At 49.1% G+C, this 57671-nt stretch carries 54 protein-coding genes, 1 rRNA gene and 1 pseudogene (1 of these 56 running past the window's edge); 30 read left to right on the forward strand and 26 right to left on the reverse strand.

Features of this window, described 5'->3' with window-relative positions:
- A 5S ribosomal RNA gene (gene rrf, locus BMY16_RS08010) occupies positions 1-87 on the forward strand; the annotation flags it as partial.
- A 64-nt stretch (positions 88-151) separates the two neighbouring features.
- Here rrf and BMY16_RS08015 read toward each other — a convergent pair.
- Entirely contained in the window at positions 152-2278 is a 2127-nt protein-coding gene (locus BMY16_RS08015; protein WP_170836046.1) for a BT4734/BF3469 family protein, read from the reverse strand.
- A 788-nt stretch (positions 2279-3066) separates the two neighbouring features.
- Here BMY16_RS08015 and BMY16_RS08020 point away from each other — a divergent pair.
- The 8 genes from BMY16_RS08020 (at position 3067) to BMY16_RS08055 (ending at position 8634) form a co-directional block, all read left to right on the forward strand.
- Positions 3067-3321 carry a hypothetical protein gene (locus BMY16_RS08020; RefSeq protein WP_091841521.1) on the forward strand — a complete coding sequence of 85 codons (255 nt, stop codon included), beginning with the start codon at positions 3067-3069 and terminating at the stop codon, positions 3319-3321.
- Between the two features lie 2 nt (positions 3322-3323).
- The gene (gene dcm, locus BMY16_RS08025) at positions 3324-4622 is read left to right on the forward strand and encodes a DNA (cytosine-5-)-methyltransferase (RefSeq protein ID WP_091841522.1); all 1299 of its coding nucleotides are present in this window, start codon (positions 3324-3326) and stop codon (positions 4620-4622) included.
- A gap of 2 nt (positions 4623-4624) precedes the next feature.
- Positions 4625-5800: a type II restriction endonuclease gene (locus BMY16_RS08030; protein ID WP_091841524.1), complete on the forward strand. Its 1176-nt coding sequence runs from the start codon at positions 4625-4627 to the stop codon at positions 5798-5800.
- A gap of 121 nt (positions 5801-5921) precedes the next feature.
- Positions 5922-6710 carry a hypothetical protein gene (locus BMY16_RS08035; RefSeq protein ID WP_091841525.1) on the forward strand — a complete coding sequence of 263 codons (789 nt, stop codon included), beginning with the start codon at positions 5922-5924 and terminating at the stop codon, positions 6708-6710.
- Positions 6711-6718: 8 nt separating this feature from the next.
- Complete coding sequence (locus tag BMY16_RS08040) at positions 6719-7207, forward strand: hypothetical protein (protein ID WP_091841527.1); 489 nt, start codon at positions 6719-6721, stop codon at positions 7205-7207.
- Positions 7207-7641: a nucleoside 2-deoxyribosyltransferase gene (locus BMY16_RS08045; protein ID WP_244512982.1), complete on the forward strand. Its 435-nt coding sequence runs from the start codon at positions 7207-7209 to the stop codon at positions 7639-7641. Before BMY16_RS08040 ends, BMY16_RS08045 begins: the two co-directional genes overlap by 1 nt.
- A 7-nt stretch (positions 7642-7648) precedes the next feature.
- The gene (locus BMY16_RS08050) at positions 7649-8218 is read left to right on the forward strand and encodes a very short patch repair endonuclease (protein WP_091841529.1); all 570 of its coding nucleotides are present in this window, start codon (positions 7649-7651) and stop codon (positions 8216-8218) included.
- A complete protein-coding gene (locus BMY16_RS08055) occupies positions 8215-8634 on the forward strand; it encodes a (deoxy)nucleoside triphosphate pyrophosphohydrolase (protein ID WP_091841531.1) in 420 nt (139 codons plus the stop codon). Before BMY16_RS08050 ends, BMY16_RS08055 begins: the two co-directional genes overlap by 4 nt.
- Positions 8635-8864: 230 nt before the next feature.
- On the opposite strand, the gene BMY16_RS08060 is transcribed toward BMY16_RS08055, so the two are convergent.
- From BMY16_RS08060 to BMY16_RS08070, 3 genes are all read right to left on the reverse strand, one after another.
- Positions 8865-9356, reverse strand: a complete 492-nt coding sequence (locus BMY16_RS08060) for a DUF4251 domain-containing protein (protein ID WP_091841533.1) — start codon at positions 9354-9356, stop codon at positions 8865-8867.
- A 5-nt stretch (positions 9357-9361) separates the two neighbouring features.
- Positions 9362-9736 (reverse strand): hypothetical protein, encoded by a 375-nt coding sequence (locus BMY16_RS08065; protein WP_091841534.1) that lies wholly within the window; start codon positions 9734-9736, stop codon positions 9362-9364.
- A gap of 209 nt (positions 9737-9945) precedes the next feature.
- Entirely contained in the window at positions 9946-10368 is a 423-nt protein-coding gene (locus tag BMY16_RS08070; protein ID WP_091841535.1) for a hypothetical protein, read from the reverse strand.
- Between the two features lie 137 nt (positions 10369-10505).
- Here BMY16_RS08070 and BMY16_RS08075 point away from each other — a divergent pair, with 137 nt between their 5' ends.
- Together BMY16_RS08075 and glgP are read left to right on the forward strand one after the other, a co-directional pair.
- Positions 10506-12164, forward strand: a complete 1659-nt coding sequence (locus tag BMY16_RS08075) for a glycogen/starch synthase (protein ID WP_091841536.1) — start codon at positions 10506-10508, stop codon at positions 12162-12164.
- A 45-nt stretch (positions 12165-12209) separates the two neighbouring features.
- Positions 12210-14786 carry an alpha-glucan family phosphorylase gene (gene glgP / locus BMY16_RS08080; RefSeq protein WP_091841538.1) on the forward strand — a complete coding sequence of 859 codons (2577 nt, stop codon included), beginning with the start codon at positions 12210-12212 and terminating at the stop codon, positions 14784-14786.
- A 40-nt stretch (positions 14787-14826) separates the two neighbouring features.
- On the opposite strand, the gene BMY16_RS08085 is transcribed toward glgP, so the two are convergent.
- Genes BMY16_RS08085 through BMY16_RS08095 form a run of 3 tightly spaced genes read right to left on the reverse strand, consistent with a single transcriptional unit; the run spans position 14827 to position 16971 of the window.
- Positions 14827-15393: a DUF4369 domain-containing protein gene (locus tag BMY16_RS08085; protein ID WP_139207171.1), complete on the reverse strand. Its 567-nt coding sequence runs from the start codon at positions 15391-15393 to the stop codon at positions 14827-14829.
- Between the two features lie 2 nt (positions 15394-15395).
- On the reverse strand, positions 15396-16334 hold the full coding sequence (locus BMY16_RS08090) for a ribose-phosphate pyrophosphokinase (RefSeq protein ID WP_091841542.1): 939 nt from the start codon (positions 16332-16334) through the stop codon (positions 15396-15398).
- A 28-nt stretch (positions 16335-16362) separates the two neighbouring features.
- Positions 16363-16971 carry a thiamine phosphate synthase gene (locus BMY16_RS08095; RefSeq protein WP_091841543.1) on the reverse strand — a complete coding sequence of 203 codons (609 nt, stop codon included), beginning with the start codon at positions 16969-16971 and terminating at the stop codon, positions 16363-16365.
- Between the two features lie 181 nt (positions 16972-17152).
- On the opposite strand from BMY16_RS08095, the gene fabD reads away from it, so the two are divergent.
- Both fabD and BMY16_RS08105 read left to right on the forward strand, forming a co-directional pair.
- Positions 17153-18043 carry an ACP S-malonyltransferase gene (gene fabD, locus BMY16_RS08100; protein WP_091841545.1) on the forward strand — a complete coding sequence of 297 codons (891 nt, stop codon included), beginning with the start codon at positions 17153-17155 and terminating at the stop codon, positions 18041-18043.
- A pseudogene (locus BMY16_RS08105) lies at positions 18030-20159 on the forward strand (alpha-amylase family glycosyl hydrolase). The gene fabD and the pseudogene BMY16_RS08105 overlap by 14 nt, the downstream one beginning before the upstream one ends.
- A gap of 48 nt (positions 20160-20207) precedes the next feature.
- On the opposite strand, the gene BMY16_RS08110 reads toward BMY16_RS08105, so the two are convergent.
- The 5 genes from BMY16_RS08110 to BMY16_RS08130 all read right to left on the reverse strand — a co-directional run bounded on the left by BMY16_RS08110 (position 20208) and on the right by BMY16_RS08130 (position 25929).
- Entirely contained in the window at positions 20208-21278 is a 1071-nt protein-coding gene (locus tag BMY16_RS08110) for an endonuclease/exonuclease/phosphatase family protein (protein WP_091841547.1), read from the reverse strand.
- Between the two features lie 27 nt (positions 21279-21305).
- On the reverse strand, positions 21306-22559 hold the full coding sequence (locus BMY16_RS08115) for an ATP-binding response regulator (RefSeq protein ID WP_091841549.1): 1254 nt from the start codon (positions 22557-22559) through the stop codon (positions 21306-21308).
- A 72-nt stretch (positions 22560-22631) separates the two neighbouring features.
- Positions 22632-23816, reverse strand: a complete 1185-nt coding sequence (locus tag BMY16_RS08120) for a glycosyltransferase family 2 protein (protein WP_091841551.1) — start codon at positions 23814-23816, stop codon at positions 22632-22634.
- A gap of 29 nt (positions 23817-23845) precedes the next feature.
- Entirely contained in the window at positions 23846-25420 is a 1575-nt protein-coding gene (locus tag BMY16_RS08125; protein ID WP_091841553.1) for an Rne/Rng family ribonuclease, read from the reverse strand.
- A gap of 233 nt (positions 25421-25653) precedes the next feature.
- A complete protein-coding gene (locus BMY16_RS08130) occupies positions 25654-25929 on the reverse strand; it encodes an HU family DNA-binding protein (RefSeq protein ID WP_091841554.1) in 276 nt (91 codons plus the stop codon).
- A 336-nt stretch (positions 25930-26265) separates the two neighbouring features.
- Between BMY16_RS08130 and BMY16_RS08135 the strand changes: the two genes are divergently transcribed.
- Together BMY16_RS08135 and BMY16_RS08140 are read left to right on the forward strand one after the other, a co-directional pair.
- Positions 26266-26967, forward strand: coding sequence for an iron-sulfur cluster assembly scaffold protein (locus BMY16_RS08135; protein ID WP_091841556.1), 702 nt, complete (start codon positions 26266-26268; stop codon positions 26965-26967).
- 15 nt (positions 26968-26982) lie between these two features.
- Positions 26983-27999 (forward strand): GGGtGRT protein, encoded by a 1017-nt coding sequence (locus tag BMY16_RS08140; protein WP_091841558.1) that lies wholly within the window; start codon positions 26983-26985, stop codon positions 27997-27999.
- A gap of 54 nt (positions 28000-28053) precedes the next feature.
- Here the strand turns inward: BMY16_RS08140 and BMY16_RS08145 are convergent, their stop codons facing one another.
- The gene (locus BMY16_RS08145) at positions 28054-28359 is read right to left on the reverse strand and encodes a Dabb family protein (RefSeq protein ID WP_091841560.1); all 306 of its coding nucleotides are present in this window, start codon (positions 28357-28359) and stop codon (positions 28054-28056) included.
- Between the two features lie 140 nt (positions 28360-28499).
- Between BMY16_RS08145 and deoD the strand changes: the two genes are divergently transcribed.
- Genes deoD through BMY16_RS08175 form a run of 6 tightly spaced genes read left to right on the forward strand, consistent with a single transcriptional unit; the run spans position 28500 to position 35860 of the window.
- The gene (deoD, locus tag BMY16_RS08150) at positions 28500-29207 is read left to right on the forward strand and encodes a purine-nucleoside phosphorylase (protein ID WP_091841562.1); all 708 of its coding nucleotides are present in this window, start codon (positions 28500-28502) and stop codon (positions 29205-29207) included.
- Positions 29208-29222: 15 nt separating this feature from the next.
- Positions 29223-30920 (forward strand): energy-dependent translational throttle protein EttA, encoded by a 1698-nt coding sequence (gene ettA, locus BMY16_RS08155; RefSeq protein ID WP_091841564.1) that lies wholly within the window; start codon positions 29223-29225, stop codon positions 30918-30920.
- A 5-nt stretch (positions 30921-30925) separates the two neighbouring features.
- On the forward strand, positions 30926-32359 hold the full coding sequence (locus BMY16_RS08160; protein WP_091841565.1) for a L,D-transpeptidase family protein: 1434 nt from the start codon (positions 30926-30928) through the stop codon (positions 32357-32359).
- Between the two features lie 37 nt (positions 32360-32396).
- Positions 32397-33842 (forward strand): acetylxylan esterase AxeA1, encoded by a 1446-nt coding sequence (axeA1, locus tag BMY16_RS08165; RefSeq protein ID WP_091841567.1) that lies wholly within the window; start codon positions 32397-32399, stop codon positions 33840-33842.
- 31 nt (positions 33843-33873) lie between these two features.
- Positions 33874-34989 carry a tyrosine-protein phosphatase gene (locus BMY16_RS08170; protein WP_091841569.1) on the forward strand — a complete coding sequence of 372 codons (1116 nt, stop codon included), beginning with the start codon at positions 33874-33876 and terminating at the stop codon, positions 34987-34989.
- 52 nt (positions 34990-35041) lie between these two features.
- A complete protein-coding gene (locus BMY16_RS08175) occupies positions 35042-35860 on the forward strand; it encodes an alpha/beta hydrolase (protein ID WP_411267776.1) in 819 nt (272 codons plus the stop codon).
- Positions 35861-35867: 7 nt separating this feature from the next.
- Here the strand turns inward: BMY16_RS08175 and BMY16_RS08180 are convergent, their stop codons facing one another.
- From BMY16_RS08180 to BMY16_RS08210, 6 genes are all read right to left on the reverse strand, one after another.
- Complete coding sequence (locus BMY16_RS08180) at positions 35868-36782, reverse strand: SMP-30/gluconolactonase/LRE family protein (protein ID WP_091841969.1); 915 nt, start codon at positions 36780-36782, stop codon at positions 35868-35870.
- Positions 36783-36883: 101 nt separating this feature from the next.
- Entirely contained in the window at positions 36884-37990 is a 1107-nt protein-coding gene (locus tag BMY16_RS08185) for an alpha/beta hydrolase (protein WP_411267777.1), read from the reverse strand.
- 89 nt (positions 37991-38079) lie between these two features.
- Positions 38080-38583, reverse strand: coding sequence for a cyclophilin-like fold protein (locus tag BMY16_RS08190; protein WP_091841574.1), 504 nt, complete (start codon positions 38581-38583; stop codon positions 38080-38082).
- Positions 38584-38679: 96 nt separating this feature from the next.
- A complete protein-coding gene (locus BMY16_RS08195; protein ID WP_170836049.1) occupies positions 38680-39597 on the reverse strand; it encodes an EFR1 family ferrodoxin in 918 nt (305 codons plus the stop codon).
- A gap of 26 nt (positions 39598-39623) precedes the next feature.
- Positions 39624-40589: a carboxymuconolactone decarboxylase family protein gene (locus BMY16_RS08200; protein ID WP_170836050.1), complete on the reverse strand. Its 966-nt coding sequence runs from the start codon at positions 40587-40589 to the stop codon at positions 39624-39626.
- Positions 40590-40624: 35 nt separating this feature from the next.
- Positions 40625-42016, reverse strand: a complete 1392-nt coding sequence (locus BMY16_RS08210; RefSeq protein WP_244512985.1) for an amidohydrolase family protein — start codon at positions 42014-42016, stop codon at positions 40625-40627.
- 225 nt (positions 42017-42241) lie between these two features.
- On the opposite strand from BMY16_RS08210, the gene BMY16_RS08215 reads away from it, so the two are divergent.
- Positions 42242-43144, forward strand: coding sequence for a helix-turn-helix transcriptional regulator (locus tag BMY16_RS08215; protein WP_091841580.1), 903 nt, complete (start codon positions 42242-42244; stop codon positions 43142-43144).
- On the opposite strand, the gene BMY16_RS08220 is transcribed toward BMY16_RS08215, so the two are convergent.
- Positions 43135-44037 carry a helix-turn-helix domain-containing protein gene (locus BMY16_RS08220; RefSeq protein ID WP_091841582.1) on the reverse strand — a complete coding sequence of 301 codons (903 nt, stop codon included), beginning with the start codon at positions 44035-44037 and terminating at the stop codon, positions 43135-43137. The genes BMY16_RS08215 and BMY16_RS08220 overlap by 10 nt on opposite strands.
- Positions 44038-44185: 148 nt before the next feature.
- On the opposite strand from BMY16_RS08220, the gene BMY16_RS08225 reads away from it, so the two are divergent.
- From BMY16_RS08225 to BMY16_RS08245, 5 genes are read left to right on the forward strand one after another with little or no spacing between them, the layout of a single operon-like run.
- Positions 44186-45463: a TolC family protein gene (locus tag BMY16_RS08225; protein ID WP_091841584.1), complete on the forward strand. Its 1278-nt coding sequence runs from the start codon at positions 44186-44188 to the stop codon at positions 45461-45463.
- 20 nt (positions 45464-45483) lie between these two features.
- Entirely contained in the window at positions 45484-46416 is a 933-nt protein-coding gene (locus BMY16_RS08230) for an HlyD family secretion protein (protein ID WP_244512987.1), read from the forward strand.
- A complete protein-coding gene (locus BMY16_RS08235) occupies positions 46413-47873 on the forward strand; it encodes an ATP-binding cassette domain-containing protein (RefSeq protein ID WP_091841586.1) in 1461 nt (486 codons plus the stop codon). The genes BMY16_RS08230 and BMY16_RS08235 overlap by 4 nt, the downstream gene beginning before the upstream one ends.
- A gap of 4 nt (positions 47874-47877) precedes the next feature.
- Positions 47878-48960, forward strand: coding sequence for an ABC transporter permease (locus BMY16_RS08240; RefSeq protein WP_091841587.1), 1083 nt, complete (start codon positions 47878-47880; stop codon positions 48958-48960).
- A 5-nt stretch (positions 48961-48965) separates the two neighbouring features.
- Complete coding sequence (locus BMY16_RS08245; RefSeq protein ID WP_091841589.1) at positions 48966-50003, forward strand: ABC transporter permease; 1038 nt, start codon at positions 48966-48968, stop codon at positions 50001-50003.
- Positions 50004-50091: 88 nt separating this feature from the next.
- Here the strand turns inward: BMY16_RS08245 and BMY16_RS15320 are convergent, their stop codons facing one another.
- Complete coding sequence (locus tag BMY16_RS15320; protein ID WP_139207172.1) at positions 50092-50268, reverse strand: rubredoxin; 177 nt, start codon at positions 50266-50268, stop codon at positions 50092-50094.
- A gap of 8 nt (positions 50269-50276) precedes the next feature.
- Positions 50277-51005: a flavodoxin family protein gene (locus tag BMY16_RS08250; protein ID WP_091841590.1), complete on the reverse strand. Its 729-nt coding sequence runs from the start codon at positions 51003-51005 to the stop codon at positions 50277-50279.
- Positions 51006-51291: 286 nt separating this feature from the next.
- On the opposite strand from BMY16_RS08250, the gene BMY16_RS08255 reads away from it, so the two are divergent.
- The 3 genes from BMY16_RS08255 (at position 51292) to pdxT (ending at position 53742) form a co-directional block, all read left to right on the forward strand.
- Positions 51292-52185 (forward strand): bifunctional hydroxymethylpyrimidine kinase/phosphomethylpyrimidine kinase, encoded by an 894-nt coding sequence (locus BMY16_RS08255; RefSeq protein WP_091841592.1) that lies wholly within the window; start codon positions 51292-51294, stop codon positions 52183-52185.
- Between the two features lie 109 nt (positions 52186-52294).
- Entirely contained in the window at positions 52295-53173 is an 879-nt protein-coding gene (gene pdxS / locus BMY16_RS08260) for a pyridoxal 5'-phosphate synthase lyase subunit PdxS (RefSeq protein ID WP_091841593.1), read from the forward strand.
- Positions 53170-53742: a pyridoxal 5'-phosphate synthase glutaminase subunit PdxT gene (pdxT, locus tag BMY16_RS08265; protein ID WP_091841595.1), complete on the forward strand. Its 573-nt coding sequence runs from the start codon at positions 53170-53172 to the stop codon at positions 53740-53742. The genes pdxS and pdxT overlap by 4 nt, the downstream gene beginning before the upstream one ends.
- A gap of 49 nt (positions 53743-53791) precedes the next feature.
- Here pdxT and BMY16_RS08270 read toward each other — a convergent pair whose 3' ends face one another.
- The 4 genes from BMY16_RS08270 to BMY16_RS08285 form a co-directional block, all read right to left on the reverse strand.
- On the reverse strand, positions 53792-54208 hold the full coding sequence (locus BMY16_RS08270; protein ID WP_091841597.1) for an HU family DNA-binding protein: 417 nt from the start codon (positions 54206-54208) through the stop codon (positions 53792-53794).
- Positions 54209-54414: 206 nt separating this feature from the next.
- Positions 54415-56466 (reverse strand): VapE domain-containing protein, encoded by a 2052-nt coding sequence (locus BMY16_RS08275; RefSeq protein ID WP_091841599.1) that lies wholly within the window; start codon positions 56464-56466, stop codon positions 54415-54417.
- A gap of 389 nt (positions 56467-56855) precedes the next feature.
- Entirely contained in the window at positions 56856-57476 is a 621-nt protein-coding gene (locus BMY16_RS08280; RefSeq protein ID WP_091841600.1) for a flavodoxin family protein, read from the reverse strand.
- On the reverse strand, positions 57473-57671 hold the 3' portion of the coding sequence (locus BMY16_RS08285; protein WP_091841602.1) for a hypothetical protein. 23 nt of this gene lie beyond the right edge of the window; the window shows 199 of its 222 coding nt (coding positions 24-222); its start codon lies off the right edge, out of view — the gene reads right to left on this strand; its stop codon occupies positions 57473-57475. The genes BMY16_RS08280 and BMY16_RS08285 overlap by 4 nt, the downstream gene beginning before the upstream one ends.

Raw genomic sequence — 57671 nt, forward strand, 5'->3', positions numbered from 1 at the left:
ACCTCTTCCCATTCCGAACAGAGAAGTTAAGCCCGCCTGCGCCGATGGTACTGCAATGCAATGCGGGAGAGTAGGAGGCCGCCACTTTTATCAGAAGCCCCGAGTCAGAAATGACCCGGGGCTTCGTCGTTTTTGTGCTTTTTTTATCAGCTTATTTGCTGGTCAGATGATACTGCGAAATACCGTTCACGGTGCGTCGTTTGAATCCGAATCGGTAGTTGCTCATCGCACGACCCAGCAGCGTGGGTGAGGTCTTCTTGTCGAAATAGCTGTACTTTTGTGAAAGTATGTCAAGTATCTCATTGGTACTCAGCCATTTCCCTTCTCCTTCCTTGGGCTTGAAGAATGTCTCACTGATCATCTCTACCAGGTCTACAGGTCTCTGATATGGGGCGTTCTCTTCTATCAGGGTGCTGATTTCCTCATTTTCCAGCCAGAAATGTTCTCCTTTATTAAATAGGTGAAGGGCCTGGGCATAGAGCTGATAATGGTTGATATTATCTTCGAAGTCGATGTTCTGGCCTTCGGGGATGCCCACACAGACGAAGCGTCGCGATCCGGTGGGGTCGACGAGTGGCTGCGGCTGGTTGGTGGTGCCGATGAACGAGGTGTAGCGACGATACTGCTTGATGGTCTTGCCATATGGTGGACGGAACTTCACATCGCTCGATGACAACAGATACTTCAGCACAATCTGCTGAGAATTGGTGGTTTTATCGAATTCGTCGATGTTGATCAGCGCAAACGAAGTGAGCGCGATGTTCAGGTCGAACTCGTTTTTGAAGTTCAGCTTATCATTGTAGTAGTCGCGCAGTTCTCGAGGCAATAGTATCTTGCAGAAGCGTGTCTTACCACACCCCTGACGACCAATCAACAGCGGCGTTAACGCATTGCCTGTCAGCTGTTTATCACTCTCGCGCCACTGGGCCACCATACCCACGAGCCAGCAGCGCAGATACTTCTCCCAGTGGGGCTGATTTGTCGGTACGCGCTTCGCCAGGTCGGCGATATAGTCGTGTCCGTCCCACTTTGGCAACTTGTTGAGCCAGGTGTTCACGGGGTCATACTGCTCGATGCGGTTGGAGTCGATGAAGCGGTTCACGTTCTGGTCCCAGCCCTTGATGCCCAGTTCGATGGCCTGCAGGGTCATGTCGTTGCGCACCTCCTCTGTCAGTGGCCTAAATGTCTGATCGTCAGCATATTTCATGCGATACTCGGCCACGCCCGTCATCAGATTTTTGCGCATGTCGAAGTTGCTGTTGAGGAATATCTCTGTGCGCATGGTCTGCAGGGTCTCCTCAGGGATGCTCTTCAACTTGTGCAGCTTGTGCTTCTTGCGATAATCCCCCTGGAGGGCCACGTCGTAGACAGTAGAAAATACGTTTTTCACCAGCTCTGGGTCTGTGTTCAGCACGGGATGCTCGAGCGTCATGCCCTGGGCGTGGGAGAGGGGGATCCCCTGGTCGAGCGACATGCTGGCGATGCGCATGAGCAGCTGCATCTGTCGGTCCTCGTCGGGCAGGTTGTAGTAGTCGCCGAGCACCTGCTTCACGATGAAGAGCCAGTTGAAGTGGTAGGTTCTGGTGATGGTGCGGCCCGGCATGAGATGGTCGCTCTCCCATGAGATGGCTACCGGTTCGGCCTCTGTCTGCGGCTTGGTATCGGCCTTGAAGGGACGGGCATCGGCGTTGAAGTAGAGTTCGGGGTCGGCACTGAGATAGACGGTACGCTCCAGTATGGGCTCCAGAAATTCGATGTCCAGTCCGAACTGGTTCTGATAGGCCCTTCGCGCCGTGAGGTAGACATTGCGGTGGAACTGCCTGATGTCCTCCTCTGTCTTTGGCAGCCGCTCGCCACTGTCGCTGAACAGCTCACCTCGGCAGACGATTTTCACGCTCATGCCCGAAGCGCCGAGAAACGTCATCAGCGTCTCGTCCATCCTAGCTGCCAGGTTGCGTACGCTGACGGCCTCTTCGTAGGACTTCAGTCCGTTCACCTCGACCACCACCAGTCCGTTATACTCGAGCAGTCGCTGTTTTCCGCCGTAGTTGTCGCAGTCTGCCGCGAAACAGATGCGGGGTAGGGCGATGGTGTGTATGCTGTCGGCCATAATCTCGCCGTTCTCCAGCCGCTTCGGCTTCATAAACTGGTAGTGCAGTCGCAGGTTGTACACGCGTTTGGCCTCCGGACTTTGGCGGATGATGTCTGCAAGCTCTTCCAGCGTGAGGCGGTTGATCACTTCTTTCTTGCGGTTTGTTTTCAATAAGGTAACTTTCATATCGACAATTTTATGATTTTTGATTAACATTTGCGTCACGATGAATTTTGACTGCAAAGATACTAAATTTTTATCAAATTTGCAAATATTTCTGCTTGAAAATTTTAAAAATCATTCTGAATCCTACTTAAACTTAATTAAACCATTGATAATAAGTTGATTACCAATTTTATCAACCCTACCTTGAATCCTACTTTAACCCTACATAAACCCTACTTGAATCCTACTAATAACCACCCTCAGATTACAAATAACCCCTACTTATTGCCGCATAAATGCCGCTTCTCTGGCAGTTATATACGTCCAAACTACCACTTACATACCGACTAACTATCAGTAAGTCGGTATGTAACTCTCCAATTCTCTAGAGAATTGAAGAGTTTACTCCCTGTAAACTGTGACTTTACCCGGAGCAAACTCTCACTTTAGCCGTTCTAAACTCACGATGAAGTGCCTTCTTTCTGTTAGAATTCATGTAGGGTTTATGTAGGGTTTAGGTAGGATTCAAGTAGGGTTTAAATAGGGTTTAATTTCTTTATAAATATTTGTTAATCAACTTAATATATTAATTTTAGTAGGGTTCGATGATTTTGTTACTTATCGATTTTTTTTTATATAATCTGATTATCTAAGGTCTTATATCTCTGGTTTTAACATTTACCGAGTTAAATGTTTTTCTAATTAAATTAGAAAACTAATTTGTCTTTTGGTCGTGTTAATGGTATTATTTTATTTAAATTCTGCTCATAAAATCCGTAACTTTGTAGCCTAAAAACATAGATAAATCAATGGCTAACAGAAACATTATTCTCCTACATCTATTGGAGTCAGATACATACGAGTTTTATGGCTCGCCAGCCTCTCTTTATGATAGGCATGAAGCCAAAGAACTGCTGATTGCGCAAACCAGCTTGAACAACCATTTCAGCAAGATGGCTGCACAAGGCAAGGATCTGGTGTATCGAAATGACTATTGCGAAATCCGCAAAGGTTGTATTTACGTTAAACCCACAACTAGAGGTAGGAAAAAAGAGACTATTTAATTATGACAAAAGAAATACTTAAGAAACCAATTCCAGATAAAGTTAAAACGTTAATTGACTATGCTCAGGGAGAAGGGTATTGTAATAATATCCTTCAAGGTGAAGCAACAGCAGAAGAATTATTAGCGATTCTGACACATTGTACACCATTAATGCCGCAGAAAGGTGTAGAGGAATGGCAGCGCGAGATGTTTCGCAAGGCATGCGATTACGTCTATAATGCTTATGAGAAGATAGTTCCTTTGGACTTTTCTAAAGTGAGTGGAATTGCGGCAGAGTCGCCTCTGGAGCTTGATTTGTTCAGGGATGTTCTTGATGTTCCTTTCCCTGCACCAGAACATCCAACATTTACATTCATCGATTTGTTTGCAGGAATGGGTGGGTTCCGTTTGGCAATGCAGGCTCAAGGCGGTAAGTGTGTCTTCTCATCTGAGTGGAATACATTCTCTCAAAAAACGTATTTTGCAAATTTTGGCGATATGCCATTTGGTGACATCACGAAGGAAGTTACTAAGTCGTATATCCCTGATCGCTTTGATGTTTTATGTGCAGGTTTCCCTTGCCAGCCTTTTTCTATTGCAGGTGTATCAAAAAAGAAAAGCCTTGGCAGAGAGACGGGTTTCAAAGATAAAACTCAGGGAACTCTTTTCTTTGATGTGGCTGATATTATAAGTCGGCATCGCCCCAAAGCCTTCTATCTAGAAAACGTTAAGAACTTAACTTCGCATGATAAAGGCAATACGTTCCGCGTCATAAAGGAAACATTGGAGGAATTGAACTATTCCCTTCATTATTTGGTAATGGATGGTCAGACATACGTACCACAGCATCGTGAACGCATAATGATCGTAGGTTTCGATAAGGAACGATATCATGGTGAGGAAAACTTTGAATTCCCAGAACAGCATCAGGCAACACGAAGTGTCAAGGAAATCCTTGACCCAAACATTGATCCCAAATATACGCTAAGTGATAAGTTGTGGGAATACCTTCAGAATTATGCAGAGAAACATCGGGCTAAGGGCAATGGATTTGGTTATGGTCTTGTAGATCTCAATGGCATTACGAGGACACTAAGTGCTCGCTATTATAAGGATGGTTCAGAGATATTGATTCCCCAAGAAGGAAAGAATCCTCGCCGACTTTCTCCGCGTGAGTGTGCTCGCCTTATGGGTTATCCTGATGAGTATATGATAGATAAGGTTTCTGATGTTCAGGCTTATAGACAATGTGGTAATTCAGTGATAGTACCATTGATTACGGCTGTATCAGAAAATATTATAAAATGTATGGAGGCTTAATTATGATTGAGGAAAACTTACAAGATGCGATACTGCTAGTTCATGATTCTGCGTACGCATACTGCCATTATATTACTCCCAACGATGTAGGATTAACAGGCGGGCACCAATATGGCTTCACATTTGCTAAGCCATGCTATAAGATGTTCTTCGAGGAGCCTGGTGTAAAGGGGTCTAATAAGGATGTATTTGTCGAGATTGATTGGCAGAAAGATCTGATAAAGACACAAAGTCGTGCCATTTACTATGGTGTTGGAACAAGAAATGAATATAGGCTAACAAGATTTGGAAATGGTTTCGAGTTCCTTCGAGAAGAATATATCGGAAGCCTTCAGATTATGACGAGGAACCATGAAGGCAAATATTATGCATACGTATTATCAGACCAAGATAATATCGAGAAATTCATGGATTTGTTCAGTCTGGATGTGACAAAAGGTAATCAGGTAATTGACGGATCTTCTACAATATCTCCAGATGAAAAACTTAAGAACGACTTTATATCTTTTATTGATAGTCATCTGGATTTTCCTGATACTACTGAAATGGCCGCTTTTGTTCGAGCTTGTGTAATAAAGGCAAATAATTATACTGAACGGAAAATAGCAGAAGAAGCAGATAAAATTATATTAAAGTGGACTGATGCTGAATATCAGCTGTTCCGTGGATTAGAAGAGAAAATATACAGTCCAGTTTACTCTAAGCCATTTGAAAATTGTCAGAGTCTCGTTGACTTTTCAAACTCAATTCTCAACAGAAGAAAGTCAAGAGCTGGAAAATCTTTGGAACATCATTTGGCTGAAATATTCAAAGCCTCTCATTTGAGATTTGAAGAACAGGTAGTAACGGAAAACAATAAGAAACCAGATTTCATTTTCCCTGATGGTAAAAGCTATCATAACATTCTTTTCCCAGCAGACAAGCTGACAATGCTTGGAGCTAAGACTACTTGTAAAGACAGATGGCGCCAAGTCCTTAATGAAGCGGATAAGATTCCGCATAAGCATCTGTTTACATTGCAGAGAGGTGTTAGTAGAAATCAGTTGCAAGAGATGAAAGACGAACATCTGACTCTGGTTGTTCCGAAAGACAACATCTCGCTATTTATTCCTGATTTCCATGACAATATCATGTGCCTTTCTGATTTTATAGGAATGGTTCGGGAACGTCAGAACTAGTCAATATAACTAGACACGAGAGAAAAAGATCAAGCAATCGAAAATGAAGGGAGTCGTATACAAATGCACATTCTCTGACGGGAAAGTATATATAGGCAAGTCTGTTCATGTATACCAAAGGATGAAGGAACATATAAACAAAATCAATGGTCCTTCAAATCCCGGCTTTTATGATGCTTATAAAAGACTTGGCGAACCTGAGGTTGAGATTCTGTTTGAAAAGGATTTTACGAATCTTTTAGAAAGGGAAGTGACTTTGTCTAGTATGGAAAGATACTTCATTAATATTTATGATGCAACAAACCCCGAATGTGGTTATAACAAAAGAAATACATCTCCCTTTACTCCGGGTGCTAAGAAAATAATAGACGAAAAGATAAACGAAATAACTCAGAATCTATTAGATGAGAGATTAAAGGATTATGAAGTTATCAAAGAAAAACTATTAAATAAGAAAGAACTATTGAATCCGGCAGAGCTTTTCTTCATTAAAGAAAAGTTTAGAGAAAAGAATGCATTCCAAAATGCAATTGATCATTTTGATTTCTATAATTATGAAAACAACTCGGATTATGATCTAGAATTCTTAATTGACGATGCTCTCCGTTTCATTAAACATATTATTGAAACTGATACAGAAAAGGAAGTTGAAGATTATATTAACAATAATGCTGACTTGGTTTTTGGCAATATAAATGATAATACGATCCTTAAAATCAATCAACTTGGGGAGATTGTAAAAGAGTATCAATCCTTAAACGAAGTTTGTGAAGAATTGAATATCGTCCGTCCTGATAATATCAGATATGTTTTACGCGGAAGGCAGAAAATGGCATACAATCATTATTGGATGTATAAAAAGGATTATGAGGAAAAGAAAAAGCATCTAGAGAAAGATTTATTTAATTAAGAACGAATATGAAGAAACTTTTATTACTACTTATGATTCTATTACCAACGTTGGCCAATGCACAGGTAAGCTATGGTGATACATTTTGGGGTAGTTATAACATGAAGATTAATGTTTCAACTGAAAATGATTCCATCTTCCTGAATGTAATTTATACAGATGAGAAGCGTAAACTTACTGATACCCCCAAGCTTTTACTTAGACTGATGGATGATGTTGTTATTTCGCTCGAAGGTGTTAATATGTCAAGTCAAAGCAAATCTGATGGTGGTGTGATATTGTATGGGGTTTATGTAGAATCTAATCACTTTATTAGCGAAGCGAAGTTCCCAATTGCCAAGGAGCAGATATTACTTTTAGAGAAAGGGGTTAAGAAACTAAGACTTAACACTTCCCCTAAATTCCATGATAAAGAATGGTCTCGTGACAAAATAGGAAAGAAATTATTTAATGCTTATTTGAGAAGCAGTTCTAATTCCTTTGAAGATGGATTCTAATGATGACTCTAAGAAAAATATACGTAGCAAGTAGTTGGCGCAATGAGTTTTATCCAGAGGTTGTTGCCAAGTTAATGGAAGCGGGGCATGATGTCTATGACTTTCGTAATCCGCCATCGGGGGATCCTGGGTTTAAGTGGAGCAGCGTAAGTGAGGATTATATGGAGTGGACCCCGGAACAATATCGTGAGATGCTGAAGCATCCGAAGGCAGAACGGCAATTTCATAATGACATTGAGGCGATGGATGCTTGCGATACTTGTGTTATTGTATTGCCTTGTGGCAGAAGTGCTCATACTGAGGCAGGATGGTTTGCGGGGCGTGGGAAACTCACCATTGCCTACATGCCTGAGAAGCAGGAGCCTGAACTGATGTATAAACTCTTCGATGGTGTGGCTTGTTCGATAGAAGAATTAATTGATGCTCTGAAATAAACTTTCTATGGATAAACTCTCTCCAGAACAACGGCACAAAACGATGGCTTCGATTCGTGGGAAGGATACGAAGCCAGAGATGATTGTGCGGAAAGGGCTGTGGAGTAGGGGATTCCGTTATAGGCTGAACTCGCCGAAGCTGCCTGGGCATCCGGATCTGGTATTGAGGAAGTACAGAACGTGTATCTTTGTGAATGGGTGTTTTTGGCATGGACATGATGTTGAATTGACGGAGAGATTTCTCGACTGCGCTCGAAATGACAGAGGGGGTGAAATAAAAAACTCCGAGTGTTGCAAGATTCCAAAGTCGAATCGGGAGTTTTGGGTGGCGAAGATTCGGAGGAACCAAGAGAGGGATATCGAGGAGCAGAAGCGTTTGGCAGAAATGGGATGGCATTGTATCACCATCTGGGAGTGTGAGCTGAAACCATCGAAGCGTGAGCAGACCTTAAAGTCGTTGGCCTTTACGCTGAACAAGATTTGGCTGGATGATCATTCCGTCGTTGGAAGGCCTTATCCAAAACGTGAGGAAGAGGATGGGATGCTCATGGCAGCAGATAATAGCGAACGAGAATGAAACAAATAGAAGTAGTTGCAGCCATCATACACGATGATGAAGGCCGTATCTTTGCCACTCAGCGAGGATATGGCGATATGAAGGATGGGTGGGAGTTTCCTGGTGGGAAAATGGAGCCAGGGGAATTGCCGGAGGACGCGCTTAAAAGAGAAATCCAGGAAGAACTCGAAACGTGTATTGTTGTGGAGCGGTTGGTAAAGACAGTGGAGTGGGATTATCCCCAGTTCCATTTGACGATGCACTGCTACTGGTGCCATGTGGAGAGTGGATCGCTCACGCTGAAGGAACATGAGGCCGCACGCTGGCTCAGTCATGATCAATTCGACAGCGTGGACTGGCTGCCTGCGGATAAGGTTGTAGTGGAGGAGCTAAAAAAAGAGCTCGCCGCTGCGAGCCCTCAGTCATTACTAACCTAAAACGTTACAAACTTACAAATGCAATTAACTAAAAACAAAATCGATATGAATCAAAACTGATGCAAAGATACGGTGATTCGGGGCTGTATACAATTATTTGGCTGTTTTCTTTCCTCGTTTGTTGCGACAGGCATGCTGATTTGCGACAAAAAAGGGGATTGGGCTCCTTTTTTGTCGGGAAGGGTGGCGCATGGGGAGATCTCTCGACTATGCTCGAGATGACATTCCGTCTATTTCACTTCTAGTTCGCCGGAGTAGGAGATATGGTCGCGCTGGCGGGAGGTGACGTCGATGGACGAGTTGCCATTGCTGAAAACCTTTATCAGATAGATGTAGGTGTCTTCTTCGTTGGTCACGTTGATCTCGATCTGTCGTTCTCCACTATTCTTCAGGCTCTCCCTGTAGCTGCCGATGCGCTCAGAGAAGTTCAGGCCTTTGCCACCACCATAGGGTACATTGTAGGCTCCACCGAAATAGGGCAGGTAGGAGATGAGAGAGTCGTTTCTTACTTCTACCGAATAACCGTAAGAGACGCTTCTGGAACTGCCTTTCATCGGATACATGCGGTTAACGGCAATCTTATAGTCTCTTGCCTCCAGGGCCTTGGTCACTTTGGCGGCCTGTTCTGCAGCCCTTGCTGCACGCTCTTCTGCACTTGCACATCCGCTCAGCATCGCACAAGCCGAAGAGCCTAACAGGATGGAAAACAATAGTTTCTTCATAGTGGTTACTTCTTAAGTGAGGGCAGTTTTTCCTTGATGAGTTCGCGGGCATCGTCCTCGCTGATGGTGAACACATGGTTGAATACGCCGACTGACACCATTCTGAACTCGTCTTCGTGGTTGACAACGCCGACATTATAGAAAGTGTGGTCGCGAATGATCAGACTGGAATTGAGGTAGGCGTCTACGGCCTCGATGGCAACCGCCGTTCCAATGGAAGCCAGGGCACCGTTGATTGAATTGTTGTTCATCTCTGAATTTACCACTTTTGACACAACGCCTTTAATAGCCTCGCGGTGGGCATCGCGGTCTGGGCAAGTCATCATCAGGCCGACGGCAATGGCTGCCAGAACTACAACCAAAAACAAGAATTTCTTCATTTCCTTTATTCTTTATTATATTAATGTCTGCAAAGTTACTGAAAAGATTTGGATAATCAAAATCTTTTTCATAATTTTGCAGCAGATTATAGATTTAATAAAATAGTTGTCTTATGGATTGGTTACATATTGTGGCTGTCATAGCGCTGGTGGTTATCGGCGTGGTGATTTACTTTAACAAACGTCAGGGGTAGTTATAAATAGCCGCGTCACTTGCTGCGCTTGAACTCCAGTTTCTTGGGCAGTTTCTGCCATTTCCCCTTGTTGGGTATCTTGAACGTGCTGCCATCGACATATTGGAGGATGTAGATGGAGTCGTTCTGCTGGGTGAGCGTGGCGGTAAGGTCTTCGCTGCCGAAGTCGTTGATCATGGCGAGGCTGGCGGTCTTGTCTTTGATGTCGGCAGAGGTGATGAGCCAGCAGTAGGAGTTGTTCCTCTTACCAAGGTAGCCGGGCAGTTTGCCTAGGAGTTCTTGGCCGGGTACGGTGATGCTCTCCTCGCAGAGGTCAATCCTGATAAACAGGTTGTATTCATTATTTATAAGGTACGCGCGAAAGGGGGCGCAATCGTTCTGGGCAGATGCGAGTAGCGTGAAGTGGAAAACGAAAAGTACCAATATTAACTTCTTCATATTCAATGCTTTTTCTTAATTGCTGACAAAGTTACTAATCTAAATCATTATTTTGTCTACGTTTAAAAAAATATTAGCGAAATCATGCGGGAATTTAGAAAAATTTAAGTAACTTTGCGCCCAATTATAATTAGAACATGGCAAAAAAGCAGTTAATGCCAGACTTCATCTTCGAGTCAAGTTGGGAAGTCTGCAACAAGGTAGGGGGAATCTATACAGTCCTTTCGACACGTGCCAAGACCCTACAAGAGGCACTTCAGGATAAGATTGTTTTCATCGGTCCTGATTTTTGGAAAGAACAAGAGAGTCCTTATTTCAAAGAGGACAAGACCCTTTTCGCCGATTGGCAAGAAGAGGCTAAAGAGCAGGGGCTCAAAGTGAGGGTAGGACGTTGGACGGTACCCGGAGAACCAATCGCAATCTTAGTGGACTTTAATCCGTTCTTTGAGAAGAAGAACGAGATATATGGATGGCTGTGGGAGAACTACGGCGTAGACAGTCTTCACGCTTATGGCGACTATGACGAGGCTTCGATGTTCTCGTATGCCGCTGCCCTTGTGGTAGAGAGCTACTATAACTTCTGTCTTAATAGCTCAATGAAGGTGATCTATCACGCCAACGAGTGGATGTGCGGTCTCGGTGCCTTGTATATCAACAACAAGTTGCCGGAGATCGGTACCATCTTTACAACCCATGCCACAAGCATCGGCCGAAGCATTGCCGGCAACATGAAACCGCTTTATGACTATCTCTTCGCCTATAACGGTGACCAGATGGCCGGAGAGCTGAATATGCAGTCGAAGCATTCTATTGAGAAGCAGACGGCCCATTATGTGGACTGCTTTACGACGGTGAGCGACATCACGGCGAAGGAGTGTGTGGAGCTGCTCGACAAGCCTGTCGACGTGGTGCTGCCTAACGGCTTTGACAACAGCTTCGTGCCCAGTGCCCAGAAGTTTGCCCGTAAGCGCAGCGTTGCCCGCAGAAAGATGCTGGATATTGCTAACGCTCTGCTTGGAGAAGACCTTGACGATGATACGCTACTTGTCTCGACCTCAGGTCGTTATGAGTTCAGAAATAAGGGCATCGATGTGTTTGTGGAGGCTATGAACCGTCTGCTTCGCGACCGTGACCTGAAGAAGAAGGTGGTGGCTTTCATCGAAGTGCCTGGATGGGTAGGGGAGCCCCGCAAGGACCTGCAGGAGCGCCTGAAGAGCGGTAAGAAGTTTGACACGCCACTCGACGTGCCCCAGGTGACCCATTGGCTCCACAACATGAGTCACGACAACGTGCTGGGTATGATGAAGTACTACGATATGCACAACCGTAAGGATGAGAACGTGAAGGTGATCTTCCTGCCTTGCTATCTCGACGGTAACGACGGTATCGTGAACCTGACCTACTATGATGTGGTGCTGGGTAACGACCTCTGCATCTATCCGTCGTATTATGAGCCTTGGGGCTATACCCCGCTGGAGGCTGTGGCTTTCAAGGTGCCTTGCATTACGACCGACCTGGCTGGTTTCGGCCTCTGGGCCAATACGGTGTTTGGCAAACCCGGAGATATTCAGGACGGTGTGAAGGTGATTCACCGTACAGACTACAACTACTCAGAGGTGGCCGATAATATCAAGGACACGGTGGCTTTGTTCTCAGGTATGACAAAGAAGCAGGTAGATGCCTGTCGTAAGAATGCCGATGCCCTGTCGAAGAAGGCCCTCTGGAGTGAGTTTATCAAGTATTATTATGAGGCTTATGACATTGCCCTGCGCAAAGCCGAAGCCAGAAAGAAGTGAACAGAGAACATATTATAGAATTCAAATAGACTAATTTGAGAGATTATGAAAATTAAAGCTGATTATGCAAATGCTCCGCAGTGGAAAACTCTGACCGTGAAGTCAAGTCTTCCTGAGCAATTGAAGTGTTTGGACGAGATTGCCCACAATATGTGGTGGGTATGGAACTTCGAGGCACGTGACTTGTTCCGTGACCTTGACCCTGAGATTTACCATGAAGTGAAGCATAATCCTGTGATGCTCCTGGAGCGCCTGAGCTTTGGCCGTAAGGAGGAAATCCTGAAAGACAAGTCGTTGATGAAGCGCGTGAAGGATGTTTATGCACAGTTCCGTAAGTATATGGACGTGAAGCCCGATGCATCTCGTCCGTCAGTGGCCTACTTCTGTATGGAGTATGGTATCCACTCTGCCCTGAAGATTTATTCAGGTGGTCTGGGTATGCTGGCTGGTGACTATGTGAAGGAGGCTTCTGACTCTAATGTAGACATGTGTGCCGTGGGCTTCCTCTATCGTTTCGGCTACTTCACACAGAGTCTGTCGATGGACGGACAGCAGATTGCCAACTACGAGACACAGAACTTCGGCAGCCTGCCCATCGAGCGCCAGCTTGACAAGGACGGCAACCCGCTCGTGGTGGATGTCCCCTATACCAACTATCAGGTTCATGCCTATGTATGGCGTGTCAACGTGGGTCGTGTGAAGCTCTATCTGCTCGATACCGACAATGAGATGAACTCTGACTTCGACAAGCCCATCACCCACGCCCTCTATGGTGGCGACTGGGAGAACCGTCTGAAGCAGGAGATCTTGCTCGGTATCGGTGGTATGCTGCTGCTGAAGAAGCTAGGTATCAAGAAGGATATCTACCACTGCAACGAGGGTCATGCAGCCCTCTGCAACCTGCAGCGTCTTTGCGACTATATCGAGGAGGGTATGTCGTTCAACCAGGCTATGGAGCTGGTTCGCGCCTCTTCACTCTATACCGTTCACACACCCGTACCTGCCGGTCACGACTACTTCGACGAGGGTCTGTTCGGTAAGTATATGGGTGGCTATCCCGCTAAGCTGGGTATCACTTGGGATGAGTTCATCGGCATGGGCCGTACGAACCCCGACGACCACGGAGAGAAGTTCTGTATGTCGACCTTCGCCTGCAACACCTGTCAGGAGGTAAACGGTGTGTCTAAGCTTCACGGATGGGTTTCTCAGAAGATGTTCGCTCCTATCTGGAACGGCTACTATCCTGAAGAGAACCACGTGGGCTATGTGACCAACGGTGTTCACTTCCCCACATGGGCTGCTGCTGAGTGGCGTGCCGTCTATGGCAAGTACTTCGATGAGAAGTTCATGAGCGACCAGTCGAACGAGGAGATCTGGCACGGTATCTACAACTGTCCCGATGAGGAGGTTTGGGCCACCCGTCAGGCTCTGAAGGCTAAGCTGTTCGATTATATTAAGGTACAGTTCCGTGAGACTTGGTTGAAGAACCAGGGTGATCCCTCACGTGTAGTGAAACTGCTGGAGCGTTTCAATACCAATGCCCTGGTGATCGGCTTCTGCCGCCGTTTCGCTACCTACAAGCGTGCCCACCTGCTGTTCACCGACTTGGAGCGTCTTTCAAAGATTGTCAACAACCCCGAGCGTCCCGTTATCTTCCTGTTCGCAGGTAAGGCTCACCCCGCCGATGGTGCCGGTCAGGGCCTGATTAAGAAGATCTTCGAGATTTCTCAGCAGGAGGAGTTCCAGGGCAAGATTATCTTCCTTGAGGACTATGACTTCCTGTTGGCTCGTCGCCTGGTATCTGGTGTTGATATCTGGATGAACACACCGACACGTCCGCTCGAGGCTTCCGGTACCTCTGGTGAGAAGGCCGAGATGAATGGTGTTGTCAACCTCTCCGTGAAGGACGGCTGGTGGCTGGAGGGCTATCGTGAGGGTGCCGGATGGGCGCTCACCGAGAAGCGTACCTACCAGAACCAGGGTTATCAGGATCGTCTCGATGCTGCTACCATCTACGGTCTGCTGGAGAACGAGATTATTCCTCTCTACTATGATAAGGATTATAAGGGCCTCTCTAAGGGCTGGATCAAGGTGGTGAAGAATTCTATCGCACAGATTGCTCCTCACTATACGATGAAGCGTCAGCTCGATGACTACTATGAGAAGTTCTACAACAAGGAGGCTAAGCGTTTCAAGGAGCTCTCCAAGAACGACAACCGTCTGGCTAAGGAGATTGCCCAGTGGAAAGAAGCCGTGGTGGAGCGTTGGGATGCCGTCAACGTGGTAAGCGCTGAGTGGGACTTCCCTGCTAATGGCTGCGAGGCTGGTCAGAAGTACCATATCAAGTATGTGATCAATGAGCAGGGTCTCGACGATGCCGTTGGTCTGGAGAAGGTGAATGTCTTCATCAACAAGGATGGCGAGGAGCGCGTGTACAATGTAGAGCCGCTGAAGATGACTGGTCATGAGGGCAATAATTACACCTTCGAGGCTGACTTGGCTCCCCAGCAGTTCGGTCAGTACAAGAGTGCTATCCGCATGTATCCGAAGAACAAGAACCTGCCTCACCGTCAGGACTTCTGCTACGTGAAGTGGCTGGAGCTGCCGGCATTCAACGGCTAATCGTTGGAGGCAAGTCTGTATAATAGAAGAGCCCGGGTTCTCATTGGAACTCGGGCTCTTTGTAGTTTTCAAGGATAAATCGTCCTAAAGGATTGTCGCGGTTTCGCTGGCCGGTATTGACGATGAGGTCAGACATCTCACGGTGCAGGCTGTCGACGGCCCTGAGTCTTGCCAAGTGGACTATGCTGTCGCTGTCCTGGCGCTCTATAATCCTGAAGAGTTTGTTACCCATCCGCTGGATGGCATCGTTCATCTGTTGCCACTCGTTGTTGAGATTGGTGCCGGAGATGCGCGACGGAGTAGGGGGCAGGTTCAACTCAACGGCTATCGTCCCATGGTCGGGGAAGAAGACGGCGGCGCACGCAGGCTGCCGTTTCAGGTAGACACAACAGGGGACTGTCTCGTCGGCCGGTCCCTCTAACCAGAATTTGCCGCCACTGACAGTCGTCAGGGCGAAAGGCAGTCCGGGGGTAGAGCCATGGGCCAGACAAATCGTGTCACCCTCCTTTAACTGATGGGCGAAGCCGTTGACCTGGTATGAATCGGACTGGCAGGAAACGAGCAAAAGCCCCATCGCTGCCAGTCCAAATATAGATTTGCTGTTCACTTTTAAATAATGTAGAGGTCGCTGATGCTCTGGTTGTCGATAACACGGTGGATGGCCTCTGCGAACATGTCGGCTACCGACAGCTGCTTCACCTTGGCGCAACGCTGGGTGTAGGGGATAGAGTCGGTGAACACAATCTCTTCGAGGGCAGACTCCTGTACACGGTCGCTGGCCGGACCAGACATCACACAGTGGGAGGCACAGGCACGGACGGTCTTGGCACCGTGCTCTTTCATCAGGTCGGCAGCCTTGGTGATGGTACCGGCCGTGTCGACCATATCATCGACAATCACAACATTCTTACCTTCCACTTCACCAATGATCTGCATCGTTGCAACCACATTGGCACGAGCACGGGTCTTGTTGCACAATACGAGCGGACAACCGAAGTACTTGGCATAGGTGTTGGCGCGCTTTGAACCGCCTACATCAGGTGAAGCGATCACCAGGTCGTCCAGTTTTAGCGACTCCAGATAGGGGATAATCACATTTGATGCATACAGATGGTCAACGGGTACATCAAAGAATCCCTGGATCTGGTCGGCGTGCAGGTCCATCGTGATTACACGGTTCACGCCAGCAGCACTCAACAGGTCGGCAACGAGCTTGGCACCGATGCTCACACGGGGTTTGTCCTTACGATCCTGACGGGCCCATCCGAAGTAGGGGATGACGGCGTTGATGGTGCGGGCTGAGGCACGCTTGGCAGCATCAATCATCAGCAACAGCTCCATCAGATTGTCTGAATTGGGGAAGGTGCTCTGTACGAGGAAAACGTCGCGTCCGCGGATGCTCTCCTCATAACTAACGGCAAACTCCCCGTCGGAGAATTTAGTAATCAGTAGTTGTCCTAAAGGACAGCCTAAACTTTGACAGATTCTCTCTGCCAGATATCTCGTGGCCGTACCAGAGAATACCATGTAAGAGTTTTTTTCAGGCATTGTTTATTGTATCTTTAAGTTCATGATTCTAACTTATCGTCTTGCGCAGCTTCTCGAAATGGTTCAGCAGCGCCTTGTAGTCGATCTCATTGTGGATGTTAAAGCGGTTCCACAGGTCGCCACAGATGACGATGCCTCCGAAGCCGAGGTCCTTCACTGCTTTGATGGTGTCGAGGTTCATACCGCCCAAGGCATACACCTTCTTGTCGATGAGGCCGTTCTTGGCGGCCTCCTCTAACTGTGCCATCGTGAACGACGCCTTTTCGTCGACATTCGTCTGACTGTCGAAGATGGAGTGGAGGAACACATAGTTGGCTTTCTTCTTTGCCTCCTTCAGTTCCTCAATCAGATGGCAGGTGCGCGACACGTTACCCTTGTAGCCTGACGGCGGTTCCGTGTGGGCGTCGTCGATATGGATGCCCTTTAGGCGATATTCCTCTTTCAGGTAGAAATGTCCGTGGACGGTAATCTTGCTATGACAACCTTCTCCGAGCAGTGTCAACAGCCGTTCCGAGTACATCGGAGAGGCTCCGGGTTTGTAAAGATGCAGGTTCTCCAACCCCTCCTCAAAGAGATTGGCCAGAATCTTATCTTCTTCAACGAAGAAGGTCGGTTTTGTCATTACTATGAGCTTCATTTCAGCGATAGTTCTCTTTCTAAAGTGCAAACTTACACATTTTTTTCGATATTATTCCCACTTTCGGCAAAAAAATGGCTTTTGAGGTGTATTTTTCGGAAATTTATTGTAATTTTGCAATCCGAAAGGAGACAAAATGGTATAAAAGTAAAAGGTTTATTAATAAAAAGGTAAAAAGAAAATGAAAGCATTTGTATTTCCCGGACAGGGAGCACAGTTCGTAGGTATGGGTAAGGATCTTTATGAGAACAATCCTCTTGCCAAGGAACTTTTTGAGAAAGCCAACGAGATTCTCGGTTACCGTATCACTGATATTATGTTCGACGGAACGGACGAGGAGTTGAAGCAGACCAAGGTGACACAGCCTGCCGTCTTCCTCCACAGTGTGATCTCTGCCCTTTGCATGGGTGAGGCTTTCGATCCCAAGATGACCGCTGGTCACTCTTTGGGTGAGTTCTCTGCCCTGACAGCTGCCGGTGCCCTGAGTTTCGAGGATGGCCTGAAACTGGTGTATGCCCGTGCCATGGCTATGCAGAAGGCCTGTGAGGCTCAGCCTTCTACGATGGCTGCCATTATCGCCCTGCCTGACGAGAAGGTAGAGGAGGTATGTGCCGAGGTGAGCAAGATGGGTAAGGGCGTCGTGGTTCCTGCCAACTACAACTGTCCCGGTCAGCTGGTGATTTCTGGTAATGTGGAGGCTATCGAAGAGGCTTGTGAGCAGCTGAAGGCTGCCGGTGCCAAGCGTGCTCTCGTGCTGAAGGTGGGTGGTGCTTTCCATTCTCCGCTGATGCAGCCCGCCAAGGATGAGCTGCAGGCTGCCATCGAGGCTACGGAGATCAAGACACCGAAGTGCCCCGTCTATCAGAATGTGGATGCTAAGCCCCATACTGACCCTGCTGAGATCAAGGCAAACCTCATTGCCCAGCTCACCAGCAGTGTGCGTTGGACACAGAGCGTACAAAACATGATTGCCGACGGTGCCGACGACTTCACAGAGTGCGGTCCTGGTAAGGCTCTTCAAGGAATGATCGTTAAGATTAACAAAGAGGTCTCTGCCCATGGCATCGAGTAAAATCATTATCTATCAGGTCTTTACGCGACTTTACGGCAATCGCAATACCACCCGAAAGGAGAACGGTACGATTGACGAGAATGGCTGCGGAAAGCTGAATGACTTCACGCCCACTGCCCTGAAGAAAATCAGGGAAATGGGCGTGAGCCATATTTGGTATACAGGTGTCATCCGACATGCTACCCAAACCGACTACAGCGGTTATGGGATTCCCCGACAGCATCCTGCCGTCGTGAAGGGGAAGGCCGGCTCTCCCTATGCCATCGCCGACTACTACGACATCGACCCCGATCTGGCCGTCAATGTGGAGAATCGTATGAAGGAGTTCGAGCAGCTAGTCGAGCGTACCCATAAGGCTGGCATGAAGGTCATCATCGACTTCGTGCCTAACCATGTAGCTCGTCAGTATCACTCCATCTGCAAGCCGGAGGGGGTGAAGGATTTAGGAGAGGATGATGACCCCCAGATGGGATTTGACCCCCAGAACAACTTCTATTATTGTCCTGGACAACGCTTTACACCATATCTCGACCTCTATCATGGTGAAGCAGAGCCTTATTTCGAGGAGCCTGCCAAGGCCACGGGTAATGACTGCTTTCATAATGCACCGGGCATGAACGATTGGTATGAGACCGTAAAGATCAATTATGGTCTCGACTACTATGCCGGTCGTGTGGGACATTTCAATCCTATTCCCAATACATGGAGTAAGATGACGGACATCCTTCTCTTCTGGGCCCGTAAGGGTGTTGACGGCTTCCGCTGTGACATGGCAGAGATGGTGCCCGCCGAGTTCTGGCACTGGGCTACTGATAAGCTGAAGTTCGCTTATCCCGACCTCATATTCATCGGCGAGGTCTATAACCCTGCGGAGTATCGTAACTATCTCGGTGCAGGCTTTGATTATCTCTACGACAAGGTAGGTATGTATGATACTGTGCGTGACGTCATCTGCGGACATCAGTCCACCCATGCCATCACGGGTGCTTGGCAGCAGACCGATGACATCCGCGACCACATGCTCTATTTCCTCGAGAACCACGACGAACAGCGTGTGGCCAGCAGTTTCTTTGCTGGAAATGGACGGAAGGGCGTGCCGGGACTCGTCGTCTCAGCCCTGCTTCAGCAGAATCCCTTGATGATCTATGCCGGACAGGAATATGGTGAACAGGGTATGGACAAGGAAGGCTTCAGCGGTCATGACGGTCGTACCACCATCTTTGACTACTGGAGTATCGATACTCTTGTACGGGCTGCCAAGCGCAAACTGACGAAGGAGGAGAAGGAGTTGAAGGAAGCCTATGATAAGGTGATGAATGTCGCCGTTACGGAGAAGGTTGTTGCCGAAGGCGTCTGCTTCGACCTCATGTATGTCAACGACCAGTATCAGCGCCAGTATGCCTTCCTCCGTAAGGCTGGCAGTGAGACGCTGCTTGTAGTGGCTAACTTTGACGACCTGCCCGCGACGATGGATGTCACTATTCCTGCCCATGCCTTCGACTATCTGAAATTGAAGGAACGCAAGAATGTCACCATGACAGACCTGCTCACCGGGAAGGAAATCAAACGACAGCTGCATCGCGACTGTTATGTGTCCGTCGACTTGGAACCCTTAGGTGCGGTCGTCCTGAAATTCAAATCATAAAGACTTATGGCAGACTATATCTTAAACGACCATAATAAAGAAGAGTTCCCGCCCGCACATACGGCGGAGCATTTGCTGAACCAGACGATGATACGGCTCTTCGGCTGTGAACGGTCGTATAATGCCCATATCGAACGAAAGAAGAGTAAGATGAGCTTCTATCTGGACTCTAAGCCATCGCGCCAAGAGGAGAAGGAAATCGAACGGCGGATGAACGAATTGATTGAGGCCGACCTGCCCGTTACGTTTGAGTTTGTGACACGCGACGAGCTGCCTGAGGAGGTGAGTCTCGACCGTCTGCCAGATGATGCCTCTGAGACCATCCGACTTGTGCGCATCGGCGACTACGACGTCTGTCCCTGCATTGGTAAGCATGTACGCTCTACATCACAGATTGGACGATTCGAGATGCTCGGTACCAACTGGGATGAGCATGAACGTTCGTTCAGAGTTCGTTTTAAGATAGTATAATAAACAGTATAAAAGAAAAAATCCCTCACTGCTGAGGGATTTTTTCTTTTATTTTGCCGAGGCTGGAGTTGCAATCTTCATGAATACCGGGAAGTGGTCGGAGTAGGTGAGGTCGCGACGGTAGTAGGTCACGCCTTCGAGCGACTTGTCGTGGAAGATATAGTCGATACGCACTTTCTTGTTACCGCCACGGAAGGTGTACATCCATCCGCTACCACACTCCTTGAAACCGTCGACCTTGTCGCCCAACATCGTGTTATAAACGTAAGAGTAGGGAACATCGTTGAAGTCACCGCAGACGATGATGGGCACTTCTGACTCACGCATGTCCATCGCCAGTACATTAGCTTGTCCGGCTCGTGCAATCATACCTAAGGTATAGTTGCCGTAGATGGCTCTGAAGAGAGCATTGCTCTGAACTTCCATACCCTGATTGATCAGCTTACCAGCCTGGTGCATAGTGCGGTTGATACCTGTCGTCTCAAGGTGGGCATTGTAGACACGGTAAGTCTCCTCACCAACCTTGATCTCAGCCCACATGGCACTGTTGTTGGTCATCTCGAAATTCAGGTTCTTAAAGTTCGTGATGGGATAGCGGCTGTAAATCACCATATCACTCTCACCCGTGGCCATATAAGGGAAATATTCCTTATAGGAATCAGAGTTCTTGCGGTTGCCGCTCTGGTCGTTGTACTCCTGGAAGCAGGCAATGTCCACCTTCTGTCTCTTCATCTCGGCGAGGATGTCCTGTGCAATGAAGCCTGAGGTCTCACGGCTGAACATGGCAACGTTGTATGTTGCAATCTTAATGCCAGACTTTGAGTTGCCCTCGTCGGTGGAGCCGAACTTATAGAGGGTTGTGCTGTAAGGGATGCAGCAGAGGATGGTAATCAGGGGAATGAGGGCCCAGTGCCAGCGGCGCATGATGCACCAATAGATGAGGAGCACGACGTTGCCGGCAATCAGCAGGGGTAGTGCATAGACAAGCATGGCACGAGCGGTGTTTCCTGCAGGATTGACGTCACCACCAAAGAGGCCGGTGATCGTGAAGACCATCAACAGAACAGTTACAATAAGGATAGTAAATGAAAAATACTTTTGTACGGCAAGTTTTCCCATAATCAGAAAAGATTTATATTTGATGGCTTAAGCGTCGAGATACCTCCTGACCATCTCTATCAGGTCTTCCACCTTGAAAGGCTTGGCCATAAACTCATCGCATCCAGCCAGTTTGGCATCACGGATATTCTCTTCGAAGGCATAAGCACTCAAAGCGACAACAGGGACATCGGACCTTACTTCCTTGATGATGCGGGTGGCATCAAGACCGTTCATCTCCGGCATACGGATATCCATGAGAATCATATCGGGCTTCTCTTCCTCGTTGAGGGTCACAGCCTCAATGCCGTTACGGGCACGAATCAGCTTGTAACGCTTGTGCAGCACAATGCGAACGAGCTCGTAGTTACTGTCTTCATCTTCTGCCACAAGGATGCTCTTCTTGTTGTTGTCATCAGGACGACCACTGACACGAATCGTGCGAACATTGGTGGTTGTGGTGGATGTCTTCTGCATACCACCGATAGACCCCTCGAATGGCAGAATGAAGCGGAAAGTTGAGCCTTCGCCGAGTGTAGACTCCACGGCAATCTTACCGCCAAGCTTCTCAATGATAATCTTACAGAGGGGCAGCCCCAGTCCGTAGCCGTTATTCGATGTTTCGGCATCACGGGAAACGTAAGTCTCGAAAATGTGGTCGAGGTCTTGAGGGGCAATACCAGTACCGGTATCTTTGACGAAGAACTCCACGTTCTGTCCGTCGTTAACAATATGGTAACCGTAAGTGATGCTTCCTTGTGACGTGTGCTTGAGTGAGTTGCTGATGAGATTGGAGAAGACCTGTGTCAGACGGTTAGCATCAGTATTCAGATGGACTGACATCGTGGGTTTGTTCCAGATCAGCTTCACTGTGTCAGGACAACGGAACTTGAAGATGTTCTTGATACTATCGCAGAGCTCGTTGAGGTCGGTCTTGGATTTCTTCATCACAATCTCACCCGACTCTACACGGGAGAGGTCAAGAATCTCGTTGACCAAGTTCATCAAACGATTGTTATTGCTTTCGATAATCTCGAAGAACTTCATGCGGTCTTCCTGAGAATCGGTTTCTGCAATAACGCGTGAGAATCCTTCAATAGCGTTGAGTGGAGTACGGATTTCATGGCTCATGTTTGCAAGGAAGAGAGACTTCATCTTACTGGCTTTTTCTGCCTTCTGAGCCTTCTCCTCGTATTCCTTGAGCTTTTTGTTTGCGATTGCCAATTGCTCCTGAGCAAGCATCAGCCTACGATTGGCATCTGCGAACTTCTGTAGCAATATCTCTTTCTCGTCCTTCTCCATTATACTATAAATACAAAGTCGCTACAAAGGTAATAAAAAAAACTGAGATAAACCAAATTTTTTAAACTTTTTTCAACTTCTTTTCGCTTTTTCCCATGCTCCGCTCTTGCCGTGAGTCCGGAGATAGGCCATTCCACGGAACACGTTGATGTTCATGAATACAAAATAATAGATGGTGTAAAGCATCTTGTTCTTGTGTCCGTATCGACTTGATAACCAACCGATTAGTGCCATGGCGTAGAAGAGAATCTGCAATATAAGGATGATGTCGTAGAACAATCCTGCACCCATGATGGAAAGCAGACCGTTTACGATCAGGAGAATGATCATGGCCACGGGGGTGACACTCCATCGTAAAACGCGGTGGCTCACGTATTGAAATGTTACCAGTGGCTGGCGCATGGGGTTGAGCATCCTGCGCAACCACCAGATACTCTGCAGACCTCCGGCAGCGATACGGCGCTTACGTTTCGACTCCTCGAAGATGTTGGCTGAGCCGTATTCCTGAGCATAGGCATCGGGGGCATAGGCAATACGCTTGCCGGCTTCCACTACGTACATCGACATCATGAAATCGTCGAGCAATGCCTCGTCGGGTACTTCCCTGACCAATGTGGGGTCGATGGCATAGAGTTCGCCTGCGGCACCCATGGTGGAGTAGAGCTCGCTGTCCCAACGCTTTAAAGTACTCTCGTATCGCCAATAGAGGCCTTCGCCTTCCGCGGCCATATCACCGTCTTTCTTAGCCATGACACGTTTTTCACCCGACACACAGCCCACGGAGGGGTCCATAAACTGACGGGCAATTTCCTTCATGGCACCGGGATTGAGCATTGTATTGGCATCGGTAAAGGCAACATAACGGGTCTTGAGTTCACGGAGTCCGTGTTTCAGGGCAGCAGACTTTCCTCTGCGTTCTGGGCTAAAGACGATGTCGACTTCCGGATAGGCCTTCAACAGTTCGTTGGTGTGGTCGTTGCTGCCATCAGTGACCCACATGATGCGGAATTTGTCTTTCGGATAGTCTATGGCCAGCGTGTTTTTCATCTTCTCTGCCACCACATCTTCCTCGTTGTAGGCGCAGATGAGCAAGGTCATGTCGGGCAGCTCCTCGTCAGGCGGCAGCACGGCCTCCCGGGGTTTCCCCCGGAAGAACCGTTTTAGCCGGATGATGATGTATAGTAGTATTCCGTAACCAATATAGGTGTAGAATACAATGAGCAGCATAGCCCAAAACAGGATTTTAAGTGTCAGCATAGTGACTTTTTCTTTTTTTCTTTAGGTGTTCACTTCGTCTCGATTTCCTCTTGCATGTCTATGAACTGTTTGTCGCTGTCATAGAACTCGTATTGGAGGAAGGCCAGTTTTTGCGAGGGAATCACATGGACGCCCAGCCCGTACTTCATCTGCCATTGGCGTTTCATACTGAAGACGCCCTTGTTGATGTAAGCAGCGACGTAAGGGTGTACGTACAGGTAAAACTTGCGTACTCCGATCTTGTTGACGAGGGTGTCAATCTTACTCTCAAGTGTATCCGTAAAGAGGATACTCGACTTGATGGTTCCTTTTCCGAAACAGGTGGGGCAGGTCTCTTCGACGTTAACGCTCATGGCGGGTCTGACACGCTGACGGGTAATCTGCATCAGTCCAAACTTGGAAAGAGGCAGGATATTGTGCTTGGCGCGGTCTTTCTGCATGTTTTTGCACATGCGCTCATAGAGCATCTGGCGGTCTTCTGGCAGTTTCATGTCGATGAAGTCAACGATGATGATGCCGCCCATGTCCCTAAGCCTCAGCTGACGTGCCAACTCGTCGGCAGCACCAAGATTGGTCTCCAGGGCATTGGTCTCCTGATTGTTCTCCTTCTTAATGCGCGTACCGCTGTTTACGTCGACCACATGCATGGCCTCAGTGTGTTCAATAATGAGGTAGGCACCGTGTTTGTAGTTGACGGTCTTGCCGAAGCCTGACTTGAGCTGCTTGGTCACATCATAGTTGTCGAAGATGGGTACCGTACCGTTGTAAAGCTTGACGATTTCCTTCTTCTCGGGTGCTATCAGCCCAAGGTAGTTCTTGATTTCTTCAAAGATCGTGCTGTCGTTGATGTGGATGCCGTCATAGGTGGGGTTGAACAGGTCACGGAGCAGGGCGACGGCGCGGCTTTCCTCCTCAAAGCACAACTGTGGGCGCTCTGTCGTCTTCTGTACTTTTGTGATGGTGTCTTCCCAGCGTTTCAGCAGGATCTTCAGTTCTGCGTCGAGTTCCGCGGCTCTTTTCCCTTCTGCCACCGTGCGCACAATGACACCAAAGTTCTTGGGCTTGATGCTCTGGATGAGCTGTTTCAGCCGGCTACGCTCCTCACTGCGTTTGATCTTGGTGGAGACGGAAACGCTGTCTTCAAAGGGTATCAGCACCAGGTAACGTCCAGCAAAGCTGAGTTCGCATGTGAGACGCGGTCCTTTCGTGTTGATAGGCTCTTTGACAATCTGTACCAGCACTTCCTGACCCACTTTCAGTGTGTTGGCAATGCTGCCGTCCTTCTTCAGAATCGGTTGCGGTGTAGCCTTCTGGATGGGGTAGAGTTTCTTGCGGTCACTGACTACCTGTTTCAGGTATTTCTCGTATGAGAGGAATTGACTCCCTAAGTCAAGGTAATGGAGAAAGGCCACGCGCTCGGCGCCGACGTCAACGAAGCAAGCGTTCAATCCAGGCATCAGCTTCTTCACTTTTGCCACATAGATGTTGCCCACCGAGAACGATGCCGTGCGCTGCTCTTGCTGGTATTCTACCAGTTGCTTGTCTTCGAGCAAGGCAATCGAGATGTCTTTCGGCTGCACATCAATGATTACTTCACTTGTCATTGTCTTTCTTGTTACTGACGGGGTTGTCGTTAAAACTCAAAAGGGTGTGATGCTATCCCGTGGGATAAGCGCTCACACTCCTTTCATTTCTTTTTCTAAGCCATAGAGGGGCAAGCTTTACTTGCTCTTATGACGATTCTTGCGCAGTCTCTTCTTACGCTTGTGAGTAGCCATCTTGTGGCCCTTCTTCTTCTTTCCGTTTGGCATAATACTAATGTTTATTTAAATGTTAATTACTTCATTTTCTCGATAAAACTCTTTGAAGGCTTGAATGCGGGAAAGTCATGAGCCTCAATAACGAGTGTGGTGTTCTTTGAGATGTTGCGGGCGGTCTTCTTCGCACGACGCTTCACATGGAAAGTGCCGAAGCCACGAAGGTAGACGTTCTCCTTGTCTTGGGAGAGCGAGGTGCGAATCACTTCCATAAATGACTCCACCGCCGTGGATACATCCTTTTTGGCAATGCCTGTCTCCTCAGCAATTTTAGTGATGATTTCTGCCTTTGTCATTTCTATGTTTCTTATATATATTAATAATGTGAAAAACCGATTATTATCGATTTCGGACTGCAAAGTTACTAATTTTCAGTCGATTACCGAAATATTTCGGGGATTTTTTTATAAAAATTGTGATTTTATTCTCACTTTGCCCCTTTTTGAGCCTCTTTGACCCTCTCAGACGGCTCTATTTGGCGTCTTGTTTACATAAAGGGCGGAGTGATGACTTATCGTTAATTATTCCTAAATGATAGGGCGTGTCGGAACAATATTCAAAGAAAACGAGTAATTTTGTAGGCTACAAAGAAGAACTATTAAGTTGTTTAACATTTAAATGTTTTATTATCAATGATTTATTCAAAAGAAGTGGAGAACATGTGTAGCGTTTGTAAAGGCGCTTACCATGGACCTGCACCTATCCCCGAGGAGGGCAAGTGGGTTGCAGTGAAAGAAATCAAGGAGATCTCTGGTTACACCCACGGTATTGGCTGGTGTGCACCTCAGCAGGGTGCCTGCAAGCTGAGCCTGAACGTGAAGGATGGCATCATCCAGGAGGCTCTGGTTGAGACCATCGGTTGTACCGGTATGACACACTCAGCTGCTATGGCTTCTGAGATCCTGCCCGGTAAGACCATTCTCGAGGCTCTGAATACCGACCTCGTATGCGATGCTATCAACACCGCCATGCGCGAACTCTTCCTGCAGATTGTTTACGGACGTACACAGAGTGCCTTCTCTGAGGGTGGTCTGGCTATCGGTGCTGGTCTTGAGGACCTGGGTAAGGGTCTCCGTTCACAGACTGGTACACTCTATGGCACCGTTGCCAAGGGTACCCGTTATCTTGAGCTGACTGAGGGTTACATCACCAAGATGTATCTCGATGCCAACAACGAGGTTTGCGGTTACGAGTATGTACATCTCGGCAAGATGATGGAGGCTATCAAGGGCGGCATGGACGCTAATGAGGCTCTGAAGAAGTTCACCGGCTCTTATGGTCGCACAAGCGAGGAGCAGGGTGCAGTTAAGGCTATTGACCCACGTAAAGAATAATAGGAGGATACGACAATGATTAGAAAAGTACAGTTTGAGAGTCAGGAGCGCCGTATCAACCAGGTTCTTGCTGCTCTGAAGGAGAATGGCATCAACTCTATCGAAGAGGCCAATGAGATTTGTGAAAAGGCAGGTATCGATCCTTATCAGATGTGTGAGGATACTCAGCTCATCTGCTTCGAGAATGCTAAGTGGGCATACGTTTGTGGTGCTGCTATCGCCATCAAGAAGGGTGTAAAGACGGCTGCCGAGGCTGCTGAGGCTATCGGTATCGGTCTGCAGAGCTTCTGTATCCCCGGATCTGTAGCTGACGATCGTAAGGTAGGTATCGGTCACGGTAACCTTGCCGCTCGTCTGCTCCGTGAGGAGACTGAGTGCTTCGCCTTCCTGGCTGGTCACGAGAGCTTCGCTGCTGCCGAGGGTGCTATCAAAATTGCTGAGATGGCCAACAAGGTTCGTCAGAAGCCGCTTCGCGTGATTCTGAACGGTCTTGGCAAGGACGCTGCTCAGATCATCAGCCGTATCAACGGTTTTACATACGTACAGACTAAGTTCGATTACTTCACTGGCGACCTGAACGTTGTTAAGGAGGTCCCTTATGGCAATAACCCCAGCCGTCTGAAGGTAAAGTGCTATGGTGCCGATGATGTTCGTGAGGGCGTAGCTATCCTGTGGAAGGAGAACGTTGATGTTTCTATCACTGGTAACTCTACCAACCCAACACGTTTCCAGCACCCAGTAGCTGGTACCTATAAGAAGGAGCGCGTGCTCGCTGGTAAGCCTTACTTCTCAGTAGCTTCTGGTGGTGGTACCGGTCGTACCCTGCACCCGGATAACATGGCTGCTGGTCCTGCTTCTTATGGTATGACTGATACGCTGGGTCGTATGCACTCAGACGCTCAGTTCGCAGGTTCTTCTTCAGTTCCTGCTCACGTAGAGATGATGGGCTTCCTCGGTATGGGTAACAACCCGATGGTAGGTGCTACTGTATCTGTAGCCGTTGCTATCGACCTCGCCCTGAACAAGAAGTAATCTTCTTGAGCTATTATTATAAAAATCCCCGCCGATTGGCGGGGATTTTTGCTTTTAGATCTCGAAATCGAGGCAGCTGCGCTGGACGGTGTAGGGGCGAACCTTTCCGTTGGCAACGGCTACATGCTCGGGATGAACGGCATAGCCCTTCAGTGCCTCTTCGCTCTCCAGTGTACTGTCGAGCATCACATCGGCATTCGATGAAGCCAAGCGGCCGTCGATATGTACTTTGACATCAATGAGTCCTGGCACTTTGCCCACAAGACCTTCAAGACCAGCCTTGATCCCTGCCTTTACCTGCTGTTTCTCTTCTTCTGAGAGTTCTGGATTCAGGGTCCAGAGAATAATGTGTTTAACCATAATTTGAATTGTTTTTGGTAATTGATGTGGTGCAAAAATAAGCATTTTATTCGGCATGACAAAAATTTTATCAGAAAAATGATGCGTAATTCGGGATTTTTATGTAAATTTGCCCCAAATAACCCAAAACCAATAAGATTATGGCAACAACACCTACTCCCCACATTGGGGCAAAGTTCGGCGAAATAGCCGAGACAGTAATTATGGCCGGCGATCCGCTGAGAGCTAAGTTTATGGCAGAGAAGTATCTGGAGAACCCTGTGGAATTCAACCACGTCAGAGGTATGTTTGGATTTACGGGAACCTATCATGGCAAACGTGTCAGTGTGATGGGCCATGGTATGGGCATGCCCTCCATCGGTATCTATACTTATGAGTTGTATAACTTCTATGGAGTGAAGACTATCATCCGTGTGGGATCGGCAGGTTCTATCAATATGGATCTGCATGTTGGCGACATCGCCATTGCTATGGGCGCCTGCACGAACTCGAATTATGTCAATCAGTATGAGTTACCTGGTACGTATGCCCCCATCGCCGATTTTACATTGGTACGTGGTGCTGCTGAGGCCTGTGAGCGCTTTGGTTATAATTATATGGTGGGCAATGTGTTGTCTTCGGACACTTTCTATTCGGATAATCCTCAGAATGACAAGTGGATGAAGATGGGTGTGCTAGCTGTCGAGATGGAGATAGCCGCCCTCTACATGAATGCTGCCCGTGCAGGCAAGCGTGCCCTTGGCATCTGCACCATCTCCGACCATATCCTCACGGGTGAGGCAACGACCGCCGAGGAGCGACAGACAACCTTTACCCACATGATGGATGTGGCATTCTCATTATTATAATAATAGGAGGAATCAATGGCTACAGTCGATGATAAGAAAGTCATCTTCTCGATGGTTGGCGTGAGCAAGACCATCCAGCAGAACCAGAAACAAGTATTAAAGAACATCTATCTGAGTTTCTTCTACGGCGCGAAGATTGGCATTATTGGATTGAACGGTGCGGGTAAGTCCACACTTATGAAGATTATTGCCGGTCTCGATGAGAAGTTCCAAGGTCAGGTAGTGTGGAGTCCTGGCTATTCGGTGGGCTATCTGCCCCAGGACCCGCCACTGAATGAAGAGAAGACGGTCAAGGAGAACGTGATGGAAGGGGTTCAGCATGTGTATGATGCGCTTGCAGAATATGATCAGATCAACGTGAAGTTCGGTCTTCCTGAGTATTATGAGGACCCAGATAAGATGGACAAGCTGATGCAGCGCCAGGCAGAGCTGCAGGATATCATCGACGCGACGGATGCCTGGAACATGGACTCGAAGCTCGACCGTGCGATGGCTGCGCTGAACTGTCCGCCAGGCGACTGGAGTGTGAAGACACTTTCTGGCGGTGAGCGCCGTCGCGTGGCCCTGTGTCGACTGCTGTTGCAGAAACCCGACGTGCTGCTGCTCGACGAGCCCACGAACCATCTGGATGCAGAAAGCATCGACTGGCTGGAGCAGCACCTGCAGCAGTATGAGGGTACGGTGATTGCTGTGACCCATGACCGATACTTCCTTGACGATGTGGCAGAGTGGATCCTTGAACTCGACCGCGGTGAGGGCATCCCTTGGAAGGGTAACTATTCATCATGGCTGGAGCAAAAGTCTCAGCGACTGGCTCAAGAAGAGAAACAAGCCTCGAAGCGCCGCAAGACTCTGGAACGTGAGCTGGAGTGGGTGAGGATGGCCCCGAAGGCGCGTCATGCCAAGGGGAAAGCCCGTCTGAACTCTTATGACAAGATGCTCAACGAGGAACAGAAACAGAAAGAGGAAAAACTGGAGATATTTATTCCCAACGGTCCGCGCCTTGGTAACAAGGTCATCGTGGCAGAACATGTGGCTAAGGCTTATCCCGAGAAGGAACTCTTTAAGGACCTGAACTTCATCCTGCCGCCAAATGGCATTGTGGGCGTGATAGGCCCTAACGGTGCCGGCAAGACCACATTGTTCCGCCTGATCATGGGTTTGGAGAAGGCTGATGCAGGTTCCTTCGACGTGGGCGAGACAGTGAAACTCTCGTACGTTGACCAGCAGCATAAGGACATCGATCCTGAGAAAACCGTTTATCAGGTGGTGAGCGGTGGTAATGAAACCATCCGCATGGGTGGGCGCGATGTGAACGTACGCGCCTATCTCTCACGGTTCAATTTCAGTGGTGCCGATCAGGAGAAGAAATGTGGCGTACTTTCGGGTGGTGAGCGTAACCGTCTGCATCTGGCCATAGCCCTGAAACAGGAAGGCAATGTTTTACTTCTCGATGAGCCGACTAACGATATAGATGTCAATACGTTACGCGCTTTGGAGGAAGGCTTGGAATCGTTCGCGGGTTGTGCCGTTATTATTAGTCACGACCGTTGGTTCCTTGATCGTATCTGTACGCATATCCTCGCCTTCGAGGGTGAGGGTAACGTCTTCTACTTCGAGGGCAACTACTCAGAGTATGAGACCAACAAGGCACAGCGCCTTGGCCTCGAAGAACCTAAGCGTGCCCGCTATCGTAAACTGATGGAGGAATAGACAGGATGAAAAAGCTGGTCGTGATGTGGATGGCTGGTCTGCTGTTGGGAGCATGCAGTGGCGGATGGCACAATCAGACCGAAGCCGACCTCTCGGCCTTCAGTACCTATGTAGACAGTCTCGACTCGGCTGTGCAGGGCAAGTGGTTCACGAGGATGGGTGTGTCGGAAGATGCTGATTCTTTGTTGTCCTATCTTCGCCGAGAAGTGCCCCGTAATGGACTTGATACAACGGCCTTCTTCGTGCCTCAGATTGCCGAGGACTTGCATATCGTCCATACACTCGCCTTTGACTCTGTGGGCCAGAGCATCAATGAGGTGCTTGTCCGACTCGACAGTAACCTCTCGAAGGCCTATATCGACTATACCACCGGGCTGCGTTATGGCTTTATGCGCCCTGACAAGGTGTTGAACAACAAGGACTATAAGGTAGGAGGTCCGGGGTATGCCCAGCTCTTCGACTATGAGATCAAAGCCCCCGACAAGGAGACGTCAGAGAAACAGTTGACGAAAGATGACAGGATGGCTTTCTTCATGGCCTCTCAGCCCTCAAACTACGTGTACCATGCTTTGCAAGAGAGATTGTTGGCCACTAATGACACCGCAGAACGACGGAAGATTGCTATCAATATGGAACGCTGCCGTTGGCAGATCAAGCATCCTGAACAACAAGAGAGACGGGTTTTGGTCAATATCCCCGCCCAACAGCTTTGGGCCGTAGGCGGCGACACGGTGCTCTATATGCGTATCTGCTGTGGTGCCTATGCCACCAAGACCCCACTGCTCTGCAGCACTATCAACTATATGCAAGTCAACCCCGAGTGGATCATTCCCTACAACATCATCAAGACTGATGTAGCTCGCCATGGGGGTGACTCCGCCTACTTTGCGCGTAACCGATATTCCATAGTAAGGAGACAAACCAACGATACACTGAGGGCCTCTGAGGTGTCGTCCGAACAGCTGATGTCCGGTAATCTCCGTGTGGTTCAGAAGGGTGGGGCAGGCAACTCGCTCGGCCGCATCGTGTTTCGTTTTCCAAACAATTTCTCCGTCTATCTGCATGACACCAACAACCGGGGCGCTTTCCAACGTGAGCGACGCACACTCTCCCATGGATGTGTACGCGTGCAGAAGCCCTTCGACTTAGCCTGTTTTCTCTTATCGGATGTCGACGACTGGACTCGCGATCAGTTACGCATCTCAATGGACATCCGTCCAGAAACCGAGCGTGGTAGAAACTACGTAAGAGATCATGCCGAGGATCCTCATCCTTTGCGTCTGATTCAGTATCGTGAGATTAATCCGAAGGTGCCCGTCTATATTGTCTACTTCACTGCTTATCCGAATCCGGCAACTGGTAAGGTGGAGTTTTGGCCCGACCGTTATGACTACGACAAGGTTATCGTGGAGAAGATTGGGGCGTATCTGCTTAAATAAAAGAAATAATAACAACTAATAATTATCAACTACCAACATGAGAAAACTGTTTATCTTTAGTATGCTGCTGACTGCTGCCACCATGATGGCACAGACAGCCAGAAATTTTACGCTGAACCTGACCGACGATGGCAAGGCGCAAATGGTGTGTTTCCTGCCTGAAAAGTGTTCAGGCAAAGCGATTGTGGGCGTTCCAGGTGGTGGTTACTCCATGTTGTCGAACACCCACGAGGGTACACTGGCGGCTGAATGGATGAATCAGCGGGGCATCGCCTATTTCGTGGTGAACTATCGTTTGCCAGCTGGTGACCGCACGAAGCCTATGGGCGACGTGATGAAAGGTATCCGCATCGTACGCGACTCAGCTCTGGTGTGGAACATCAATCCCAACGATGTGGGCATCATGGGCTTCTCGGCTGGCGGCCATCTAGCATCTGTCATCTCCACCCATGCCCCTTTCGACGCACGTCCTAATTTCTCTATACTGTTCTATCCCGTCATCTCGATGGATGAGCGTGTGTCGCACAAATGGTCGTGCCTGAACTTCTTGGGTAAGGATGGACAGCAGAACCCAGAGTTGGTGCGCGACTTCTCGACCATGAATGCCGTGCGCAGTCATCTGACACCTCCAGCCTTGATTGTCTCAGCCAATGACGACCGTCTGGTGCCCTTTGTCACCAACGGACTGGAATACTATAAGGCCATGCGCAATGCAGGTAACGACTGTTCTATGCTGGTATATCCCACTGGCGATCATGGCTTCGGCTTCGGCACCTGGTTTCCATACCATGACCAGCTGCTGACAGAGATTGGCAGCTGGCTTGATGCCCACAAGGCACCCAAGCAGGATGCCATCCGTGTGGCTTGTATCGGTAACAGTATCACCGACGGCTATGGCATCGATATGCGTACGGCCTATGGCTATCCTGCCGTGTTGCAGAAGAAGCTGGGCAATGACTACTGGGTGAAGAATTTCGGCGTGAGCTCTCGCACTATGCTCAACAAAGGCGATTTCCCCTATATGAACGAGATGGCGTGGAGAGATGCGCTCGCATTCAAGCCCGATGTGGTCATCATCAAGCTGGGCACCAACGACTCGAAGCCCGAAAATTGGCAGTATGGTGCTGAGTTCCGCCAGGACCTGGAGCAGATGATCACCACGCTGCGTCCAGACCTTGCCCAACCAGTCAAGAAAGCTAAGAAGTCCAAGAAATCCCAGGCAGTGGCTGAGGCCAAACCCCGTATCCTGCTCTGCACGCCCATCCCCGCTTTTAAGCCGACGTGGAACATCAACGACTCAGTGATTGTCAATGAGATCATTCCCATTCAGCAGGAGGTGGCCAAGAAATATGGCCTGCAGGTGGTCGACCTGCATACGCTCTATGCCAACGATGGCAATAAGATGGTGGACGATGGCATCCATCCCGATGGAAAAGGTGCCGAGCGACTGGCAACCATCATAGCAGAAGCGCTCGCCAAATAGACATTCCCCCAACACTCTCAAAGTTGCAACCATGTTTGTACCCTCGAAGGCATTCTTTCTTGTAAGTTTACTGGTCCTTGTTACCTCCTGCTCTGATGGTAACAATACCAACGAAGAGCCGATGCTGAAAGGCATCATTTCTACGTATAATGAGTACGACGGAGCCATGCTGGATTTTACGAAAGCAGACATGGAGAAGGCTGGATTTACGCCTGGTGACCTCGTCAGCATCACCCTTGACGACAAAACATTCGTCGTGCCTTATTACGACGGCTACTACACTCGTAGCGGAGAACTCCTGCTCGTGGCTTATCCCAGCTATCCCAGCATCTGTTTTACAGCTGGCAACACCGGATTGCCCCCGGAACAGAGAGGACTGGTGGGGCAAGCCGTTACCGTCAGAATGAAGGAAAAGGGTGGTTGTCTCGACGTGCAAACAGCCATGAGTATGACATATTCCAACGACCGCAATGACTATCCAGACCTCACCGATGCTGAGTTTGCTAATGCTCGCGCGGTGAAGGCTGGTAACATTGCCGGCGGTGTGTTGTACCGAAGTTCAACACCGTTCTCTGACGAAACCAACCGCGCCTACTGTGTATCGGAATATCTGGAAGGCGAAAAGGTAACGACGGTGCTTAACCTTGCCGACACAGAGGAGAAAATGCAGAGCTACGACATGCCTACCTACAGCCGTGCACTTTGGAATGCAGGCAATGTGATATTGTGCCCGTTGAAGGCTGACCCTACGGCAGATGACTATAACAAACGACTGATTGCGGCTCTCAAGGAACTGCCGTCGCGTCCGGCACCCTATGTCGTGCATTGCATTGAGGGAAAAGATCGTACCGGATATGTGTGCGCACTACTGGAGGGATTATGCGGCGCAACGTATGAGGAGATTGTAACCGACTATCTGATTACCTATGACAACTATTATGGCGTCAATCCCCAAAAAGACCATGATGTATGCAACACATTATTGTCGCTGAAACTCAACCCGTGCCTGATGTATTATGCCGGCATTAAGGATGAGGCACAACTTCCGAATGTTGACTACGCAAAAGCGTTCTCTAGCTATCTGCTCTCTCACGGCATGAGCCGCCAGCAAATTGACGCTCTGATTCTGGCTTTGACAGTTCTTTAGTTTTCTTATTTGTAAAGATAATGATAACCCAACAAAAACTATAGTTATGAGAATGATTAAATATACAATCCTCGCACTTATGCTGTTGCCGATGAACTCTCAGGCACAGCATCAGCAGTATCAGCAAGTGAACGACATCCCTTACACATCATCTGACGATGCATACGCCCAAGAGCGTTGCAAACTCGACGTTTATTACCCTACAAATCAAAAGGATGCCCCCGTTGTGGTATGGTTCCATGGTGGTGGTATTGAGGGTGGTAACAAGCACATCGACGAACAATTGAAGAACAGCGGCTTAGTGGTGGTTGCAGCCAACTACCGTCTGCTGCCAAAGGCTCATATCGACGATATCCTCGACGATGCCGCAGCTGCTGTGGCATGGACATATAAAAATATCGAGAAATATGGTGGTAGTCATCGCAAGATTTTCGTGGCAGGACATTCCGCAGGTGGCTACCTGCTCAACATGATCGGCCTAGACAAGAAATGGCTCGCCAAATATGGCGTTGATGCCGACTCATTGGCTGCCCTCGTGCCCTTCAGCGGACAGTGCATCACGCATTACAATATCCGCAAACAGCAGAACATCCCTCCCTTGCAGGCCACTATTGACCAATACGCCCCGCTCACCTACATTCGTCCAGATGCCCCACCTATCATTATTATTTCTGGTGACCGCGAACTAGAACTCTTTGGCCGCTATGAGGAGCAGGCTTACTTCTGGCGTATGTTGAAACTCGTGGGCCACAAGGATGTGACGCTCTATGAGATGCAAGGCTACGACCATGGTGCCATGCCGCAACCTGCATATTACATTCTGAAGCAGCATATCAAGCGCCTGACTGAAAACAAAGCCAACCCGAAGTAAGCTTTAATCACTTTACTCCGTGGACAAGCATCTTCAGGGTATAGACGGATTTTGATGCGGTGATAAATAAGATATCACGCTCTTTTCCGCCAAAACAAACGTTTGCAGTCCAGTCTTCAGGAATGGGAAAATGGGCAATCTTGTGGCCGTTTTTGTCGAATACGGTCACACCGTTGCCAGTAAGATATATGTTCCCTCTATCGTCTATCGTCATTCCGTCCGACCCCATGTCTGCAAAGACCTGCCGGTTTGCCAGATGGCCGTCTGGCAGAATGTCATATTTCAGGATTCTGTTTGCTTTTGCCTCCGCAACATACAGATATTTTCCGTCGGGCGTTCCCACAAGGCCATTAGGCTGGTTGAGTGTTGAGTCAAGCATGACTAGTTGCTGACCTCCCGGCGCGAGATAATACAAACCTTCTACTGGCTGTTGGCGCTCTGGGCTACGTGTCCAATAGTCTCTTTTAAAATAGGGGTCAGTAAGATAATAGCCTCCATCCTTCGAGATCCAAACGTCATTAGGCCCGTTCAGCAATTTCCCGCAATAGTCGGTTATCAGTATCTTGGAGTGTCCTTCCATATCGAAAGACCAGAGTTGGTTGTCCATATCTGCACAGGCTATCAAGTTGCCTTGTGCATCAAAGTACATACCGTTAGCTCGACCGCTCTGACCGGTGAACAATGTGATCTCTCCAGATTCGCAGTCCCAATGGTATATCTTATTGTTGGGCTGGTCTGTAAAGTACACGTCCCCCCTTACGTCTGCCGCAGGCCCTTCTGTAAAGCTATACGAATCAGAAACTCTTACAGGTTCTTCCCCTTCAGCAACTATATCATTTGACTGAGTCTGAGCACATGCAGCCATCACGCAAAGAATAGTACATGAAAGCAATAACTGTGAGTATGATAATCTTTTTTTCATTATCGAATGAACGTGTCTCAAGAAAGGTTCGACGTTTAAGCAAAGTGTGAATGTCCAAGCTGTGGATAGTCAGCCAGCCTATCGTCTGAACAGAGCAGTTGCTATTTTAGATTGGTCTTAAAAAACGCCGCCAGTTTATCCCAAGGAATCATGTTCTTGGGCTGACCTTGACCAGCCTTCTCCTCGTAGCCGCCATCATAGAGGTCACAATGTGAGGCATCGGGGATGATGAGCAGTTGCTTGTTCTCGGGGTTGGGGTTGGGCTCACCAACGAACTTGTACCCCTCGGCCTTACCATCTACCATATAGTGATAGGCAGCCTCGCCAAAGTAGCGTGAGTGGGCATCGGCACCATGCATCACGAGAACGGCAGAGCGTATTTCGTTGATGTAGTAGAGGAAACGGCTGTTGGCGTATGCCTGGGTCCCGATGACGCGCCAACCGTCGTTAGAATTGCCAGAGCGTGCATGATAGCCACGTGGGGTCTTGTAATAATCATAGTAGTCGTGCACGAAACGGGGAGCCTGTGGGGGTACAGTATCCAGCACGCCGCCAGCCATCGCATTGGGGTCGGCGAGTCGCTGCTTCGAGAGATTCTCACGGTTCTTGTGGCGAGCTTCTTCCACGTCGAAGGCATCGTTGTAGTCGTTGCCGCTGACGCGTGTCATATCATACATTGTTGAGGCTACGGTGGCTTTGATACGTGTGTCGGCAGCGGCAGCATTCAGAGCAATGCCTCCCCAACCGCAGATGCCGATGATACCAATCTTCTCGGCATCCACATTATCCTGCTTCGACAAGAAATCGACGGCAGCCATGAAGTCTTCGGTGTTGATGTCGGGCGAAGCTGTGCGACGCGGTTCACCGCTGCTCTCACCGGTATAGGAAGGGTCGAAGGCCAGTGCCACGAAACCACGTTCTGCCATCTTCATCGCATAGAGTCCGCTACACTGCTCCTTGACGGCTCCGAAAGGACCACTGACAGCGATAGCGGCCAACTTACCTTCGGCATCCTTTGGCGTATAGAGATCTGCAGCCAGTGTCAGGCCATACTGTGTTTCAAACGTCACCTTACGGTGGTTCACTTTCTCGCTCAATGGGAACACCTTGTCCCATTCCTGCGTCAATGTCAATTTCTGTTCCATATTGCTGTCTGTAGTTTGTTTGTTACTGTTTGTGCAATCTGCTAGTATTCCGCCCAGCAGCATTGCGGCTAATAATATCTGCTTCATAAAACCATTTTGAACTATGTTCGAGCTCGTTCACGTTCGAAAATGTAATCGAGCTTCCATTTTACTCACTTAATCACGACCTTGTTACCATTCTTGATATAGATACCTTTAGAGGGATTGTTTACCCTCACACCATTCAGCGAATATATATTCCCTTCGTCCTTAGAAGAAGAGTTAGGGGTAAGGCTCCTTATGGCGTTTGTGCCCGACGAAAGCGACAGCGTTACACTGATATTGCTTTCGCCTGCTTTTAGGAATGTGCGTAGCTCGCTCTCAGAGAGCCCATCTATTTTGCCTAAACGGGTGTAGCTCCAAGAGTTGCCGGCATAAAATATACAGATGTTGCTGCCGTTATAGAGCACAATATCTCCAGGCTGAGCTGTCATCTGCTCGTTTTTCGTTGTCAGCGATCTGCCCAAAGGACCCCAAATCTCGAAATTGTTGTCGTTGAGTGTGACGGTGATGGGTGCACTCTGTAGTGCAGCAACCAATTCACGCGAAGCATCATTATCCACCAGTGTTGCGCTTTGCGTTTGTCCACCGATGGTGATATACAATTTCTGTGTCATAGTTTGTGCCATCACTTCACTGTCTTTCGAGCAACCTGTTAGAAGCATTACTGCTAGAAATAATAAAATATGTTTCATATTTGTTCCTGATTTCATTTAATTCTGGCTGTTGGCCTTTATCAAGTCGCCAAGTTTCACGTTGGGGTTGCGATAGCGGGCATTGCGGTTCGGCTCTTCAGGCTCTGGAGGCGTGGGGATGATGGAAATGGCTTTCTGCGGGCAGTTATGAACGCAGGCCAGACAGTTCTCGCAATCGCCTTCAGGAACACCCTTTTCGTCGACGACCTTCCAAGAACCATGCGGACAGACGGAGGTACAGACACCGCATCCAACACATGCATCCGTCGAAAAGACAATTTTCTCGGAACGGGTGACCGTAGGTCTTTGACGATCCCTGCCAGAGTGGCGGTAATAGCCTTCGCAGATCATACGGTCCTCCTGGGTGACTGCCTGAATATAGTTCTCACGACTGTTAATGGACGCGAGGACGGCGGCAATCCGCTCTGGAACACGCTGATTCTTCGGGTCTGCCTTTTCCTTTTCTGCATCAAAATACGGTAGGTATGTATCGACCATCTGAATGGTGGAAATATTGTTCATCTGCACCCCATGCTCTTTGGCAAACTTGTCAACAAACTCAGGAAAGATGGTACTATGCGCACCATAAGTGCCGACGGTGAAGAAATAATCGGCCTTGAAAGTGGAACGGGCGATAAAGTCCTGGACGATTGCCGGCGGTATGAAGCAATAGACCGGGCAGACAAACCCGATTTCTTCCGCTTCATAGACGGGATTCTCATTGTGGATTTCCTGTGAGATACTGCGCAATTCAGCCTTGTCGCCGCCCAGTTGCCGGGCGACGTAAAGGCTGTTGCCTGTTGCCGAGAAGAAAAAGACGAGTCTCTTGATTCTTGCTGGTTTGGGAGTTACGACTTTTGCTGCAAGAGGGGTAGTTGCAATCGCTGCTCCTGCAATCAGAGTTCCCATGCGTTTCAGGGCATCTCTTCTGTTCATTTTCTTGTTGATATCCATATCCTTCATTACTTAAGCGTGTCATACATTTCATCCGCCACAGGCTCACACCACTCGTTGCTGGCACCTTCCTGGACATCCTTGTGATAGGTGAGATGCTGGAACCATGAGTCTTTTTGGGCCCCGTGCCAGTGTTTCACTTCGGCAGGGATGGCGATGACGGTGCCGGGAGTCATCTCCTGCGGCTCCTTGCCCCATTCCTGATACCAACCACGACCAGCGACGCAAATCAATACCTGTACCTGTTTGTGGTGAATGTGCCAGTTGTTACGGCAACGTGGTTCGAATGTAACGTTCATGACACCACCACCGACATCGGCCAGATAACTCTGTCCTGTGAAATACTTGCCGTAAGGATTGGGCTCGCCTTTGGGCCACTTGGTGCTCAGGGTGTAACCCTCGTTGCAGAGCCAAGCTGAGAGCTCATCGACCAGTTGCTTCGAGTTGCCCATATTCACGGCTCCTTGTTTGTGGGCGGCGAGTTGTGGAGCCACGCCTTCGAGACCACTCAGGGCTGCTACGGTAACTATCTCACGATCGGCAGCAGAGAGCTGGTCGCCAGCGAAGATGTCACCAAAGAGATGCGACTTCAGATAGTAGTCGTCCTGAGGACAGAAGGTATAGTTGAAGGGCTTCCCAGAGAGCTGAGTCTGGTTCTTGGTGCCCAGTTCGTAGGCCTTTTTGGCATCGTCCCACTCAGCAGGACGCTTCCAAGGCTTCCCTTCCTGCCAGTTAGGCTGCTTGTTTTCCAATACCTTATTCAATACTCCCAACGCATTCAGACTTCGTGGGAACCCTGTGTAGGCATAGAGTTGCGAGAACGCCTCTTTCAGTTCGTTGATAGTTACACCATTGTCCAGCGCCATACGCACGGCAGGTTCCAAACGTTCCATATCACCCTGTGCCATCAGGCAGGCACATGCAGCCAATCCCTGCTGACGCTCTGTTAGCGTCTTTGCATCTATTGTAGACATAGTCAATATTGCGATTAAAAATAAAACGATTCTTTTCATTTATCTCTTTTTTTAAATATCAGTTTCATCGTCTCTGGGTCGAGCGGCTTCATCGTGGGTAGTTTCAGGTCTTTCACCATGTGGAGCGTGCCCTGCTTGTACTTCTGGAAGTGAGGGGTCTTCAGGTGCTGTTGATAAACTTCCTCGGATGCATAGATTTCAAGGATGCGAATCTGGCATGAGTCCTCGGCACTCTGCATGGGGAACAAGCAAATTACGCCAGGCTCGCGCTCTATACTGAGGCGATCCACCTCGTTGGCGAAGGCTAAGTATTCTTCCAAATACTGTGGAAACACCTCAATCTCTGCTATGCGGACAATCATGTTTGTTGCAGTTGTCTCTGCCGATGGCTTTTCTTCCGATTGGTCAAACAACCACTTTGCATTTTTCCACAGGATCATCTCGCGGAATGGTGTGAGGTCGGGCTCTTTCGAGAGATAGTCCTTCATTCTCGTCAGACTCTGCTTGAGCACCTGTGGAGCGACGTAAGGATAGTCGGATCCGTAGAGCAGATGGTCGGGTGTTGTGATGGTGAGTAGCATGCGGATGACCTCGGGAGAGTGTGCACCAGCGAGGTCGTAGTAGAGGGCACGGAGGTTGGCCTCGTAGTCAATCTCTCCCACCATCTTGTTGGCTTGCATCACGGGCGTCAGCGACTTCATGCGAGGGATGGCCAACGGCAGATAGGCACCGCAATGGGGCACCACCACCTTGATGTTATTATAGCGAGCCAACAGGTTGCGACTGATCATGTTCGATACGGCACGGGTGGTCTCCGAGAGATATTCCTGCATGGCCAGCGGTGTCTGCTGCATCACCTGCTTATTTACCGGTTCAGGGCGATGCGGATGCAGAATCACCACAGCCTTGCGCTCGTTCAAGACCGAGAAAAGCGTGTCGAGTTCTGGTGCACCAAGATACTGTCCACCAACGTTTGTTGCCAACTTGATGCCATCGGCCTTCAGCACGTCAAGGGCATACTTCACCTCCTCAATGGCTTTCGTGACATCGGACAAAGTTGCGATTGGGCGAGCGGAGTCGGAACTCGTTTCGACTACCGAGCGTGAGTAAGCTCGACCACCGGTCAAGGGTAGGGCAGCACAGAACAGGAATCTGCCAGGATGCTCTTTCTTGATGCGAGCGGCAGTTTCGTTGGCTTGTCTTATCACCTCAGCCGATGATGGCTGTGGTGCAGCCAACGTCAATACTGATGTCTGCACACCGGCCTCGTCCATCCATTTGAGATGATTCTCCACGTCGTACTTCGGCAAGGGGAATCCCTCGTCCATCAGTCTGCCCTCATTTTCGAGTGAAGACACATACTCAGGAGTGATGATGTGCGAGTGCACATCAATCACGCCCTGAGCGAAACCGTTTGCTGCTATCATAAGACCCAGCAATAATGTTTTAGCTTTCACTTTTCAATTATTCTTAATGAGTATCCTACAGTACTTGTACTACGGTTTTGGTACCGTATGGGTGCAAAGTTACACACATTATTATATATAGGCATTACACAAATTGGCTGATTATATACCAATTTCGCAGAAAGTGCTTAAAAAACGTAAAAAACATACCATTATTAGACTATTTTGCGTATCTTTGCCATCGATATGAGGAATATTTTGAAGGTTGACACTCCCAACGACTATGCTCGTTTTGTGGATGCTCCGCTGTTGCACCCACTGGTTAGCATCATCCATTATGATGAGTTGGCACCCTTTCGTCATAGCCTGAACAACTATGGCGTGTATGGGCTGTTCATCCAACGTCAGTTTCCATTCAATCTCTCTTATGGCATGCGGAAATTACAGGTGAGCGATGGCTCCATCATAGCTGTAGAACCAGGACAGATAGGCGGATTGGAAGACAATGGCGAGCGCATCTCATTGTGTGGCTGGGTGCTGTTGTGGTCGCCCGAGCTGTTGCATGGCTCCGAGCTGGAACGTCAGATAGACCGCTATCAGTTCTTCTCGTATTTCTTCGACGGTTCATTGCGTATGGAGCCCGACGAATGGCTCTGCATCACGCAACTGGTGGCTCAGATGCGACAAGAGCTGCAGACTCATGAGGATTCGCCGTCTTTAAGAAATGTGCTGCTGGCTTATCTGCGCCTGATACTGGAATACTGCAACCGTATCTACCAACGCCAGTTGTTCGAAGAGGACAGGGGAGAGGCTGACCTGCTGAAGCGTTTTCACAATCTGCTTCAAACCTATTTTCGTGAGAACCGGCAGCTGATGCAGGGTTTGCCTACCGTCGCTTGGTGTGCCTCCGAACTGGCCTATTCGCCTCGCTATTTTGGCGATATTGTCCACAAGGCAACTGGTGGCACTGCCATTGGCTACATCCACAACTACGTTATCAATCAGGCGAAAAGTCTGTTGATGCAGGGTCACAACATCAGCGAGACCTCCCGTCTGCTGGGCTTCGATTTCCCCCACCATTTCACTCGTCTCTTCAAGCGCATCACGGGGCTTACTCCCAGCGAGTTCTTAGGAAAAAATCAACCGTAGTTTTTATACTCTCCAGGTGTCATCCCCGTGAGGCGGCGGAAATACTTGGAGAAGAACGAGGGGTTGGCAAAGTGCATCTCCTCAGCTATCTGCGCCGAAGACTTGTCTGTGTGGCGCAGTTCTATTTTGATGCGGGTGATGAGGGCACGGTCTATCCAATCCTTGGCGGTGGTGCCGCTGGTTTGGCGGATGACGGTGGTCAGGTAGCGCTCAGTGAGGCACATACGCTCGGCATAGTAGCCTATCTGGTGTTGTTCGGCACAATGCTGGGTGACCAGTTGAAGGAAACGGTCGAAGATGGTCTGCTCGCGCGATTGTGAGTGAATAGCCCGGTCAGCTTGTTTGCGATAGCATCCGTCGTAATGTTGCATTAATGCTGCCACAAGTGCGCTGGCTGTGGGATGATGGTATTCGGGCTGATGCACCATCTTCCAAAGCGTTTCGATGATGTCGAGTGCCGTCTGCTGGTCGCTCTCGCTGGGGGGTATTTGGAAATCGCGCACCTGTCCGTTGAAGGCCGACGGCATCTGTCCTGGGGCAAAAGGCATAGGAAACTGGCTGAAAAGTATCACGCCACGAATTTCAAAGTTGTTCGAGAACTGATGAGGCATGATGATGGTGCCAGGCCCCAGATAGGCCAATGTACCTGCAGTGAGGTGGCGGTCTTGCAGGTTGAAGTTGATGCAGGCCTCGCCATTCAGAATAACACCCAGTCGGTGGTCGTTGATAATGAATGGTGGCTTCTGCTTCATAATGAGTTTGAACACCGTCGAATCTCCATGCACGATGCCAAGCTCATTATCAAAATACACTTGTTGGCGTATCTTCTGCAGATCAGGAGCTAATATGTGCTGCATCTGCGAACGGTCCATCAGTTGCGGTTGTTTGTTCATAAGAAGTCCTTTTTGTTTGCAAAGATACGAATAAACGAGCGAAAAAACAAATTATCGAACAAAAAGAACATCTTTCCATTCCTGCAGATAACGCCACGATGAAAAAATTATCGTACTTTTGCACTCAGAATTCAATGACAAAAGAGATATGAAGAAATTGGTTTTAGCTTTGACGATGCTGCCGATGCTGGTACATGGACAGACACTGGAAGAGTGCCAACAGGCTGCAGAGAAGAATTACCCGTTGATACAGCAGTATGGACTTATCGAAAAGACCACCCAGCTGACGGTGGCCAACATTCAGAAGGGCTGGCTGCCACAGGTGTCGGCATCAGCACAAGCCACGTATCAGAGCGATGTGACGGCGTGGCCCAGTGAGATGAAAACGATGATGAGCGGTATGGGCATCGACATGAGAGGACTGACGAAGGATCAGTACCGAGTGGGTATCGATGTGCAGCAGACTATCTACGACGGTGGTGTCATAGGCAGTCAGAAGCGTATAGCCCGTGAACAGGGCAAGGTGCAGGCGGCACAGAACGAAGTCAATATTTATAATGTTCGCAAGCGTGTGAATGAGATGTATTTCGGGCTGTTGCTGATTGACGAACAAATCAAGTTGAACACTGACCTGCAGACATTGTTGGCAGGCAACGAACGCAAACTGGAGTCGATGACCAAGCGCGGAACAGCAGCCGAAAGCGACCTGCAGAGTGTGAAGGCAGAGAGACTGAATGCGGTGCAGAAGGGCACTGAGCTGGTATCGCAGAAACAGATGCTACAACGCATGCTGAGCACTTTTTGTGGTATCGAGATCAACAACATACAGAAGCCACAAGTGAAGTCTGATGGCAGAAATCTGGCGACAGGAAACCAGAGACCAGAACTGAAGGCACTGGATGCACAGATCAGTGTGCTGAATGCTCAGGAAAAGGCACTCAACGCAGCGCTGATGCCGAAGGTGGGTTTGTTTGCGCAGGGTTACTATGGCTATCCAGGTTTGAATATGTTTGAGGACATGATGCGCCATAAATGGACCCTGAACGGCATTGTCGGTGCACGTGTTACATGGAACATCGGTGCCCTCTATACCCGCAAGAACGACAAGGCAAAACTGCAGTTGCAGCGTGATATGACGGAGAGCAGTCGGGAGGTGTTCCTCTTCAATAATAACCTGGAACAGATTCAGCAGAATGAGAACATAGAGCGCTACCAGAAGCTGATGGCCCACGACGGGGAGATTATCTCGCTGCGACAGGCTGTGAGAAAGGCGGCAGAATCGAAGCTGGCACATGGCATCATCGACGTGAACGACTTAGTGCGCGAGATTAATCAGGAGAATGCGGCTTGTGTGCAACAGTCGGTACACGAGATTGAAATGCTGAAAGAGATATACGATAACAAATACACCATTGGTGAAAAGTAAGAAAGTAAAAAATGATAAATATGGAAAAGAACGAATGTTTAAAGAATTTGGGGTCGGTGATAGGTGCTTTACCTTTTTACCTTTTCACCCTTTTACCTTTTCTTGCTGCCTGCGGAGGAAGTGAGAAAGACTACGATGCAACAGGTACGTTCGAGGCTACCGAGACGACCGTGTTTGCAGAACAGAGTGGGGCATTGCTGTCGTTCGATGTGAACGAAGGTGACATGATTGAGGCAGCTCGACAGGTGGGGCTCATTGATACCACACAGACGTGGCTGAAGATTCAGCAGATGGATGCTACGAAAGCGGTTTATCAGAGTCAGAAGCCCGATATGGAACGCCAGATAGCAGCTACGCGCCAGCAGTTGGCTAAGGCTCAGCAAGACGAGCAGCGCTACCGTGAGTTGGTGGCTGACGGGGCAGCTCCCTCGAAGATGCTCGACGATGCCACGAGTCAGGTGAAGGTGCTGCAGAAGCAACTGGATGCGCAGATATCATCGCTGAACACCAGCACGCAGGCCCTCGACAAGCAGACAGCTGCTGCTGATGTGCAGAAAGCACAGTTGCAGGATATGTTGCGCAAATGTCACATCATGACTCCCACAAAGGGTACTGTGCTTGAGAAATATGTGGAGCGTGGTGAATTTGTGAGTGTGGGTAAACCGTTGTTTAAGATAGCCGATACTGAGTCAATGCACCTGCGTGCCTACGTCACTTCTGCCCAGTTGCAGAACATCAAGATTGGTCAACAGGTAAAGGTGTTTGCCGACTACGGTGATGGTCAACGCAAAGAGTATGCAGGCACCATCAGTTGGATATCGTCTCGTTCGGAGTTTACACCCAAGACTATCCTCACTGACGATGAGCGTGCCGATCTGGTGTATGCCGTCAAGGTAGCTATCCGTAACGACGGATTCGTGAAGATTGGTATGTACGGCGAGTTGAAGCTATGAACGCAATAGAGGTAAAGAATATCAGTAAGTCGTACGGACGGGTACAGGCACTCAGCGATGTGTCGTTCTCTGTCGGCAAGGGCGAGGTCTTTGGACTGATAGGTCCTGATGGTGCCGGCAAGACATCGATGTTTCGCATCCTCTGTTCGCTGTTGCTGCCCGATGCAGGTACGGCGGCGGTAGATGGCTACGATGTGGTGAAGCAGATGCATGAGGTGCGCTCCCGAGTGGGCTATATGCCAGGCAAGTTCTCGCTCTATCAAGACCTCACTATCGAGGAAAACCTGAACTTCTTTGCCACCCTTTTCGGGACCACTGTTGATGAAGGTTACGATAGTATCAAGGCCATCTACTCGCAGATAGAGCGCTTCAAAGACCGTAAGGCAGGAGCCCTATCGGGGGGAATGAAACAGAAACTGGCGCTCTCGTGTGCATTGGTACACCAGCCGAGTGTACTCTTCCTCGACGAGCCCACCACGGGTGTCGATCCTGTGAGCCGCAAGGAGTTATGGGAGATGCTGCTCTTGTTGAAGGAACGGGGAATAACTATCTTGGCTTCAACGCCTTATCTTGATGAAGTTCGTTGCTGTGAGCGTGTCGCTTTTCTGGATCAGGGTAAGGTGCGCGGCATTGGTACTCCCAATGATATTCTCACCCAGTTTGCCAGTATCTTCAATCCGTCAGGCATTGAACACGAGAAGATTGCAGAAGTGAAAGAAGATAACGTCATCGAAGTAGAACATCTGGTTAAAGCCTTTGGCGATTTCCATGCCGTTGACGACATCTCATTCAGTGTTAAGAGGGGCGAGATATTCGGATTCCTGGGTGCCAACGGTGCAGGCAAGACGACGGCTATGCACATGCTGACAGGCCTGAACCAGCCCACCAGCGGAACGGGTAGGGTGGTAGGCTTTGACATCCGCACGGAATATGAGCAGATAAAGAAGCATATCGGTTATATGTCGCAGCGGTTCTCGCTCTACGAAGACTTGACTGTTGCCGAGAATATTCGTCTCTTTGCTGGTATCTACGGCATGAAACCCGACGAGGTGAAGCGTAAGATGGACGAGGTGCTGCGGCAGTTGAAGTTTGAAGACCATCGCGATGACTTGGTGGGTTCGTTGCCCTTAGGTTGGAAGCAGAAGCTGGCCTTCTCAGTCTCGATATTCCACGACCCAGGTGTGGTGTTCCTCGACGAACCCACGGGTGGTGTTGATCCCGCTACGCGCCGCCAGTTCTGGGAGCTCATCTACGACGCAGCCCATCGTGGCATCACGGTCTTTGTGACCACCCATTATATGGACGAGGCGGAGTATTGTGACCGCATATCAATCATGGTGGACGGCAAGATCAGTGCACTGGGTACACCAGACGAACTGAAACAACGTTTCCACCAACCCGATATGGATCACGTGTTTACCTATCTGGCCCGTCAGGCCACTCGTTCAAGCGATTAAGAGTATGAAACAGTTTATAGCTTTTGTAATCAAGGAAACCAAGCATATTCTGCGCGACAAGCGTACGATGTTGATACTCTTCGGCATGCCTGTGGTGATGATGCTGCTCTTCGGCTTTGCCATCACCACCGATGTGAAGAATGTGCGCACGGTGGTAGTCACGTCAGAGATGTCGCCCCGTACACAGCAGGCCGTAGAACGATTGGCACAATCGGAATACTTCATTATCACGCAGACGGTGAACACCCCACGGGAAGCCGAACAACTCATCCGCAGTCAGAAGGCCGATATGGCGCTGGTGTTTGTACAAAATCGTGGCATGCAGATCATGGTTGATGGTAGCGATCCTAATATGGCACAGCAATGGACTACCTATGCTCTGCAAACCATAGCGGCAGACCGCTCGGCACCTGCGACGCTTTACGCTGCGAAGAATGATTCACCTATCACTATTCACACTTCACTTCTCTACAACCCTCAGATGAAGTCGGCTTATAATTTCGTGCCTGCCATCATGGGTATGTTGTTGATGCTCATCTGTGCCATGATGACCTCGATTTCGATTGTCCGTGAGAAAGAGAAAGGTACGATGGAGGTGCTGTTGGTATCACCAGTGCGCCCCTTGATGGTGATCATCGCTAAGGCAGTGCCTTATCTGATACTGGCCTTTGGCATCCTCATCACCATCTTGTTGATGGCACGTTTCGTGTTGGGAGTACCGCTGGCTGGTTCGCTGTTCTGGATTCTGGCTGTGAGTACCCTCTATATCCTGCTGGCACTCTCGCTGGGATTACTCATCTCCAACGTAGCACAGACGCAACTCGTGGCCCTGCTGCTCTCGGCTATGGTGCTGTTGATGCCTGTGGTGATGTTGTCGGGCATGCTGTTTCCTGTAGAATCGATGCCAACGATTCTGCAATGGATATCGGCTATCGTGCCGCCTCGCTATTATATTCAGGCTATGCGCAAGCTGATGATTATGGGCGTGGGCATTGGCGAAGTGGCTCACGAGGTGGCTGTACTGGCAGTTATGACGGTGGTGCTGCTCGCCATTGCGCTGAAGAAGTTTAATGTAAGATTGGAGTAACTGATATGACACTGAAATATCTCATACAAAAGGAGTTCCTGCAGATCCGTCGTAATGCGTTTTTGCCGCGACTCATCGTAGCTTTCCCCATCGTGATCATGTGCGTGATGCCGTGGGTGATGCAGATGGAGGTGAAGAACATCGTGGTGGATGTGGTTGACATCGACCACACCGTGGAGTCTCAGCGATTGGTACAGCAGATTGCTGCCTCCAACTACTTTATCTTCGGTGGACAGAAAGCCACCTACGCTGAGGCGATAAAGGACATCGAGAAGGGTAGGGCCGACGTTATCCTCGAGATTCGTGATGGTAAGTATCTCATCGCTGCCAATGCCGTCAATGGCACCAAGGGGGCGATGGGCTCGGCCTATCTATCGCAGATAGTCCGTGCGCCAGACTCAACGTTCTCAGCTGCTTCCGTGCTTACCCTCTACAATAAGCAACAGAACTACAAACTCTTCATGATTCCTGCCCTCTTTGCCATTGTGATGATGCTGATGACGGGCTTCCTGCCCACACTTAATATCGTTGGTGAGAAGGAGGCTGGTACCATCGAGCAGATCAACGTTACACCCGTTTCCAAGTGGGCGTTCATCCTCGCCAAACTCATTCCTTACTGGCTCATCGCGCTGTTTGTCATCACCGTGTGCTTGTTGTTGGCTTGGCTCGTCTATGGCATCACGCCAGCTGGACCCGTGTGGCTCATCTACGTGCTTGCCATGCTGCTGGCGCTGTTCTTCTCGTCGTTTGGCCTCATCGTGTCCAACTATTCCGACACCATGCAGCAGGCCATGTTCGTGATGTGGTTCTTTGTGGTAAGTATTATGCTACTCTCAGGACTTTTCACCCCCACGCGCTCCATGCCCCAGTGGGCCTATCTGACCACCTACATCAACCCCATGCACTATTTCATCGATGCCATCCGCACCGTATTCATCCGTGGTGGCGGACTGCACGAAACTGCCCACCAGGTCTTAGCCCTTGCGGGCATCGGCACACTGATGGGCTGTTGGGCGGTGCAGAGCTATAAAAAGAACAGTTAATCTAAGGACGGCGCTGGCACCATGACATGTTGCCCGAGGGTGTTATTATATCAGGAAGTAACATGATTGTGCGTCAACCGATTATGTGTTATGCTTTATTGAACTTCTCTTTCCCTTGTTTGCAGCGTGGAAAACGCCAGTCATCAGGCAGGTCCTTGAAAGCCATAACGGGCAGCACCAGATTGCAGGCTACGAAGATTGCCGCCCACATGTAGGTCTTTGCCTCGTCATAATTCAAGGTGTAAAGTCTTGCACTTGTTTCCATATCGATATTTACCGGATAAAGTTCATGAATGCCGGTCTTTCGTCACGCTGGGGAGCGGGATGACCGTCGGCATGTATCTTCTGAAGCAGGAAGGCCATGTTAGTGGCTAGCGTGCGCATGGTCTGCATGCCCTCGGTGTCGAGCTTTACTTCGCCCTTGCCTGCGCCGTAAGCAATGTTCCAATATTGCGAGGTCACCACGGGCATGTTCATCATCTCGAACATCATGTTCATGGTCTGGAGCGTGGCCGTGGCACCACCGCGACGGCAGACGGCCAAGGCTGCTGCGGGCTTGTTCTGCACCAGATGGCCTGCCGAGAAGAATAGCCGCTGCATCAGCGAGAGGATGCCGCCGTTCGGCTGACCGTAATAGACGGGCGTACCGACGATGAGCGCATCTGATTCTTTCATCTTCTCAGTAATTACACTGCACATGTCATCATCGAACGCACATCCAGCCCCATTATTCTGTCGGCAACCGCCGCAGTTGATACACATACGGACAGGCTTGCGGCCAATCTGAACTATCTCCGACTCCACACCGTGCTTCTGCAGCGTCGCCTCAATCTCCTTCAAGCAGCAGAACGTGTTGCCGTCAGTTCGCGGACTGCCATTCACTAACAATACTTTGGGAGTCTTGCCAGCCTCTGTCGAATGTAGTATGGCTGACACGGGTGATACAACAGCTGCTCCAGCCGCAGTGATTGTTGCTTTCTTGATAAAATCTCTTCTGTCCATAAGCCTTGTTATTTCATATTCACAAATGACGCTCGAAGCAAGAGCAGAGTCAAGCTCGCTTGGACTATGCCTTGCAAGAAGAAATTGCAATAAAATTGAATTCTTCTTAAATCTTAGTGCAAATATACGAAAAAGTGGGAATTATTTACTATATTTGCCCCAAGTTTATGATTAATTATAAAACAGAACGACAATGAAACTGAACAATGGCTTAGAAATCCCGCAGATTGGTGTCGGCACATGGACGCTACGTGGAGAGACAGCGCGCCAGAAATAATCATTCCAGATGAACAATAAACAGACCATATTGGCGATTACAGGTTCTGACGGCACGGGCGGTTCGGGCATACAGGCAGACATCCGCTGTATCTGTGAATTGGGGGGCACGGTTACCTCAGTTGTCACATCGATAACCGTACAGAATACGCTGGGTATCCAGGAATTCTACGACCTGCCTGCTGCCATCGTCCGCAAACAGATAGAAGCCATCTTCAACGATCTGCAGCCTCAGATAGTGAAGATTGGCCTCGTCAGGCGGATTGATGTGGTAGCAACGATAGCAGAGATGATGCAGAAGTATCACCCACGGTACATTATTTATGCGCCCGTACAGACATCCACCCATGGCGACCAACTAGTGGAACCTCAGGTGTTCAGTGCCATCAAAGAGCAGATCATACCGCTGTGCACCATTGTGCTGGAGCCTTCCGACCTGCCGTCGGCCATTCGTCTGCACGGCCAAGCCAACCAGTTGTCGGCAGCACTGGCTTATTATCTCAGTTGTGGCGAAAACACCAACGAAGCCATGCTCCATGCGCGCACTTATCTGAGCCAGTTCCCAAAGGGCTATACTGAGGACAGCAGCCGCAGCGGCGAGCTCTATAATCTGTTTCTCGATGCTGTCGATCGTTTTCATCACCTTTACAGCGACGTTGCTTTCTATGCCGAGCAGTTGGGTGTCAGTGCCCGTTATCTGGGACAGGTAACGCGGCATGTCGCCAACCGTTCACCAAAGTCTATCATCGACGAACGCATCATGGAAGAGATTTCCACGATGCTCGGCACCAACAAACCGCTAAAGGAGATTGCAGGCCTGTTGGGATTCTCTTCACAGGCTCATCTCTCGCGTTATTACAAGAAGCAGACGGGCAAGGCTCCCAGTGAAGTCAGGAAGAGATAGTTTGCACAAATTGACTTTTCACTTATCAGAATGGGAACATCGTGCGGTGTTCTCGCAGAATTGCCGTTACTTTGCAGCCACATTCATCAACGCATAAACGAAAAAGAATATGGAAGCAAACTCAAGACAAGAACTTAACCGCCAGTTGGCTCAGATGCTGAAAGGCGGCGTGATTATGGACGTGACAACCCCAGAACAGGCTCGCATCGCCGAGGAAGCAGGCGCCTGTGCCGTGATGGCTTTGGAAAGGATCCCTGCCGACATTCGTGCTGCGGGTGGTGTGAGTCGCATGAGCGACCCGAAAATGATTCGTGGCATACAAGATGCCGTCACCATTCCCGTGATGGCGAAATGTCGCATCGGACACATAGCCGAGGCACAGATACTGCAGGCCATCGAGATCGACTATATCGACGAGAGCGAGGTGCTCAGTCCTGCCGACAATATCTACCACATCGACAAGACGAAATTCGACGTGCCGTTCGTTTGTGGCGCAAAGAATCTGGGTGAAGCCTTGCGCCGTATCGCCGAGGGGGCAACGATGATCCGCACCAAGGGCGAGCCTGGTACGGGCGACGTGGTGCAGGCCGTCAGCCACATGCGGCTGATGCAGAGCGAAATCCGACGACTGGTTTCTATGAGTGAAGACGAGCTCTATGAGGCTGCCAAGCAGTTGCAGGCGCCTTACGAACTGGTGCGCTTCGTGCATGACAACGGCAAGCTGCCCGTAGTGAACTTCGCCGCCGGAGGTGTGGCTACGCCAGCCGATGCCGCTCTGATGATGCAACTCGGTGCTGAGGGTGTGTTCGTGGGCAGTGGTATTTTCAAGAGCGGCAATCCCGCCAAGCGAGCCGCAGCCATCGTGCAGGCCGTCACCAATTATCAGGATGCCAAACTTCTGGCCGAACTCAGCGAAGACCTCGGCGAGGCAATGGTGGGCATCAACGAACAGGAAATCGAACTCTTAATGGCGGAGAGGGGAAAATGAGAATAGCGGTTCTTGCCCTGCAAGGGGCATTCATCGAGCATGAGCAAATGCTGCAGCGGCTTGGTGTCGAGACTTTCCAGATCCGACAGCTGAAAGACTGGCAGCAACCCAAAGACGGACTGATTCTGCCTGGTGGCGAGAGTACGGTGCAGATGCGCCTACTCTCACAACTGGGGCTGCATGATCCCATCCGTGAAGCCATCCTTGGCGGTCTGCCTGTCTTTGGAACATGCGCCGGCATGATCCTCCTTTCCAAAGGCTATCTCGGCACGATGGACATCCTTGTGCGCAGGAATGCATACGGACGGCAGTTAGGTAGTTTCCACACTGTCGGCACCGTTGAGGGCATCGGCAAAGACCTACCAATGACCTTCATACGTGCGCCCTACATCGAAACTGTGCTTTCGGATGCCTGCATTCCCATTGCCAGCATCGACGGGCATATCGTTGCCGCACGCCAAGGAAATCAACTCGCTGCCGCATTCCATCCTGAATTAGACTGCGACCCAAGAATCCACCAGTTCTTTCTTGAAAGTGCCGTTTTTTCGCTGACTTCCGTTGATAAATAATGCTTTTGTCACAATCTTTTGTTTTTTATGAATTATCATAGATTGAAATCTAAGGTTTAAAACCCGTCTGCCAGACGGCTTTGACACCTTCGCAGAAGTCGTAGAGGATATGGCGACCCTGGATGCGACGACCGGCAGGGAGGAAACCACAGACGATGCGGGTGATATGACGGCGGATGTTGAACGCCTTCGGATCATCAACCCCGATACTTTCTACACGAAGACTGAAACGTCCTATACCTGGAAGGACTACAGTCTGCCCCTCGGTAAGTCTCTGCTTCAAGATGTCCTGTAGCTCGGTTACTACACCCACAACGGCACCTTCTGAGAAGCCGCTGTTGCGACAAGCCTCAGCGGCTATCTCGTCAAGCGTTACCTCGCCCTGACTGACTGTTTTTGCAAAATATTTCCCATAAGAGCTGCTGCTCTTGATATTGTTCTTGATAAGTTTGATATGTACTGCCATTTTTGTTTTGCTATTTTTTTAATTATCTATCACTATTTGTTATAACTTGTTTGTTGTCAGTTTGTTATGTGAAGTGATAGATATTTTCTATCTATCACTACCATCACTCAAAGTAAAACAAGTTGTTTTACTTTCTAAAGTGCCATCTTTACCTATTATAAAGACTATCTGAAGCATAGTAAAACAAGTTGTTTTACTTTTGTAGATTATATCTCTTCAACTCTGAATACTGATCCTTTGTTCAACCGTTTGTGTTCATAACCCATTTTAGTCAACCTTCTTCCGAGTTCAACGTCCGTTCCTTTCGTAATAGTAAAGGTAGGGAACTGTTTCTCAAGTCGCTTCATGATGAGTTGGAGAGATACGAAGTCTGCATCTTCGGATGTCTCTTCGGGTGCCAGAAAGGTGAGGGCTATCATCTGCTCGTAGTTGTTGACCTGCTGGAACTGCTCGTTCTGCTGCATGATACGGGCGTTTTCCTCGTCTTCGAACCAGTAGCGGCGCCCCTGCTGCAGCTCGGTATAGAGCTGGGCGTAGAGCATGTCGTAATTAATCAGCCCCGAGTTGTCAATCTCATCGGCGTAGACGCAGACAAAGCGGCGTGAGCCGGTGGGGTCAACGAGAGGACGGCGGTTGTTGGTGGTGGCGATGAACGAGGCAAACCTCTGGCGCTCTTCCATCGTCTTGCCGTATGGCGGACGGAACTTCACGTCGTTCTTCGATATCAGGTACTTCAGAATGGGCTGCTGCGACTTCGACATGGCGTCGAACTCGTCGATGTTGATGAGCGCATACCCCGACATGGCGAGGAAGATGTCGTTGTCATTCTTCATCGAGATGCGGTCGTTGAAATATACCTGCAGATATTCTGGCAGCAGGCGGCGGCAGAAGGTTGACTTCCCTGACCCCTGCGGACCGATGAGCATGGGCACGATGGCATTACCATGCTGACGGTCCTTGCCGAGCCACTGGGCTGCCATCGAGAGCATCCAGGTATGGAAGTCGCTTTCCCAGTGCTTGTTGTCGGTCTTTACCCGTCGGGCCAGTTCACCTACATAGTCGTGCTTGCCGTTCCATTTAGGCAGGTGGCGCAGATAATCCTCCATCGGGTAATATTTGGGGATGAGATTCGAGTCGATATAGCGATTCAAATCCTTGTCCCACGATTCAACCCCCGCCTTCAGCGCCTTGATGGCCATGGTGTTGCGGGCAGCCTGGTCTAGCGGCTGGAACCCATATCCTACGGCGTTTATGCGATATTCGGGCGTGCCAGTCATCACGTTAAGGCGCAGGGTGTAGTGCTCCTTCATATATGCCTCAGTCTTGAAGGCGAGTAGGGCAGAAGGACGGGTATATTTCATCGGGATGGTCTTCAGGGTTTCCTTGAGGTAGGCGGTCTTGAAGGCGGACTCGATGGCATTGTTGTCAAGACTATCGGAAAACAGCGGGATGAATGAAGCGACACGTGCACACCATGCCTGAGGCAATCCTATCTGACGACAACCGTCAGCCAGCTGTTCGAGTACGGCAATGGTGTATTCCTCATCATCACTGATGTCGCGAAACTTCTCAATGGCAGTATCGAGACAATCGTGGAATCGGCGCATTCGGCTGTTGCGCAGACTTAGACCAGGTATTTCCTCAGGATAATTATAGTCGCTAATGTCCTCCTGCATAGGTCGGAATTCGGGTGTCGCTTCCGGTTCTGAAGAAACGGTTAGGGCGATAGCTGATGGATTATAGAATGGCTGCGGATCGTAGCTCGCCTTGCAACTGGTTTCGAAGGTTGGCTCGTGTTCGGCCAAAGGCGTACCCAACTGCGACGAATAGATGAAATGCAGTTTGCGGAAGGCGTTGGTAAGGCTTTGAGCATTGAGCATGAAGTTTTGAGCTTTATGATTACCTTCTGGGACGGGGGCTGCAATGGTGTACTGGCATACGATGTGGAGCGAATGACCATCGTGCCCCATAAAGCAGAGTAGGGTATAGGGCTGCTGGGTAGCCAGTCGTTTATATTCCTCAACGGTACTCAGGTCGCGCAGATTTTCCAGCGAGAGCAGTGTCAGACAGTTGTTGCTTTTTGCTTTCAACTCGCCATTCTGTTTCACCCATTCTGCCGCAAAACACACCTCCTTGTTATAGTCGCGTACATACTGCTGTCGATAGGTGCCATCCCTCAACTGCGCTACAAACTCCTCGAGTTCAACACGCGTGTACCTCTTTTCATTTCTTTCTGAGTTGATAATTGTTATTTTCATATTCTTGTTGGTTATTTTATTAACTGCAAAGATACAAAATTTTAAGGTCAAATGCAAGCTTTTTACAGAAAATCTTGCATTTGACCCCCAAATAGTGATAGATAAAAATTATCTATCACTTATGTTATGTCTCTGATTATAAGATGATTATAGCAAAAAGTGATACTTTTGCAAATTTCCTATATTTCTAAAACATTTCTTCTAATCGTTCGACTGCTAGTGTAATATCCTCTGGAAACCGTTTGTGGTCACGGAGGAAATCTGGTCTTCCGCTTTGACATCGAGCATCTGACGGGTAAAGAAGCAATAGAGTTAGTAAAACAGCAGCAGAAATTAAGTTTGTTTACCTTGTTCAGGATGTAGTCGGCATTCATTATTCAGGTTCTGCTTTATCTGATAAAGTTCATGCCTTGCCACGGTTCGCGTTCAGGGTAATCGGGATCGTCATCGGCATGAATCTTTTTCAGCAACCAAGCCATGTTGTCGGCAAGCACTCGCATGGTCTGCATTCCCTCTGTGTCCTGTATTACTTCACCGGGTGCCAAGCCGTAGGCGATGTTCCAATATTGCGAAGTAACCACAGGCATGTTCATCATCTCGAATATCATGTTCATCGTCTGGTATGCAGCCGTAGCACCACCACGGCGGCAGATGGCTACAGCAGCCGCAGGTTTGTTCTGTACGTTAGCACCTGAGAAGAAGGCACGCTGCAGGACAGCCATCACTGCACCGTTGGGCTGACCATAATAGACAGGCGAACCCACGATGAGGGCATCGGCCTCATTGAGCTTTTCAACGATACGGTTGCAGACATCATCATCAAAGACGCAATGGCCTAATTGCTTTGCCTGACACTGTCCGCAGGCAATGCACCCACGGATGGGCTTGTTGCCCAACTGCATGATTTCCGACTCTACACCATTCTTCTCCAATTGACGGGCAATCTCCGATAGTGCAGTAAAAGTGTTGCCATTCTTGTTGGCACTGCCGTTTAATAATAATACTTTCATTTCGATTCTGTTTTATGTTCTTTTGTAAACTTGTAAATTGCTAACGTAGGAAGGATAACCAATAGCAACAATGAAACTTCTACCAAAGCATACGAGCCGAAATAGTCAACCAATGTCTGGAATTTCAGGACTCCATCCACAAGGAATACCAGGAGGGCAAACCAGCAGATAAAGAAGATGGTTGCGTACTTGATT

Source organism: Prevotella sp. ne3005, assembly GCF_900110085.1.
GTDB lineage: Bacteria > Bacteroidota > Bacteroidia > Bacteroidales > Bacteroidaceae > Prevotella.

What these genes read in the sequence shown, in the direction of transcription:
- BMY16_RS08015 (WP_170836046.1), bottom strand. Translation starts at nt 2,278, where the DNA reads ATGAAAGTTACCTTATTGAAAACAAACCGCAAGAAAGAAGTGATCAAC.
- BMY16_RS08020 (WP_091841521.1), top strand. Translation starts at nt 3,067, where the DNA reads ATGGCTAACAGAAACATTATTCTCCTACATCTATTGGAGTCAGATACA.
- dcm (WP_091841522.1), top strand. Translation starts at nt 3,324, where the DNA reads ATGACAAAAGAAATACTTAAGAAACCAATTCCAGATAAAGTTAAAACG.
- BMY16_RS08030 (WP_091841524.1), top strand. Translation starts at nt 4,625, where the DNA reads ATGATTGAGGAAAACTTACAAGATGCGATACTGCTAGTTCATGATTCT.
- BMY16_RS08035 (WP_091841525.1), top strand. Translation starts at nt 5,922, where the DNA reads ATGAAGGAACATATAAACAAAATCAATGGTCCTTCAAATCCCGGCTTT.
- BMY16_RS08040 (WP_091841527.1), top strand. Translation starts at nt 6,719, where the DNA reads ATGAAGAAACTTTTATTACTACTTATGATTCTATTACCAACGTTGGCC.
- BMY16_RS08045 (WP_244512982.1), top strand. Translation starts at nt 7,207, where the DNA reads ATGATGACTCTAAGAAAAATATACGTAGCAAGTAGTTGGCGCAATGAG.
- BMY16_RS08050 (WP_091841529.1), top strand. Translation starts at nt 7,649, where the DNA reads ATGGATAAACTCTCTCCAGAACAACGGCACAAAACGATGGCTTCGATT.
- BMY16_RS08055 (WP_091841531.1), top strand. Translation starts at nt 8,215, where the DNA reads ATGAAACAAATAGAAGTAGTTGCAGCCATCATACACGATGATGAAGGC.
- BMY16_RS08060 (WP_091841533.1), bottom strand. Translation starts at nt 9,356, where the DNA reads ATGAAGAAACTATTGTTTTCCATCCTGTTAGGCTCTTCGGCTTGTGCG.
- BMY16_RS08065 (WP_091841534.1), bottom strand. Translation starts at nt 9,736, where the DNA reads ATGAAGAAATTCTTGTTTTTGGTTGTAGTTCTGGCAGCCATTGCCGTC.
- BMY16_RS08070 (WP_091841535.1), bottom strand. Translation starts at nt 10,368, where the DNA reads ATGAAGAAGTTAATATTGGTACTTTTCGTTTTCCACTTCACGCTACTC.
- BMY16_RS08075 (WP_091841536.1), top strand. Translation starts at nt 10,506, where the DNA reads ATGGCAAAAAAGCAGTTAATGCCAGACTTCATCTTCGAGTCAAGTTGG.
- glgP (WP_091841538.1), top strand. Translation starts at nt 12,210, where the DNA reads ATGAAAATTAAAGCTGATTATGCAAATGCTCCGCAGTGGAAAACTCTG.
- BMY16_RS08090 (WP_091841542.1), bottom strand. Translation starts at nt 16,334, where the DNA reads ATGCCTGAAAAAAACTCTTACATGGTATTCTCTGGTACGGCCACGAGA.
- BMY16_RS08095 (WP_091841543.1), bottom strand. Translation starts at nt 16,971, where the DNA reads ATGAAGCTCATAGTAATGACAAAACCGACCTTCTTCGTTGAAGAAGAT.
- fabD (WP_091841545.1), top strand. Translation starts at nt 17,153, where the DNA reads ATGAAAGCATTTGTATTTCCCGGACAGGGAGCACAGTTCGTAGGTATG.
- BMY16_RS08110 (WP_091841547.1), bottom strand. Translation starts at nt 21,278, where the DNA reads ATGGGAAAACTTGCCGTACAAAAGTATTTTTCATTTACTATCCTTATT.
- BMY16_RS08115 (WP_091841549.1), bottom strand. Translation starts at nt 22,559, where the DNA reads ATGGAGAAGGACGAGAAAGAGATATTGCTACAGAAGTTCGCAGATGCC.
- BMY16_RS08120 (WP_091841551.1), bottom strand. Translation starts at nt 23,816, where the DNA reads ATGCTGACACTTAAAATCCTGTTTTGGGCTATGCTGCTCATTGTATTC.
- BMY16_RS08125 (WP_091841553.1), bottom strand. Translation starts at nt 25,420, where the DNA reads ATGACAAGTGAAGTAATCATTGATGTGCAGCCGAAAGACATCTCGATT.
- BMY16_RS08130 (WP_091841554.1), bottom strand. Translation starts at nt 25,929, where the DNA reads ATGACAAAGGCAGAAATCATCACTAAAATTGCTGAGGAGACAGGCATT.
- BMY16_RS08135 (WP_091841556.1), top strand. Translation starts at nt 26,266, where the DNA reads ATGATTTATTCAAAAGAAGTGGAGAACATGTGTAGCGTTTGTAAAGGC.
- BMY16_RS08140 (WP_091841558.1), top strand. Translation starts at nt 26,983, where the DNA reads ATGATTAGAAAAGTACAGTTTGAGAGTCAGGAGCGCCGTATCAACCAG.
- BMY16_RS08145 (WP_091841560.1), bottom strand. Translation starts at nt 28,359, where the DNA reads ATGGTTAAACACATTATTCTCTGGACCCTGAATCCAGAACTCTCAGAA.
- deoD (WP_091841562.1), top strand. Translation starts at nt 28,500, where the DNA reads ATGGCAACAACACCTACTCCCCACATTGGGGCAAAGTTCGGCGAAATA.
- ettA (WP_091841564.1), top strand. Translation starts at nt 29,223, where the DNA reads ATGGCTACAGTCGATGATAAGAAAGTCATCTTCTCGATGGTTGGCGTG.
- BMY16_RS08160 (WP_091841565.1), top strand. Translation starts at nt 30,926, where the DNA reads ATGAAAAAGCTGGTCGTGATGTGGATGGCTGGTCTGCTGTTGGGAGCA.
- axeA1 (WP_091841567.1), top strand. Translation starts at nt 32,397, where the DNA reads ATGAGAAAACTGTTTATCTTTAGTATGCTGCTGACTGCTGCCACCATG.
- BMY16_RS08170 (WP_091841569.1), top strand. Translation starts at nt 33,874, where the DNA reads ATGTTTGTACCCTCGAAGGCATTCTTTCTTGTAAGTTTACTGGTCCTT.
- BMY16_RS08175 (WP_411267776.1), top strand. Translation starts at nt 35,042, where the DNA reads ATGATTAAATATACAATCCTCGCACTTATGCTGTTGCCGATGAACTCT.
- BMY16_RS08180 (WP_091841969.1), bottom strand. Translation starts at nt 36,782, where the DNA reads ATGAAAAAAAGATTATCATACTCACAGTTATTGCTTTCATGTACTATT.
- BMY16_RS08185 (WP_411267777.1), bottom strand. Translation starts at nt 37,990, where the DNA reads ATGCTGCTGGGCGGAATACTAGCAGATTGCACAAACAGTAACAAACAA.
- BMY16_RS08190 (WP_091841574.1), bottom strand. Translation starts at nt 38,583, where the DNA reads ATGACACAGAAATTGTATATCACCATCGGTGGACAAACGCAAAGCGCA.
- BMY16_RS08195 (WP_170836049.1), bottom strand. Translation starts at nt 39,597, where the DNA reads ATGAACAGAAGAGATGCCCTGAAACGCATGGGAACTCTGATTGCAGGA.
- BMY16_RS08200 (WP_170836050.1), bottom strand. Translation starts at nt 40,589, where the DNA reads ATGTCTACAATAGATGCAAAGACGCTAACAGAGCGTCAGCAGGGATTG.
- BMY16_RS08210 (WP_244512985.1), bottom strand. Translation starts at nt 42,016, where the DNA reads ATGATAGCAGCAAACGGTTTCGCTCAGGGCGTGATTGATGTGCACTCG.
- BMY16_RS08215 (WP_091841580.1), top strand. Translation starts at nt 42,242, where the DNA reads ATGAGGAATATTTTGAAGGTTGACACTCCCAACGACTATGCTCGTTTT.
- BMY16_RS08220 (WP_091841582.1), bottom strand. Translation starts at nt 44,037, where the DNA reads ATGAACAAACAACCGCAACTGATGGACCGTTCGCAGATGCAGCACATA.
- BMY16_RS08225 (WP_091841584.1), top strand. Translation starts at nt 44,186, where the DNA reads ATGAAGAAATTGGTTTTAGCTTTGACGATGCTGCCGATGCTGGTACAT.
- BMY16_RS08230 (WP_244512987.1), top strand. Translation starts at nt 45,484, where the DNA reads ATGGAAAAGAACGAATGTTTAAAGAATTTGGGGTCGGTGATAGGTGCT.
- BMY16_RS08235 (WP_091841586.1), top strand. Translation starts at nt 46,413, where the DNA reads ATGAACGCAATAGAGGTAAAGAATATCAGTAAGTCGTACGGACGGGTA.
- BMY16_RS08240 (WP_091841587.1), top strand. Translation starts at nt 47,878, where the DNA reads ATGAAACAGTTTATAGCTTTTGTAATCAAGGAAACCAAGCATATTCTG.
- BMY16_RS08245 (WP_091841589.1), top strand. Translation starts at nt 48,966, where the DNA reads ATGACACTGAAATATCTCATACAAAAGGAGTTCCTGCAGATCCGTCGT.
- BMY16_RS15320 (WP_139207172.1), bottom strand. Translation starts at nt 50,268, where the DNA reads ATGGAAACAAGTGCAAGACTTTACACCTTGAATTATGACGAGGCAAAG.
- BMY16_RS08250 (WP_091841590.1), bottom strand. Translation starts at nt 51,005, where the DNA reads ATGGACAGAAGAGATTTTATCAAGAAAGCAACAATCACTGCGGCTGGA.
- BMY16_RS08255 (WP_091841592.1), top strand. Translation starts at nt 51,292, where the DNA reads ATGAACAATAAACAGACCATATTGGCGATTACAGGTTCTGACGGCACG.
- pdxS (WP_091841593.1), top strand. Translation starts at nt 52,295, where the DNA reads ATGGAAGCAAACTCAAGACAAGAACTTAACCGCCAGTTGGCTCAGATG.
- pdxT (WP_091841595.1), top strand. Translation starts at nt 53,170, where the DNA reads ATGAGAATAGCGGTTCTTGCCCTGCAAGGGGCATTCATCGAGCATGAG.
- BMY16_RS08270 (WP_091841597.1), bottom strand. Translation starts at nt 54,208, where the DNA reads ATGGCAGTACATATCAAACTTATCAAGAACAATATCAAGAGCAGCAGC.
- BMY16_RS08275 (WP_091841599.1), bottom strand. Translation starts at nt 56,466, where the DNA reads ATGAAAATAACAATTATCAACTCAGAAAGAAATGAAAAGAGGTACACG.
- BMY16_RS08280 (WP_091841600.1), bottom strand. Translation starts at nt 57,476, where the DNA reads ATGAAAGTATTATTATTAAACGGCAGTGCCAACAAGAATGGCAACACT.